Origin of the sequence: Mesorhizobium salmacidum (SeqCode), from assembly GCF_037179605.1 — a bacterium.
Taxonomy (GTDB): Bacteria; Pseudomonadota; Alphaproteobacteria; order Rhizobiales; family Rhizobiaceae; genus Mesorhizobium; species Mesorhizobium salmacidum.
The window spans coordinates 111157-166726 of record NZ_JAPYKS010000011.1 but is presented as its reverse complement, the minus strand read 5'-3'; the positions used below and the strand labels follow the sequence as shown (position 1 = coordinate 166726).

59 protein-coding genes and 3 tRNA genes (2 of these 62 running past the window's edge) are annotated in these 55570 nt (G+C 62.4%); 35 read left to right on the top strand and 27 right to left on the bottom strand.

Annotation, left to right across the window (positions count from 1 at the left end):
• The 4 genes from O7A60_RS17005 to O7A60_RS16990 all read left to right on the top strand — a co-directional run.
• Nucleotides 1-146: the 3' portion of an Mth938-like domain-containing protein gene (locus tag O7A60_RS17005; protein ID WP_337107231.1), read on the top strand. It extends 250 nt beyond the left edge of the window; only the last 146 of its 396 coding nucleotides appear in the window; its start codon lies beyond the left edge, outside the window; the stop codon is at nt 144-146.
• Between the two features lies 1 nt (nt 147).
• On the top strand, nt 148-996 hold the full coding sequence (locus O7A60_RS17000; RefSeq protein ID WP_337107230.1) for a phytoene/squalene synthase family protein: 849 nt from the start codon (nt 148-150) through the stop codon (nt 994-996).
• Between the two features lie 78 nt (nt 997-1074).
• A complete protein-coding gene (locus O7A60_RS16995; RefSeq protein ID WP_337107229.1) occupies nt 1075-1509 on the top strand; it encodes a hypothetical protein in 435 nt (144 codons plus the stop codon).
• The gene (locus O7A60_RS16990; RefSeq protein ID WP_337107228.1) at nt 1509-2513 is read left to right on the top strand and encodes a sterol desaturase family protein; all 1005 of its coding nucleotides are present in this window, start codon (nt 1509-1511) and stop codon (nt 2511-2513) included. Before O7A60_RS16995 ends, O7A60_RS16990 begins: the two co-directional genes overlap by 1 nt.
• Here the strand turns inward: O7A60_RS16990 and O7A60_RS16985 are convergent.
• The 6 genes from O7A60_RS16985 to O7A60_RS16960 all read right to left on the bottom strand — a co-directional run bounded on the left by O7A60_RS16985 (nt 2468) and on the right by O7A60_RS16960 (nt 5444).
• Entirely contained in the window at nt 2468-2659 is a 192-nt protein-coding gene (locus O7A60_RS16985) for a type II toxin-antitoxin system RelE/ParE family toxin (RefSeq protein WP_337107261.1), read from the bottom strand. The genes O7A60_RS16990 and O7A60_RS16985 overlap by 46 nt on opposite strands.
• Nucleotides 2617-2799, bottom strand: a complete 183-nt coding sequence (locus tag O7A60_RS16980; protein WP_337107227.1) for a hypothetical protein — start codon at nt 2797-2799, stop codon at nt 2617-2619. Before O7A60_RS16980 ends, O7A60_RS16985 begins: the two co-directional genes overlap by 43 nt.
• A complete protein-coding gene (locus O7A60_RS16975) occupies nt 2771-3073 on the bottom strand; it encodes a type II toxin-antitoxin system ParD family antitoxin (RefSeq protein WP_337107226.1) in 303 nt (100 codons plus the stop codon). Before O7A60_RS16975 ends, O7A60_RS16980 begins: the two co-directional genes overlap by 29 nt.
• Nucleotides 3074-3146: 73 nt before the next feature.
• A complete protein-coding gene (trmFO, locus tag O7A60_RS16970) occupies nt 3147-4559 on the bottom strand; it encodes a methylenetetrahydrofolate--tRNA-(uracil(54)-C(5))-methyltransferase (FADH(2)-oxidizing) TrmFO (protein WP_337107225.1) in 1413 nt (470 codons plus the stop codon).
• Between the two features lie 555 nt (nt 4560-5114).
• Nucleotides 5115-5255 carry a DUF1127 domain-containing protein gene (locus O7A60_RS16965; protein ID WP_337107260.1) on the bottom strand — a complete coding sequence of 47 codons (141 nt, stop codon included), beginning with the start codon at nt 5253-5255 and terminating at the stop codon, nt 5115-5117.
• Nucleotides 5256-5303: 48 nt separating this feature from the next.
• Nucleotides 5304-5444 carry a DUF1127 domain-containing protein gene (locus O7A60_RS16960; protein WP_084637119.1) on the bottom strand — a complete coding sequence of 47 codons (141 nt, stop codon included), beginning with the start codon at nt 5442-5444 and terminating at the stop codon, nt 5304-5306.
• A gap of 233 nt (nt 5445-5677) precedes the next feature.
• On the opposite strand from O7A60_RS16960, the gene O7A60_RS16955 reads away from it, so the two are divergent.
• Both O7A60_RS16955 and O7A60_RS16950 read left to right on the top strand, forming a co-directional pair.
• On the top strand, nt 5678-6796 hold the full coding sequence (locus O7A60_RS16955) for a DUF2157 domain-containing protein (protein ID WP_337107224.1): 1119 nt from the start codon (nt 5678-5680) through the stop codon (nt 6794-6796).
• Nucleotides 6793-7377: a GDYXXLXY domain-containing protein gene (locus tag O7A60_RS16950; protein WP_337107223.1), complete on the top strand. Its 585-nt coding sequence runs from the start codon at nt 6793-6795 to the stop codon at nt 7375-7377. Before O7A60_RS16955 ends, O7A60_RS16950 begins: the two co-directional genes overlap by 4 nt.
• 25 nt (nt 7378-7402) lie before the next feature.
• On the opposite strand, the gene O7A60_RS16945 is transcribed toward O7A60_RS16950, so the two are convergent.
• Both O7A60_RS16945 and O7A60_RS16940 read right to left on the bottom strand, forming a co-directional pair.
• Complete coding sequence (locus O7A60_RS16945) at nt 7403-8107, bottom strand: class I SAM-dependent methyltransferase (protein ID WP_337107222.1); 705 nt, start codon at nt 8105-8107, stop codon at nt 7403-7405.
• A gap of 142 nt (nt 8108-8249) precedes the next feature.
• Nucleotides 8250-8334, bottom strand: a tRNA-Leu gene (locus tag O7A60_RS16940).
• 360 nt (nt 8335-8694) lie between these two features.
• Here O7A60_RS16940 and tig point away from each other — a divergent pair.
• Nucleotides 8695-10170, top strand: coding sequence for a trigger factor (gene tig, locus O7A60_RS16935; protein WP_337107221.1), 1476 nt, complete (start codon nt 8695-8697; stop codon nt 10168-10170).
• Between the two features lie 174 nt (nt 10171-10344).
• The gene (locus O7A60_RS16930; protein ID WP_337107220.1) at nt 10345-10845 is read left to right on the top strand and encodes a hypothetical protein; all 501 of its coding nucleotides are present in this window, start codon (nt 10345-10347) and stop codon (nt 10843-10845) included.
• A gap of 156 nt (nt 10846-11001) precedes the next feature.
• On the opposite strand, the gene radC is transcribed toward O7A60_RS16930, so the two are convergent.
• Nucleotides 11002-11763: a RadC family protein gene (radC, locus tag O7A60_RS16925; RefSeq protein ID WP_337107219.1), complete on the bottom strand. Its 762-nt coding sequence runs from the start codon at nt 11761-11763 to the stop codon at nt 11002-11004.
• A 588-nt stretch (nt 11764-12351) separates the two neighbouring features.
• Nucleotides 12352-13179 (bottom strand): type I methionyl aminopeptidase, encoded by an 828-nt coding sequence (gene map, locus O7A60_RS16920; RefSeq protein ID WP_027146820.1) that lies wholly within the window; start codon nt 13177-13179, stop codon nt 12352-12354.
• 358 nt (nt 13180-13537) lie between these two features.
• Here map and O7A60_RS16915 point away from each other — a divergent pair, with 358 nt between their 5' ends.
• From O7A60_RS16915 to O7A60_RS16890, 6 genes are all read left to right on the top strand, one after another.
• Nucleotides 13538-13834, top strand: coding sequence for a DUF982 domain-containing protein (locus O7A60_RS16915; RefSeq protein ID WP_140508771.1), 297 nt, complete (start codon nt 13538-13540; stop codon nt 13832-13834).
• A 163-nt stretch (nt 13835-13997) separates the two neighbouring features.
• Nucleotides 13998-14261 carry a DUF6074 family protein gene (locus tag O7A60_RS16910; RefSeq protein ID WP_027146822.1) on the top strand — a complete coding sequence of 88 codons (264 nt, stop codon included), beginning with the start codon at nt 13998-14000 and terminating at the stop codon, nt 14259-14261.
• A 171-nt stretch (nt 14262-14432) separates the two neighbouring features.
• Entirely contained in the window at nt 14433-15671 is a 1239-nt protein-coding gene (locus O7A60_RS16905; protein WP_337107259.1) for a pilus assembly protein TadG-related protein, read from the top strand.
• Nucleotides 15668-16117 (top strand): TadE/TadG family type IV pilus assembly protein, encoded by a 450-nt coding sequence (locus O7A60_RS16900; RefSeq protein WP_337107218.1) that lies wholly within the window; start codon nt 15668-15670, stop codon nt 16115-16117. The genes O7A60_RS16905 and O7A60_RS16900 overlap by 4 nt, the downstream gene beginning before the upstream one ends.
• A complete protein-coding gene (locus O7A60_RS16895) occupies nt 16107-16511 on the top strand; it encodes a TadE/TadG family type IV pilus assembly protein (protein ID WP_337107217.1) in 405 nt (134 codons plus the stop codon). Before O7A60_RS16900 ends, O7A60_RS16895 begins: the two co-directional genes overlap by 11 nt.
• 219 nt (nt 16512-16730) lie before the next feature.
• Nucleotides 16731-16805: transfer RNA gene (locus O7A60_RS16890), tRNA-Ser, on the top strand.
• 102 nt (nt 16806-16907) lie between these two features.
• On the opposite strand, the gene O7A60_RS16885 is transcribed toward O7A60_RS16890, so the two are convergent.
• The 4 genes from O7A60_RS16885 to phaC form a co-directional block, all read right to left on the bottom strand.
• Complete coding sequence (locus O7A60_RS16885; RefSeq protein ID WP_337107216.1) at nt 16908-18047, bottom strand: hypothetical protein; 1140 nt, start codon at nt 18045-18047, stop codon at nt 16908-16910.
• A gap of 214 nt (nt 18048-18261) precedes the next feature.
• Nucleotides 18262-18336 (bottom strand) — tRNA-Glu (locus tag O7A60_RS16880).
• 367 nt (nt 18337-18703) lie between these two features.
• Nucleotides 18704-19951, bottom strand: a complete 1248-nt coding sequence (locus tag O7A60_RS16875) for a YcbK family protein (protein WP_337107215.1) — start codon at nt 19949-19951, stop codon at nt 18704-18706.
• A gap of 215 nt (nt 19952-20166) precedes the next feature.
• The gene (phaC, locus tag O7A60_RS16870) at nt 20167-22002 is read right to left on the bottom strand and encodes a class I poly(R)-hydroxyalkanoic acid synthase (RefSeq protein WP_337107214.1); all 1836 of its coding nucleotides are present in this window, start codon (nt 22000-22002) and stop codon (nt 20167-20169) included.
• A gap of 98 nt (nt 22003-22100) precedes the next feature.
• Here phaC and O7A60_RS16865 point away from each other — a divergent pair, with 98 nt between their 5' ends.
• The 8 genes from O7A60_RS16865 to recJ all read left to right on the top strand — a co-directional run bounded on the left by O7A60_RS16865 (nt 22101) and on the right by recJ (nt 29207).
• The gene (locus O7A60_RS16865; RefSeq protein ID WP_337107213.1) at nt 22101-22493 is read left to right on the top strand and encodes a hypothetical protein; all 393 of its coding nucleotides are present in this window, start codon (nt 22101-22103) and stop codon (nt 22491-22493) included.
• Between the two features lie 44 nt (nt 22494-22537).
• Entirely contained in the window at nt 22538-23755 is a 1218-nt protein-coding gene (locus O7A60_RS16860) for an LL-diaminopimelate aminotransferase (RefSeq protein ID WP_015317568.1), read from the top strand.
• Nucleotides 23756-23792: 37 nt separating this feature from the next.
• Nucleotides 23793-25106: a homoserine dehydrogenase gene (locus O7A60_RS16855; protein ID WP_140508785.1), complete on the top strand. Its 1314-nt coding sequence runs from the start codon at nt 23793-23795 to the stop codon at nt 25104-25106.
• Nucleotides 25107-25232: 126 nt separating this feature from the next.
• Complete coding sequence (locus tag O7A60_RS16850) at nt 25233-25592, top strand: ElaB/YgaM/YqjD family protein (protein ID WP_140508787.1); 360 nt, start codon at nt 25233-25235, stop codon at nt 25590-25592.
• 75 nt (nt 25593-25667) lie between these two features.
• Entirely contained in the window at nt 25668-25835 is a 168-nt protein-coding gene (locus O7A60_RS16845) for a Thivi_2564 family membrane protein (protein ID WP_337107212.1), read from the top strand.
• A gap of 202 nt (nt 25836-26037) precedes the next feature.
• The gene (gene glpX / locus O7A60_RS16840) at nt 26038-27021 is read left to right on the top strand and encodes a class II fructose-bisphosphatase (protein ID WP_337107211.1); all 984 of its coding nucleotides are present in this window, start codon (nt 26038-26040) and stop codon (nt 27019-27021) included.
• 72 nt (nt 27022-27093) lie between these two features.
• Nucleotides 27094-27318, top strand: a complete 225-nt coding sequence (locus tag O7A60_RS16835; protein WP_337107210.1) for a DUF6434 domain-containing protein — start codon at nt 27094-27096, stop codon at nt 27316-27318.
• Nucleotides 27319-27425: 107 nt separating this feature from the next.
• Nucleotides 27426-29207, top strand: coding sequence for a single-stranded-DNA-specific exonuclease RecJ (gene recJ, locus O7A60_RS16830; RefSeq protein ID WP_337107258.1), 1782 nt, complete (start codon nt 27426-27428; stop codon nt 29205-29207).
• A 23-nt stretch (nt 29208-29230) separates the two neighbouring features.
• On the opposite strand, the gene O7A60_RS16825 is transcribed toward recJ, so the two are convergent.
• The 4 genes from O7A60_RS16825 to folE all read right to left on the bottom strand — a co-directional run bounded on the left by O7A60_RS16825 (nt 29231) and on the right by folE (nt 32017).
• The gene (locus tag O7A60_RS16825) at nt 29231-29788 is read right to left on the bottom strand and encodes a dihydrofolate reductase family protein (protein WP_337107209.1); all 558 of its coding nucleotides are present in this window, start codon (nt 29786-29788) and stop codon (nt 29231-29233) included.
• Nucleotides 29789-29822: 34 nt separating this feature from the next.
• A complete protein-coding gene (locus tag O7A60_RS16820) occupies nt 29823-30794 on the bottom strand; it encodes a patatin family protein (RefSeq protein WP_027146837.1) in 972 nt (323 codons plus the stop codon).
• Nucleotides 30795-30877: 83 nt separating this feature from the next.
• On the bottom strand, nt 30878-31339 hold the full coding sequence (gene hisI / locus O7A60_RS16815; protein ID WP_337107208.1) for a phosphoribosyl-AMP cyclohydrolase: 462 nt from the start codon (nt 31337-31339) through the stop codon (nt 30878-30880).
• Between the two features lie 42 nt (nt 31340-31381).
• The gene (folE, locus tag O7A60_RS16810) at nt 31382-32017 is read right to left on the bottom strand and encodes a GTP cyclohydrolase I FolE (RefSeq protein WP_027146839.1); all 636 of its coding nucleotides are present in this window, start codon (nt 32015-32017) and stop codon (nt 31382-31384) included.
• 240 nt (nt 32018-32257) lie between these two features.
• Between folE and O7A60_RS16805 the strand changes: the two genes are divergently transcribed.
• The gene (locus tag O7A60_RS16805) at nt 32258-32704 is read left to right on the top strand and encodes an iron-sulfur cluster assembly scaffold protein (protein ID WP_015317578.1); all 447 of its coding nucleotides are present in this window, start codon (nt 32258-32260) and stop codon (nt 32702-32704) included.
• 251 nt (nt 32705-32955) lie between these two features.
• Here the strand turns inward: O7A60_RS16805 and panC are convergent, their stop codons facing one another.
• Together panC and panB are read right to left on the bottom strand one after the other, a co-directional pair.
• The gene (gene panC, locus O7A60_RS16800) at nt 32956-33807 is read right to left on the bottom strand and encodes a pantoate--beta-alanine ligase (protein ID WP_337107207.1); all 852 of its coding nucleotides are present in this window, start codon (nt 33805-33807) and stop codon (nt 32956-32958) included.
• Nucleotides 33804-34646: a 3-methyl-2-oxobutanoate hydroxymethyltransferase gene (gene panB, locus O7A60_RS16795; protein WP_337107206.1), complete on the bottom strand. Its 843-nt coding sequence runs from the start codon at nt 34644-34646 to the stop codon at nt 33804-33806. The genes panC and panB overlap by 4 nt, the downstream gene beginning before the upstream one ends.
• A gap of 230 nt (nt 34647-34876) precedes the next feature.
• Between panB and O7A60_RS16790 the strand changes: the two genes are divergently transcribed.
• The 3 genes from O7A60_RS16790 (at nt 34877) to O7A60_RS16780 (ending at nt 36469) form a co-directional block, all read left to right on the top strand.
• Nucleotides 34877-35275: an NADH:ubiquinone oxidoreductase subunit NDUFA12 gene (locus O7A60_RS16790; protein WP_140711475.1), complete on the top strand. Its 399-nt coding sequence runs from the start codon at nt 34877-34879 to the stop codon at nt 35273-35275.
• Between the two features lie 138 nt (nt 35276-35413).
• Nucleotides 35414-36022 (top strand): DUF2155 domain-containing protein, encoded by a 609-nt coding sequence (locus tag O7A60_RS16785; protein WP_337107205.1) that lies wholly within the window; start codon nt 35414-35416, stop codon nt 36020-36022.
• A gap of 63 nt (nt 36023-36085) precedes the next feature.
• The gene (locus tag O7A60_RS16780; RefSeq protein WP_337107257.1) at nt 36086-36469 is read left to right on the top strand and encodes a hypothetical protein; all 384 of its coding nucleotides are present in this window, start codon (nt 36086-36088) and stop codon (nt 36467-36469) included.
• A 10-nt stretch (nt 36470-36479) separates the two neighbouring features.
• Here O7A60_RS16780 and aat read toward each other — a convergent pair whose 3' ends face one another.
• The 6 genes from aat to O7A60_RS16750 form a co-directional block, all read right to left on the bottom strand.
• A complete protein-coding gene (aat, locus tag O7A60_RS16775; RefSeq protein ID WP_337107204.1) occupies nt 36480-37097 on the bottom strand; it encodes a leucyl/phenylalanyl-tRNA--protein transferase in 618 nt (205 codons plus the stop codon).
• A gap of 26 nt (nt 37098-37123) precedes the next feature.
• Nucleotides 37124-38467, bottom strand: coding sequence for an acetyl-CoA carboxylase biotin carboxylase subunit (accC, locus tag O7A60_RS16770; protein WP_337107203.1), 1344 nt, complete (start codon nt 38465-38467; stop codon nt 37124-37126).
• Between the two features lie 10 nt (nt 38468-38477).
• Complete coding sequence (gene accB / locus O7A60_RS16765) at nt 38478-38939, bottom strand: acetyl-CoA carboxylase biotin carboxyl carrier protein (RefSeq protein WP_027146846.1); 462 nt, start codon at nt 38937-38939, stop codon at nt 38478-38480.
• A gap of 26 nt (nt 38940-38965) precedes the next feature.
• The gene (aroQ, locus tag O7A60_RS16760; protein ID WP_027146847.1) at nt 38966-39400 is read right to left on the bottom strand and encodes a type II 3-dehydroquinate dehydratase; all 435 of its coding nucleotides are present in this window, start codon (nt 39398-39400) and stop codon (nt 38966-38968) included.
• A 145-nt stretch (nt 39401-39545) separates the two neighbouring features.
• On the bottom strand, nt 39546-40385 hold the full coding sequence (locus O7A60_RS16755) for a DsbA family protein (protein ID WP_337107202.1): 840 nt from the start codon (nt 40383-40385) through the stop codon (nt 39546-39548).
• A gap of 63 nt (nt 40386-40448) precedes the next feature.
• The gene (locus O7A60_RS16750; protein WP_337107201.1) at nt 40449-41843 is read right to left on the bottom strand and encodes a M48 family metalloprotease; all 1395 of its coding nucleotides are present in this window, start codon (nt 41841-41843) and stop codon (nt 40449-40451) included.
• A gap of 147 nt (nt 41844-41990) precedes the next feature.
• On the opposite strand from O7A60_RS16750, the gene O7A60_RS16745 reads away from it, so the two are divergent.
• Both O7A60_RS16745 and O7A60_RS16740 read left to right on the top strand, forming a co-directional pair.
• Nucleotides 41991-43139: a pyridoxal phosphate-dependent aminotransferase gene (locus tag O7A60_RS16745; protein WP_337107200.1), complete on the top strand. Its 1149-nt coding sequence runs from the start codon at nt 41991-41993 to the stop codon at nt 43137-43139.
• 4 nt (nt 43140-43143) lie between these two features.
• A complete protein-coding gene (locus O7A60_RS16740) occupies nt 43144-44070 on the top strand; it encodes a glutaminase (RefSeq protein ID WP_027146851.1) in 927 nt (308 codons plus the stop codon).
• 97 nt (nt 44071-44167) lie between these two features.
• On the opposite strand, the gene O7A60_RS16735 is transcribed toward O7A60_RS16740, so the two are convergent.
• Nucleotides 44168-47125, bottom strand: a complete 2958-nt coding sequence (locus tag O7A60_RS16735; RefSeq protein ID WP_337107199.1) for an Rne/Rng family ribonuclease — start codon at nt 47123-47125, stop codon at nt 44168-44170.
• Between the two features lie 653 nt (nt 47126-47778).
• Here O7A60_RS16735 and O7A60_RS16730 point away from each other — a divergent pair.
• The 7 genes from O7A60_RS16730 to O7A60_RS16700 all read left to right on the top strand — a co-directional run.
• The gene (locus tag O7A60_RS16730) at nt 47779-49041 is read left to right on the top strand and encodes an N-acetylmuramoyl-L-alanine amidase (RefSeq protein WP_337107198.1); all 1263 of its coding nucleotides are present in this window, start codon (nt 47779-47781) and stop codon (nt 49039-49041) included.
• A gap of 213 nt (nt 49042-49254) precedes the next feature.
• Entirely contained in the window at nt 49255-51699 is a 2445-nt protein-coding gene (locus O7A60_RS16725) for a penicillin-binding protein 1A (RefSeq protein ID WP_337107197.1), read from the top strand.
• A gap of 124 nt (nt 51700-51823) precedes the next feature.
• Nucleotides 51824-52955, top strand: a protein-coding gene (prfB, locus tag O7A60_RS16720; RefSeq protein ID WP_140508819.1) for a peptide chain release factor 2 whose coding sequence is annotated in 2 segments (ribosomal slippage) — nt 51824-51889 and nt 51891-52955 — 1131 coding nt in all. Because the reading frame shifts where the segments join, the coding sequence is not laid out codon by codon here.
• Nucleotides 52956-53558: 603 nt separating this feature from the next.
• A complete protein-coding gene (locus O7A60_RS16715) occupies nt 53559-53936 on the top strand; it encodes a hypothetical protein (protein ID WP_337107196.1) in 378 nt (125 codons plus the stop codon).
• A gap of 116 nt (nt 53937-54052) precedes the next feature.
• Nucleotides 54053-54421 carry a GFA family protein gene (locus O7A60_RS16710; RefSeq protein WP_027146857.1) on the top strand — a complete coding sequence of 123 codons (369 nt, stop codon included), beginning with the start codon at nt 54053-54055 and terminating at the stop codon, nt 54419-54421.
• Nucleotides 54422-54573: 152 nt separating this feature from the next.
• A complete protein-coding gene (locus O7A60_RS16705; RefSeq protein ID WP_337107195.1) occupies nt 54574-55224 on the top strand; it encodes a YiaD family glycine zipper/OmpA-like lipoprotein in 651 nt (216 codons plus the stop codon).
• A gap of 250 nt (nt 55225-55474) precedes the next feature.
• Nucleotides 55475-55570, top strand: partial view of a hypothetical protein gene (locus tag O7A60_RS16700; RefSeq protein ID WP_337107194.1) — the 5' end (the start) only. The gene runs 510 nt beyond the window's last position; only the first 96 of its 606 coding nucleotides appear in the window; it begins with the start codon at nt 55475-55477; its stop codon lies off the right edge, out of view.

Here is a 55570-nt window from a genome sequence, read left to right as displayed (position 1 = left end):
GGCCGTTGCCGGCGGCACTGCGAGGGGCATTGAAGGATGCAGGCATAGCCTTCGACCCGATGTCGACCGGGGCAGCAGTGCGGACCTACAACGTCCTTCTGGCGGAAAACCGCGCCGTGGCTGCCGCGCTCATTGCCGTCGACTGATATGTCGCAGAATGCCAAAATCGTCATGGAGGCGGTGCGCGCCGCCGACCATGACCGCTATCTCACCGCCCTCTACGCGCCCGCCGACAAGCGCGATGCGCTGTTTTCGCTTTACGCTTTCAATGCCGAGATCGCCGGCATCCGTGACCGCATCCATGAGGCGTTGCCCGGCGAGGTGCGGCTGCAGTGGTGGCGCGATGTCATTGACGCCGGCGGCGAAGCGGGTGCTGGCCATCCCGTTGCCGAAGCCTTGAACGCCACCATTGCGGCATTCAAGCTGCCGAAACTGGCCTTCGAGAACATGCTCGAGGCACGTATCTTCGATCTCTATGATGACCCGATGCCATCGCGCACCGATCTGGAGGGCTATTGCGGCGAGACGGCGGCCGCGCTCATTCAACTCGCGGCGATGGTACTCGATTCCGCCGAGGCGCCAGGATTTGCCGAACTGGCGGGCAGGGCGGGCTGCGCCCAGGCAATAACGGGGCTTTTGCTTCTGCTGCCGCTGCACCGCAGGCGCGGGCAGTGTTTTATCCCGGCTGACGTCCTGGCGGCGGCGGGCTCGTCGCCGGAAGAATTTGTTGCCGGTGACGGCGGGTCTGGCGCCCAGCGCGCCGTGGCCGCGATGATCGCGCTGGCGCGCGAACATCTTTCAGCCTTCGAGCGGGGTGCCGCCGCGCTGCCGGGGTCATTGCGTCCGGCATTCCTGCCGCTGGCGCTGTCACGGGCTTATCTCGACAAGATGGAAGGCCCGCGCCACTCACCGCTCAGCGGCGTGGCACGGCTGTCGGCATTGCGCCGGCATTGGTTGCTGCTGCGTCGTGCAGGCAAGGGCTGGCCGACACTTTGACGTAAACGTCAATCGTGTTAAGGAGTCAGCCTGCCGAGAACTGTCGCCGAAGACGACGGGCTGGCCAGGAGGAAATCCATGAGCTTGCCCGTGCTGGTCGCGATCGTCGTGCTAGGCATTGCGCTGTCGGTTGCCGCAGTGCATTTCACCGGCGGCAGCAAGCTGGCCACTCTGGACAGCCGGGATCAAACTCTGCGCCTTTTCGCCGAGGATTTTCCTGATGAGGCAGCCACGACTGTCCGTCTGACGGCGGATGCCCGGACCGCGTTTCTGGACATCGGGCGAGGGCGCGTCGGTATCGTTCATGGCATCGGCGACTGTTTCTTGACGCGTATCGTCACCGCTGCGGACGTCGCGGTGTCCGAACCTGACGAGACGAACACAATTCTGATGCGGCTGACGGACTTCACCTGGAAGGGCGGCCGCTTCCGCTTCGCCAATGCCGCCGACGCGCGGGCCTTGCTGAACGCCCTCGAGCCGCGAGACACGAGTTCCGCCAGGGCGGCCGCGTGATGGACAGCTACGATTTTCCGCAGGTCACCCAACTGGCCATTCCGTTTTTCGTCGCCGCGATCCTGATCGAGCTATGGCTGGTGCGCACAGGTCGCGCGAAGGGCTCGTTCGAGACGCGCGACACGTTGACCAGCCTGATGATGGGCACCGGCAATGTCGTTGCCGGGCTGCTGCTTGGCGTCGTCTCCTACTGGGCGCTGCTCTGGCTCTGGCAGTTCCGTATCTTCAATCTCGGCCTGTCGGGCTGGGTGTTCCTGGCCGTCTTCCTGCTCGATGACCTGCGCTACTACGTCTATCACCGTATTGCGCACCGGGTGCGCTGGGTGTGGGCGGAGCACGTCAATCACCATTCCAGCCAGCACTACAATTTGTCGACGGCGCTCAGGCAGAGCTGGACCGGGCTGTTCACCTTCATGTTCGTGCTGCAGGCGCCGCTGGTGCTGCTCGGCTTTCACCCGACGGTGATTGCCTTTACCTTCGGCTTCAACCTGGTCTGGCAGTTCTGGATCCACACCGAGACGATCGGCAAGATGTGGGGCTGGTTTGAATTCGTCTTCAACACGCCCTCGCACCACCGCGTCCATCACGCCACCAATCCGCGCTATCTCGACGCCAACTATGCCGGCACGCTGATCATCTGGGACCGCATGTTCGGCACCTTCGTCGAGGAATTGGAGAAAGACCGGCCGCGCTACGGGATCGTCAGGAACCTGGGCACTTTCAATCCGCTGAAAGTTGCATTTCACGAATGGATCGGCATATTCAGGGATGCCTTCGCACCCGATCTGACGCCGCGCGAGCGCCTGAACTACCTGATCAAGCCGCCAGGCTGGAGCCATGACGGCTCGCGCGATACGTCGGAGAGCTTGAAGGCGGCGTATGTTCGGAGAAATCCGGGCGAGGCGGGTAAGCCGGGATTGCCGCCGGCGGGTGTCGAGCCGGCGGAATGGTCTTGGCGTCAGGATGGCTCACTCGACCCGCCATCACGCATCAGCGCTTCATAGTCGCGACCGCCATAGAAGATTTTGACGATACGCACGAGGTCGTTGTCGATTGCGTAGGCGATGACGGCCGAGTGTTCGAACGGCACGGTTCGCAGCCCCGGCGCTATCCCGTCGCGGGATCGCCCGCCGCGAGACGCATTGCCGATGCTCTGGCAGCGAAGCTTGATCCGGTCGCGAATTGAACGGCTACGCGCTCGCTTCCGCTCTGGTCGAGAATATAGCTCGCAATCGAATCCAGATCGGCGAGCGCCTCTTGGCTAAGAATGACGGCGAGACGCTGGATCATCGCTCTCTCTCGCCAGCTCCGAGATTCGCTTCTTTACTCTCTCGATCGCTTCGTCCAGCGGGACGCCTGGCCTCGTGTCTTCGATCGAAGCTTTTACGCGCGCCCGGATCGAAGCCATACGTTCGGCATGTTCTTCTTCTTCGCGCTGAAAGGCGCGAAGAGCGGCACGGATGACCTCGCTCGCTGAGCCGAAAGAGCCATCCTCGACTTTTTCTCGGATCATACGTGCCACGGCGGGCGTGACGGTGACGGATAGTTTCTCGGCGGATTCCATGGAGCGGCCCCTGTGACGCAAAGTAGGATACTATACCACTTTGCACTCTGACCCAAACAGATGCGGCAATCCGCTATTCCGCAGCCTCAGCCGTTAGTGCCGGCAAACCCAGCCATTGCCGGCAATCGGCCCGCGCACGCGACGTGATCGCATGCCTCTTGGCTACGGTCTTGTCCTTGCCGCGTAGGCGCTTGCCTTCGACTTTCTGCGCTTCAACCGGCGGGAACAGGCCGAAATTGACGTTCATCGGCTGGAACGATCGCTTGCCCGGCTCATCGTCGGAGACGATATGGCCGCCGGTGATGTGGTTGAGCAGCGCGCCGAAGGCGGTGGTGAGCGGCGGCAGCGATGGTGCATGGCCAAGCCGCTCGGCGGCGGCGAACCGGCCGGCGAGCAGGCCGATCGCGGCGCTCTCGACATAGCCTTCGCAACCGGTGATCTGGCCGGCGAAGCGCAGGCCGGGACGCAACTTCAGCTGCAGCGAGCCGTCGAGCAAGGTCGGAGAATTGATGTAGGTGTTGCGGTGCAGGCCGCCCAGGCGGGCGAAGTCGGCGTTTTCCAGGCCCGGAATGGTGCGGAACACGCGCACCTGCTCGGCGTGCTTCAATTTGGTCTGGAAGCCGACCATGTTGTAGAGCGTGCCCAGCGCATTGTCCTGGCGCAGCTGGACGACCGCATAGGCCTTCACCGTCGGGTTGTGCGCATTGGTGAGGCCCATCGGCTTCATCGGTCCGTAGCGCAGCGTCTCGACGCCGCGTTCGGCCATGATCTCGATCGGCAGGCAACCGTCGAAATAGGGCGTGCCTTCCCACTGCTTGAATTCGGTCTTCTGGCCGTCGACCAGCGCCTGCACGAAGGCGAGGTACTGATCCTTGTCCATCGGACAATTGATATAGTCCTTGCCGGTGCCGCCCGGTCCGACCTTGTCGTAGCGCGACTGAAACCAGCAAGTGTCCATGTCGATCGTGTCGAAATGGACGATCGGCGCGATGGCGTCGAAGAAGGCCAGCGCATCGGCGCCGGTCGCCTCGGCGATCGATTGGGCAAGCGATGGTGCGGTCAGCGGCCCGGTGGCGATGATCGCCTGGTCCCACTCCGCCGGCGGCAGACCGGGAACTTCCTCGCGCTTGATGGTGATCAGCGGATGTGCTTCGAGCTTTTTCGTCACTGCATCGGAAAAACCGTCGCGGTCGACTGCCAGCGCGCCGCCGGCCGGCACCTGGTTGGCGTCGCCGGCGCTCATGATCAGTGAGCCCGCGAGCCGCATTTCGGCATGCAAAAGGCCGACGGCATTGTTTTCGGCGTCGTCGGAGCGGAAGGAGTTCGAACAGACGAGTTCGGCCAGGCCATCGGTCTTGTGGGCGTCGGTGCCGCGAACCGGACGCATTTCATGTAAGACGACGGGCACGCCGGCCTCAGCCGCCTGCCATGCCGCTTCGGAACCGGCGAGGCCGCCGCCGATGATATGGATTGGATTTTTGCTCATGGCGCCGGAATAATCGCTTGCCGCGGCGATTGCAATTGTCGCGCGCGCGAAAGGCCTGGTCGGGAAAGCCTGCCCCTGAAAACAACAACACCCGCCGGGGGAGGAGGTCCGGCGGGTGTCGTTTTGGGGGTAGACCCTCGGGAAGAGGTGAAGGCCGACCGTATCGCCGGGGAGGAGGTCGGCTCAGACGAAATTCTTTTCGCATTTTTAGCGAGGGCGAAGCCTCTGGAGCAAAATTCGTTTTGCCCCTGGAAACAACGCCCGCCGCGGGAGGAGGTGCGGCGGGCGCCGTTTGGGTGGCCAACCCTCGGGAGGAGGTGAAGGTTGGGCCTATTCGTCATCGCCGGGGAGGAGGTCGGCTTTGACGAAATTCTTTTCGCCACTTTAAAGAGGGGCAAAGCCTCTGGGCAAAACTCGTTTTGCCTGGGAAACAACGCCCGCCGCGGGAGGAGGTGCGGCGGGCGCCGTTTTGGTGGTCAACCCTTGGGAGGAGGATAAGGGCTGACCGTCTTCGCTTGGGTCGGGGAGGAGGTCGACCCCAGCGAAATTCCTTGGTTAGATCGCCTTGCGGGCGACGACCTTGATTTCGTCACGGACGATACCGAGATCATGCAGCTGGCGGTTCGAAAGGCGACCCAGCTCGGTAACCGTCTCGCGATAAACGCGCCAGTTACGATAGTTGCGGATCAGGTTCATTGTCATGCTCTTCTCAAAACTGGTTCGGACCATTCGCGGTCCGAAGAATTAGACCGCCTTGCGAGCGACGTAAGGAATGTCGCTGCGGCTGATGCCGAGGTCGGTCAGTTCACGGGTGCTCAGGCGGCTCAGCTCGGAAACGGTGTCCCGGTAGCGGCGCCAGTTGCGGTAGTTGCGGATCAGGTTCATGGTAGTTCTCGTTTCGTCTTTCTCGCGGATCGTTCCGTTTGTGTACGAACCATAAATAGGAGACCCATATCGATTTAAAAGCGCTATGACTGCATGGCAGCAATGCAAATTGTGCAATGCAACATTAACGCGGCTTCACGGACCTGACACAAAGAAGCCGGAATCAGAAAGTGCCGTGGCGTCAAGGATTTGGCTGCGTCGGCTAAAAAGACGACCGGGTGGGGAGTGAGGACATGGCGGGATACTCGACACGGGTCAGGGCCGATATCGAGCGATGGCGGCAGGCCGGACTGATCGACGCCTCGACGGCTGATGTGCTGAGGCGCGACGTCGAGATCAACGCACGCCAGTCGCTCAGCTTCGGCTCGATACTGGCGATGATGGCAGCCCTGCTCTTTGGAGCGGCCGTCCTTATCTTCGTCGCCGCCAATTGGGAAACGATCCCGCGGCTGGCGCGGGTGGCCGCGCTTTTCGCCATCATCCTTGGCGGCTATGTCGGCGGCGCGGTGCTGAAGACGCGCGACCATGCGGCAATCGGCGAAGCCCTGTGGATCGTGGCAGCGGCCGCGTTCGGCGGCTCGATCGCGCTGATTGGCCAGATGTACCATTTGTCCGGCGACGAGGCTTCGGCGCTGGTCACCTGGGGCGCCGGCACGGCGCTGGCGGCGATCGCGCTGCGGTCGAACCCGCTGACCGTCGCGGCGGTCGGTATCGCCGACGCCTGGCTGTTCCTGAAAGGGTTCGACTATTACAGCCGTAGCGACTTTCCGCATGCCTTCGTCGTCATGGCGGTGGTGCTGTTTGCCGTCTCGTTCTGGACCCGCAGCCAGCCGGCGCGGCACCTGATCATCCTGTCGCTGCTCTTCTATCTCGTATTGCTGGCGATGGACCATGCGACGCTGCCGGTGGCGATCCCGCTGGTCATAGTCTCTGTGGTGCTTTTCGCTGTTGCCGTCTTTGCACCGGAACCGGTCGACAGGATCGTGCGGCTTGGCGGCCGCTTGCCGTTGCACGCGTTGCTTGGCTTCCTCGCCGGCCTAGCCATCATCCAGTTCGAACTGGCCGACGAAAGTACCTACAACAGCGGTTTCGCCATCGCGTCGGTCGTCGCACTGGCCGGCATCGTCGCGGCAGTCGTGCTGGCAGGGCGCGAGAGCTGGGGACTGCGCTGGCTCGCCTATCTCGGCTTCGCCTTCGAACTCGCCATCATCTATGTCGTGACCTTGCAGTCGATGCTCGATACGGCCGGCTTCTTCCTGGCCGCCGCGGTGCTGCTCGGCGTGCTTGCGATCGTCATCATCCGCGTCGAAAAACGCATGAAAGATCCAGCCACCGGGGGAGCCACGGCATGATGACCGGAAAGAGGCTTGTCATCTCGGCACTGGTCCTGACGCTCGTCCAGATCGGATTCCTGAGTTGGATCATCGCCGGACGGGCAGCGATCCTGCGCAATGGCAAGGAGGTGCTGCTGAAGATCGAGCCCGTCGATCCGCGCGACCTCTTGCGCGGCGACTATATCATCCTCGGCTATGACATTTCGCGCATACCGGTGAAAATGATCGCCAACATTCCCGAGGGCAAATTCTCGAGCGACGACACGCCGATCGTGGTCCGGCTGAAGAAGGGCACCGATGGGTACTGGACACCGACCACAGCCTGGTTCGGCAAGGCGCCGGGCCCGGCCAGCGCAGAGGAGGCCGACATTTCGGGCCATGTCGCCGCGGGTTGGGACCTTCGCGGCGAAGGCATGACGATCGCGCCGGATTACGGCATCGAACGGTTCTACCTGCCCGAAGGCGAAGGGCTGGCGATTCAGGGTGACATGCGGGTGCGCCCGTTCGGGATCAAGCTGGCGCTCGCTGCCGATGGCACGGCGCAGATCAAGGCGCTGGTGGATGGCGACAAGACGCTGTTCGAGGAGCCGCTTTATTGATGTCCATCGCGCCCATAATGTGATTTCAGAGAAGTTTTCGGCGAAGCAGTCGAAAGTCGACAATGCGGAGGAGTCTGATTTTGTCGGTCACGAATCTGTCGAATGCCGCGTCGAAATCATTCCCGATCGCTCGCCATTCGTCTCTCAACGCGCGAACGCGCCGTGCGCGCAGCCAGTTCTTTACCTTGGCGACGGCCCCCTTGGGTTTCAGGATAACGCCACAGCCGTAGTCGGCATCCACAGTGAAATAGTCGAGATCCGGATTGCCCAGAACGAAATCAATAAATGCCTTGTAGGTCACGCCGCACCACTCACCGAGGAAAAAGGAGGGATTGGCCGCGGTCCGGTTTGGGGGCAGGCAGTCATGCACCACCACGGCACCCCCGGGCGAGACCATGCGGAAGGCTTCCCGGATATCGCGCGCCGAGCACTCGTATGTGTGGTGCGGATCAACGAACACAATGTCGAATGTCTGCCCCTTTAGGCGCACGTCATTGAGACATGCCGCAATATCCTCGTCTGCGGAGATGAAATCCACGGGGAGGCCATCGACTGGCGGCTCAGTTGCCCGATACACCAGGCGCATGCAGGGCTGAAAACCCAATTGTGATGCTTCTATATACCTGAAGCCCGTAGTGCTCGTGTTGATCTCCAGGTAACTCGTGAGCCCGAAGCGCACCGAGAGCAGCCCACAGATGTGGGCCTTGTTCCAGTATTCAAGCATCATCATTGTCCCGCCATTCCCGACAATGAGTTGACCTCATTATCGGCAATCTCTCAAGCGATCGATCGGTAGGACTTTTCACGGGCTTTCGGCCGCGGACGATAGCAACGGATCCGGGATGAGGCGGAGCCAAACGCTCATGTGGGGTTGGTGCGGATGAAGGGACTCGAACCCCCACGCCTTTCGGCACTGGAACCTAAATCCAGGGCGTCTACCAGTTCCGCCACATCCGCATGACCCGGCAATCCCATGTAGCCATCATTCTGTCAATGTCGGAGACAAGATGTCGGGTCAGGGCCGAAATGTTGGTTATTCGCCTAAACGCGAAGACTGTTGAAAATTAGGCTCGCCTGTGACAAAAGGCGTGTCAAATGTGACGGGACGCGACGATCCGCTTCTACAAGATGTGATAAGAAGTAGGAAAAACAAGAACTTATTCACATTTTGGAACGCAGTTTGGGAGAGTTTGAGCCGCATTTCCGGTCAAATCGCCAGGTTCCGTACCAAAAGCCATTCCCGGCAAGAATTACCGGCAGGCTGTAAACGGCAGGGAGCCGTTTGGCAGCCTCATTGGTGAAAACAAAGGTTTTACGATGCAGGTCACCGAAACACTCAATTCCGGTCTCAAGCGCGAGATCAAGATCACCGTGCCGGCCGGTGACATGGAAGCCAAGCTGATGGCGCGGCTGTCGGACGCCCGCGACAAGGTTCGCATCAACGGCTTCCGTCCGGGCAAGGTGCCGGTGCAGCACCTGCGCAAGGTTTATGGCAAGTCGTTCATGGCCGAGGTGGTCAACGAGATCCTCAACGACTCGACCCGTTCGATCATCACCGGACGCGGCGAAAAGGCCGCCATGCAGCCCGAGGTCATCATGACCGAGGACGAGAAGGAAGCCGAGAAGATCCTGGCCGGCGGCGCCGACTTCGAATTCCGCCTCAATTATGAGGTCATTCCGGCGATCGAGATCAAGGATTTCTCCGACATCAAGGTGACGCGCCAGGTGTTCGACGTTCCGGATTCGGAGATCGACGACCAGGTCAAGCGCGTCGCTGAATCGGCCCGCAGCTACGAGCCGAAGACCGGCAAGGCCGCCGAGGGCGACCGCGTCTCGATCGACTATGTCGGCAAGATCGCCGGCGAGGCTTTCGCTGGCGGCGCCGGCAATGATCAGCCGCTGGTGCTGGGCTCCAAGGAGTTCATTCCGGGCTTCGAGGAGCAGCTGATCGGCACCAAGGCCGGCGACGAGAAGCAGGTCACCGTGACCTTCCCGGACAACTACCAGGCAGCGCATCTGGCCGGCAAGGAAGCGACCTTCGACGTCACGGTCAAGGAAGTGTCGAAGCCCGGCGAATTGGAAATCAACGACGAGACCGCCAAGAACCTTGGCCTGGAGTCGCTCGAGCGCCTGCGTGACATCGTGCGCGGCCAGATCGAGAACCAGTTCGGCTCGATGACGCGCCAGAAGGTCAAGCGCCAGTTGCTCGATCAGCTCGATGCGGCCTATTCGTTCGAAGCACCGTCGAAGCTCGTCGAGGCGGAATTCAACAACATCTGGGCACAGGTCAACCGCGACCTGGAAGCCGCCGGCCGCACCTTCGCCGACGAGGAGACGACCGAGGAAGAGGCGCGCGCCGAATATATGCGCCTTGCCGAGCGCCGCGTGCGCCTCGGCCTCGTGTTGGCCGAGATCGGCGAGAAGGCCGGCGTCACCGTGTCGGACGAGGAACTGCAGCGCGGCCTGTTCGAGCAGGTTCGCCGCTTCCCGGCCAACCAGCAGCAGGAAGCCTTCGAGTTCTACCGCAGCAACCCCGAGGCGCTGAACGCGCTCAGGGCGCCGATGTTCGAGGAGAAGGTTGTCGACCACCTGCTCGAACAGATCTCGGTCACCGACGTCAAGGTCAGCAAGGAAGAGCTGATGGCCGACGACGAGGAGGCCGAAACCGCGACCAAGGCGAAGCCGGCCAAGAAGGCCGCCGCGAAGAAAGCTGACGACAAGAAAGCCGACGAGGCGGAAGAGCCGAAGAAGAAAGCCGCACCGAAGAAAAGGGCGGCCAAGGACGCCGAATAGGGCGCACGTTCCGACGAATTCCGAAAAGCCGCCTCCGGGCGGCCTTTTTCGTTGCGAAACTGCAACATCGGATTCGTTCCTGATGGGCACCGGTGGCGATACGAAGCCTTGATCATTATCTGATTGGTTGGAAGACCAGAGGTAGTTGGTGATGTCGTTGGGGTGTTCGTGGAAATGAGGCGCGCTGCCGCCACGGTGTTTTTCCTGGCCTTGGCTTGCGGCGCTGCCGGGGCCGGCACGGACAATTGGCGTTTCGACACCGGCAATGACGGCCTCGTCACCGCATCGGTCTATGCCACCAACAAGCTGATCACCGGGGGCGGTGCGCTGAGCTACAGCCCGGTGCTGACCATTGCCTGCCGTGCGGACGGCGAGCCGGCCTGGACCGAATGGCTGCAATTGAACGACGCGGTCTCCGCCAGCCGGAAAATCACCATGTCGATCACCATCGACGGCGACAACAAATTCGATGAGAGCTGGTCCGTCGGCACACGCGGCAGGCTGCTGATGCGCGACGGCGCCGAGGCAATCAAGCGCCTCGTCCCGGCAAACCGCCTGCTGCTGTCGTGGCGCTTCGGGCTGCTGTCCGGACGCGGCCAGGCCGATTTCGACCTGGCCGGCTTCGGTGAGGCGGTCAGACAGATTGCCGGCAACTGCAAGACCGATCCGCCTTGATTGTGAAAAGGGGCAGCCTTTTGGGCTGTTGCTACCGGAAGATTGATCCGAAAAGTGCGCGATATCGGCATCGTTCTTCCAAGATTGAATGATTTTCAAATTCCAGCCAAGGCATCATCCGGCGCTCTGGCGGCGCTGCCTCGCGGGATTCCGGACTCAGATCAGCAACAACCCCTTCATGCTGGAATAACCTTTTCGCCCGATGATGATGTGGTCGTGCACGGAAATACCCAGCCGCTTGGCCGCTTCGATGATCTCCTTCGTCATCTCAATATCGGCGCGCGACGGTGTTGGGTCGCCCGAGGGGTGGTTGTGGACCAGGATGATCGCGGTGGCCGACAGTTCGAGCGCGCGCTTGACCACTTCCCTGGGATAGACCGGCGTGTGGTCGACCGTGCCGGTCTGCTGCACTTCGTCGGCGATCAGCGCGTTCTTCTTGTCGAGGAACAGGATGCGGAACTGCTCGCGCGCCTCGAACGCCATGGCCGAGCGGCAATAGTCGAGAAGCTGTTGCCATGAGGCCAGGACTTCGCGGCCATGGACCTCGCCGCGCGCCATGCGCTGGGCGGTTGCCGCGACGACCTTCAGCTCGAGCGCCACGGTCGGGCCGATGCCCTTGACCTCCTGCAACAGGCCGACGGGCGCGCCGAGCACTTCGGCCAAGGTGCCGAAGCGGGCCAGCAGCGCCTTGGCGACCGGCTTGGTGTCGGCGCGCGGGATCAGGCGGAAGAGCAGGAGTTCCAGAAGCTCATAGTCGGGCAAGGCATCCGGACCGGCCGAGGCAAAGCGCTCGCGCAGACGATCGCGATGGCCGAGATAATGCGGTTTTTCATCGACTGCCGCCTTGGCTCTCGCCGCCGGCCGCACCGGCACCTCGGAGAAGAAGCTCCGTTCGTCGTCGTCGCCTTGTGTCGCCATGTGCCGCCCATATCCAGCCCGCAGCTGAGCAATGATCGCTGATCCCCACGAAATACTAGGACGGCGGGCAGGGGCGGTCGAGGTCTTTTCGGCGGCAAGGAATGGATGGCCTCCGCCTTCCGCGCAATGTTGCGGCAATGGGAGTCGCGCAAGCTCTCGGTGTCGTCATCGATGACGCCCCATTCGGAGACAACCAAGATGCCCAGGCTCATTCGTATCCTGCTGTCCGCCGGCCTGCTCCTGAGCTTCAGTCGATGCCATACCCGCCGATAGCCGCCCTGGTCGGAACCTGCCGATTCATCTCATCCAATATGATGATCCTTGCACGGACGGCCGTTACAGCGACGGGAGGCCGCATAATTGCCGGGAGATCCTGCGCATGCTGGATCGCCGGGAGCGTTATCGGGAAAGGCACGACTATTACCGCCGCGAACGCTACGATCCATGCACCGATGGCAGGGTCAGCGATGGCCGTCCGCACAGTTGCCGGGAAATAATGCGCTGGTTACGAGACCAGGACGAGGGCGAAGACTGGCGGCCACGCAAACACTGGAAATAGACCGCCATCCAAAACCTCGCGACGGCCTCCTAGACCGGCAAGCCGGGGCGGTCGAGCTTTTTGGGCGACAAAGTAAAAATCTCGCAGCCGGTGTCGGTCACGCCGATCGTGTGCTCGTATTGCGCCGACAGCGAGCGGTCGCGTGTCACCGCCGTCCAGCCGTCCGACAGGACCTTCACATGCGGCCGGCCGAGGTTGATCATCGGCTCGATGGTGAAGATCATGCCGGGGCGCATTTCCACGCCTTCATTGGCATTGCCGTAGTGCAGGATGTTGGGAGCGTCGTGGAACAGCTGACCGACGCCGTGGCCGCAGAAATCGCGCACCACCGAGCAGCGCTCGGCTTCGGCGTAGGTCTGGATGGCGGCGCCGATGACACCGGTGCGCGCGCCCGGCCTGACGGCGGCGATGCCGCGCATCAGGCATTCGTGGGTGACCTCGAGCAGGCGTTCGGCTGCCCGCTTGATCGTGCCGACCGGGTACATGCGCGAGGAATCGCCGTGCCAGCCGTCGAGGATGTAGGTCACGTCGATGTTGACGATATCGCCATCCTTCAGCGGCTTGTTGTCGGGAATGCCGTGACAGACGACATGGTTGATCGAGGTGCAGGACGATTTCGTGTAGCCGCGATAGTTGAGCGTGGCCGGCAGTGCGCCGTGATCCATGCCGAACTCGAAGACGAAACGGTCGATGGTGTCGGTGGTGACTCCGGGGCCGACCATCGGCACCAGCTCGTCCAGGCAGCGCGCGGTGAGGTCACATGCCTTGCGCATGCCGGCAAAGCCTTCCTCGCCATAAAGGCGGATCTGGCCGGTGTTTCTGAGCGGTGCCGTGGCGGCGTCGAGATAGGTGACCATTTTGCCCATATAGAAGGTGGCGCGCCGCAGGAGCGCGGGCGCGGAGATGTCACCAGATTTGGCACCTGAGGGCGAAAGGTTCAAGGACGAACTGCCTGATGCGGCCCCAACGGCCCGGATATTCGCTTGCCCCGCCGGTCAGGCGCACGGCCTTCGACGCGGAGACCGACCCGGCCAACCAGTAATAGCGCCGCCGGAAAGGCCTGCCGGGCCGCTCGATGCCGGCAGACCTTCCCTTGCCAGATGCAGCAAAGGAGGCAGTTTTCCGCAGTGACGACACATTTCCGTGGCACACCGCACAAAGCAACTTTTGACGATGAGCGGCGTTGCTTGGGCGATGCCGGTCGGGAGATGTCGGATGGACAGATTGCAATTCGAGGTGCCGGTGCGCATCGCACCAGGCCCCGGCTTGCCCGTCGAGGAAATCTACAGCGTCGAGCAGGCGCTCGATTTTCTGCAGGACTGGCCGGCGCGCCGGCAGGGACCGGTGTATCAGAAAGCCTTCAATGCCTGTTTCGGTGCCACGGTCGATGTGGTCGAGACCGAAGACGCCTGCCGGGCGTTCATGGCGTTCTGCCGCGTCGCCGGACTGATGGCCGGCGACATGATGGCGCCGCGCAAGCGCGGCGGCGAGGCGCGAGCGCTGCAGGCCTGAGGCGTCATCGACTGGGGGGAACCAGTTCAGCTTGAGTGTGCATGACGATCCGCTTGCGCCGATGCATTGGCCGGCGCTGTTAAGCTTCCGTTTCCACCTTCGCGGTTAGCCATTGATTGTTCGGCAATGGTTGATTCGTTGCGTCAGTTTCATGGGTCGGAAGATGTCCTCAGAAAAAGTCCGTGCGTTCCCGATCGATCGTCAGCTGTTCTTGGTCAGGGAAGTTGCCGCCAAGCTCGGCAATCTGCATGGCGAGACCGCCACCTCGTTCTGGAAGACAAAGGCGGCGGAGTTGCTCGATCTCATTGTCGGGACGGGCAGGGACAGAACGGCAGCCGGTGACGAAGTGCGCAGGTTCTTCCTTGCCGTTCAAAGAGAATTATCGGCTGGTGCGACCGTGGAAGAGGTCCCGATCCTTACCGCCTGAAGTAAATCCTGCCGCAAGCAGGCTGCACGCTTGGCGAAATGCGTCATTTGCCCTCATGACGTCCCGAGAAGGTCGCGTACCGAGGCTGGCTGGCTAGCCAATGGCCGCCTCGTAGAAAGTGAATCGAACTTTTTAGCCGTTCATTCATACATGCGTGCTTTCTAAATGATCATGCTGTTCAATTGCTTCACCCGGATTCGGCTCGTGGCGGCCGGCATGCTCCGCAGCAGAGCCGCGAATGTCGCCACCATCTTTGCCCTTACCCTGCCGATCGTTGTCGGTGCGGCGGGTTTTGGCGTTGAAACCTCCTATTGGTACTATAACAGCTTGAGATTGCAGGCCACGGCGGATGCCGCCGCCTATGCCGGCGCGCTGGAGAAGATCGCGGGTTCCGACACGCCGACGATCGTCGCGGCCGCGACCCAGTCGGCGACCGACAACGGCCTCGGGAACGGCACCATCGTCGTCAACACGCCGCCGACGTCTGGACCGAACACTGCCAAAAAGGCGGTCGAGGTGATCCTCGACCAGAATCTCGACCGGATATTCACCTCCATCTTCACGCAGGGCAAGGTGCCGGAGCGGGCGAGGGCGGTGGCGCTCGTCACCGACGCCTCCAAGGCCTGCCTCCGGGCGCTCAATCCATCGGCGCCGCAGTCGGTGCTCTTCTCCGGCAGCACCAGCATGACGCTCAACGGCTGCGTCATCATGACGAATTCGATCGCCAGTGACGCCATCAAGGTGCAGGGATCGGCGGGTCTCACGGCCGACTGCCTGATCTCGGCTGGCGGGGTCGTGCTGAACAATCCGGTGACCACGATCTGCAAGGCGCCGATCACCCAGGCCTTGCCCATACCCGATCCGTTCGCCAGCGTGCCGGCGCCCGTTGTCTCCAACCCATGCCAGAATGTCAACGGAGGCAAGTCGACCCAAACGATCCAGCCCGGGACTTATTGCAGTGGCATGAACCTCAACGGCAATGTCACGCTTTCTCCCGGCGTTTATGTTGTCCAGGGCAATTTGAAAATCAACGCGGGCGCTGTCATCCAGGGCGACGGCGTCACCATCTTCATGGCCGGCAGCAGCACCGTCAGCATGAACGGGAACGCCACCGTGACGCTCAGCGCGCCGCAGTCGGGCACCTATTCCGGCATGCTGTTCTACGGCGACAGGACAGGCGTGGCGGCACAGAGCACCTTCAACGGTACGGCAACATCCTTGCTGACCGGCGCCATCTATTTCCCCAAGCAGCAGGTCAACTACCTCGGCAATTTCTCAGGCAACAACGGCTGCACGCAGCTTGTGGCCGACACTATCCAGTGGTCCGGCAATTCCACGATCAACCAGGACTGCTCGAGCCTGGGAATGAAGGACATCCCCGCGGCGGCGTCGGTCGCGATTGTCGAATGAAGCGCGTGGCCCATCGATTGATCCCAGCCATTCGCGAAGACGCGGGCGCTGCCGCGGTTGAGTTCGCGATGGTCCTGCCCATCCTTTGCGTGGTACTGCTCGGCATCGCCGACGGCTGGTCATACGTCACCAGTTCGCTGTCGATGCGTGCCGGCGTGAAGACGGCGGCGAACATGGTCTTGGCGGGCTCCGCCGACGACAGCGCGACGCGGGCCGCGGCACTGGCGAACTGGGAGAGGATGCCGGACGACGGTCAGGTCACGCTGAGCCGGATCTACAAATGCGGGACGACCGTGGTCGACGCCTCGACCTTGTGCAGCGGGCCGAAGGCACCGTCGGTCTTTGTCCAGATCAACGCGTCGGCCACGTGGACCCCGCCTTTCACCTTCGGCGTCTTTTCCGCCCCCAGCACGATCGGCCACCAGGAGCTGATCCGTGTTCGATAATGCGAGAGCCTTCAGGGCCGATCGATCGGGCGGAGCCGCGCTCGAATTCGCGCTGATCGCACCGTTCCTTATCATGCTGCTATTCGGAATCTTCGCCTTCGGCTGGTCTATGAATTCGGCCTCCAGCGTTCGCTACACGCTGGAGGCATCCGCACGGTCCCTGCAGCTTAACAACACGCTGACCCAGGCCGACATCCAGGCGATCGCGACGCAGAAACTGCTTGCGCTGGGCCTGAAGAACGTGAACGTCACGATCGCCACCGACCCGGCGAGCGGCGGCTTTCGCATGGCGCACCTGACCGCTGCCTATTCGTTCGTCATAGATTTCCCATATTTCGACGCCTACCCGATCAATTACGCGACGACCGTTACCGTGCCGCTGGTCGGCGGTTAGCCACGTAGTCTGCCACACCGCGAAGCTGCTGGCCTCGAGCCCTGCGGTCGGGCTGCATGAGTTCCCCTCGTTGACGAGCAATTCAAGTCTGGCAAAGGAGTCATGGGTCGGCTCTTTTCCGTCGCGTGACGGGCTCTTTTTCCACAGTGGGGCGTAGCCGAAATTATTATCCAAGACATCAAGGATCTTGAAACTTCTGCCCGTTACCAGAGCACGTATGGCCTCGTGGCGGAGCGGCTACGCTAGAGACTGCAAACTCGGAAGCCTCGGTTCGATTCCGAGGCGAGGCCTCCAAAATTCCGAAGCTGATGGACTGGTGGATCGGGCGGGAGTGGATCCATCCCTGGTCCATTTCCGCATTACGCCAAGCGTTTCCGCTTGAGCGCAAAAAAAGTTCTAACGGAACAGATATTTCGACACTTCGGGGTTGCCGCGGCGCCACATCACATTGTCGAGGAAGTAATGGTGCACGTTGATGAAAATCAACACGATGAAGAAGAACAGCGACGATCCCAGGACTTCCCGGTCATAGGGGATAAGGGCCGTCAGCACGGTCGGCACCAGCCAGAAACCCAGACCGCCGAGGAGAAGGCCAGCACCGATGAACTCCAGAAGCCGCACCCTGTAAGCCGGACCAAGGATGGACAGGATTCTGGATGGTGGAACGTTCTCGGCATCGCGCTCGTCACGCTCGAAATTGCTCTGGTAACGCCAGACCACCGCCAGGTACTGCAAGGAATGGAGCGCCGGCACCACAAGCAGCCAGAGCGGATTTGTCCTTACGATCAGAATCCAGAGATATAGGGACGCGATGTAGGCGATGACGCCGTTATACGGCAGGCTGCCGCCATTCCTGCTCCAACGATTGATCAGCATCACGGCAGTGGCGGCCGTGGAAGCGGCCGCGGCCGACGGCGCAATCGCGTTGAGCCATGCAGGGGTGGCAAACGTATAATATTCCAGCCCCAGGTATTTTCCCTGGCTGACCGCCGTGTTCGTCTGAAGCCATGCGAACAGCCAAACGGCATAGCTGTTGATCAGCAGGATTTTCTTGTCCGGATCGGTGAAGAACCTGCGCTTCAGGACGGCATCCACCATCAACATACCGTAGCCTTGCTTGACGTAGTGCCAGCCCACGAAAAAGAACATCGCGTTGGTTGCGTTGCCCAGCAGCCGGGCGTTCGCCGTTATCGAGCCGTAGGCAAAAAATACACCCATGAGCAGGGGAACGACGATGCCGGCGACGATGTAGCGGATCTGGAGGTTCCTGTCGTAGCCGTCGCCGCGCAGCTTCCGCCCAAAATTGCGGTAGAAGAGTTGGTATGAGTGGGCGAAGTGCGGATAGTTGATCAGATAAGCCAGGAAAAGCATCGTCGCCGCCACGAGACCTTCGTATCTCAGTGGCACAAAGTACAGCGCCGGCAAGATCAGGAATGCGCTGCCGCCGAGCATCAGAAAGTCCGCGAACGGACCAAAGAGATATCTCGGTGGCATTGCCGCGGGAGCGCGTATATCCGCCGAAAGGTGAACTGCCATATGAGCGCTCCCTTCGTATTCCATTTAACCACCGGCCCGTCTGATCGACAAGATAGAGGAGCCGGGCGCTAGACTAGCGCGAAAGGCATGGGGTATCGGCTGCAACGGATGCCGTAACCCGCAATGTTGTCGACGCGATGTCGCCCCTGCCAAATTGCATTGGCCAGGCGTTCGCTGCGTAGAATCGGAAGAGGGGCCGGAGGTCCGGAAGATCTGGTACGCCCAAGGGGAATCGAACCCCTGTTACCGCCGTGAAAGGGCGGTGTCCTAACCGCTAGACGATGGGCGCGCTCAGACGAAGCGGCTTATACTGGCGTTGCGCGTAACCGGCAACCCGTTAGGTGCCGCCTTGGACAACTTTTTTCCAGCCTGCCAAATCAGCGATTTCGCGAGGGGTCGGTAGGGCTTGGCGATCAGCGGTGACATTAGTCGCCTCGCCATCCACGGGCGGAGCAAGGAGCGTAGCGACGCGGCGCAGACCCGAGAATCATGCCGCGACTTCAACGCGTTGCCTCGGTGCAGAATTCTGCTCCCGTTGCGATCTTTGCCAGGGTCACGGCATGGATTTCGGGTCTTCGCGACGGAGCTTCGCTCCCGCTTAGCCCAAGGGTGGGAACGACTCTGGCCTGCTGAGGTTCCGGTCCGTCAAATCGCTGCTAGCCGTCGTCACCGCCGCTGCGCCGGCGGCAGCGCCAGTTCCAGTCGCGCTCGGGGCCGACATCGACATGGACCGATTCGGTGTGGCAGTAGGTGCCGACGCCGCCGCGGCCGGGCATGGTCCTGATGTAGCTCGCAAGCTCCCATTTGGAGACGCCGGGCACCTGGATGTCGGCGGCGGCGCAATACATGTGCAACGAATTCTTGGCGCCGTTGGCGCGCCGGTTGCGGGCCGGGTCGCGATAGCCCGAGGTCACCATCATCTTGCGGCCGTAGTGGCCTTCGATCGTCTTCAGCACGCGCACCAGCGAGGGCTTCAGGCAGGCGACGTCCACGCTCTCATTCTGCTTCAGCAGTCCGTTGGGTGCCAGGCGCGCCATGCCGGCCGCAGACGCAACCTGATAGCTGCCGCCCGAGCCTTCGTCCTCATTGAGGTCGACGTCGCTTTCGTCGTCGAGGCCGGATTTGCGTTTGATCTCGAACAGGGCTGTCTGGCGCACGCCAGGCAGGGCATCGCTACCCGTAATGTGACCGGCATCGTCCCCGGTCGAAGCCAACTGTATCGGCTTTGCCGCGGAATCGGCCGAGGCCAGTGTGATGATCGGCTTTGCTGCCGCCGGGGCAGGCTTGGCCTGCGCGGCAGGCTGTTCGCCCGATCGCGTGTTGACCAGCGGAGCGGGTGTTGCCGAAGCGGGGGTGGCGCCAAACATCGAGGCCAGGAAGCCTTTTTTCTTCGGCGCCTCGGCTTGCGGCGCCTCGCCAGCGGTCACATAAACCGGATTGTTCATTACCGGTGCCGCGGCCGGCTTCGGCGCCGTCGCGGCGGCATCGGCGGCGGCGATCTTCTGGGCGACCGCGTCGGTCTGCTGCGCCGTCTGTACCTGCTGCTGCAAGGACTGCGGCGTCTGACCCGCGATCGTTTCCGTGCCTGCCGGTATGGTGAGCGGGAAAGTGGCCCCAGGCTTGGCCATCGGTAGGTAGGCAACCTTTTCGGGGAGTGCCGTGTCGCTTTCGCTCATCACGGTCGTCTGCTCCGTCGCTACCTGCGACGACGAATCGGCGGCGAGGGGCTTGCCCGTGGAGGCGGCGTGGATGTCGGATGCGGAAGCATTGTAGCCGGGCATTCCGACCGACATTGCCGGATCGCCAGCCGACGTGCAGGAGGCCAGAAGCATCGAGCAGAACGCTGCCACAATGACGCGGCGTTCTCCCTTTGCGAGGCTCCATCCTGCTGATTTCAAAGTCAAATTCCCCCTCGATGTCCGGTCGGTGTATCCTTGGCGCTGACTGGTATGTCTGCGTTAGGGTGCCCCTTGTCTCCGATCCGGAAACGAGACCTGTGTCAAATCAGCAAGCCTGTAAGTATTTTTGCAGCGATTGCCGAATTGCGGCTGCTTAATGGTTGACGACACCATTTCGCCCGCTTTTGCGGGGGCGTCAACTCACCAGACATTACAGTCCGTTACACACGTACCTTGACATAGGTGCCAGGAGCATCGCCCAAGGTTTTCATATGCTTGCCGGGTTTGCGGGCAGGTACACGGGTGTTGTCCTTGGCCTCTATCCAACTTTGCCAGTGTGGCCACCAGGACCCGGGATGGTCCGTGGCGCTTTCTATCCACTGGTCGAAGTCGCCTTTCGGCGGGCCGCCAGTCCAGTACTGATATTTGTTGGATGCGGGCGGATTGACGACGCCCGCGATATGCCCCGATCCCGCCATCACGTACTCGACCTTGCCGCCGAAATATTTCGAGCCGAGGAAGACGGACAGCGCCGGCGCGATGTGATCTTCCCGCGAGGCGAGGTTGTAGACCGGGATGGTGACATCGCCGAGCGAGACCGTGTGCCCCGCAAGTTCCATCGTGCCGCGCGAGAGGTTGTTCTCGAGATAGCAGTTGCGCAGGTAGAACGAGTGGTTGGCCGCCGCCATGCGGGTCGAATCGGCGTTCCAGTAGAGCAGGTCGAAGGGCAGGGGATCCTTGCCGCGCATGTAGTTGTTGACGACATAGGGCCAGATCAGGTCGCCCGAGCGCAGCATGTTGAAGGCGGTGGCCATCTTGGTGCCGTCGAGGTAGCCCTTTTCGTTCATCGCCTTTTCCACCGCCGCGACCTGCTCCTCGTCGACGAACACTTTCAGGTCGCCGGCATGGGTGAAGTCGACCTGTGTGGTGAAGAAGGTCGCCGACTTGATGCGGTCGTCGCCTTCTCCGGCCATCAGCGCCAGTGCCGCCGCCAGCAGCGTACCTCCGACGCAGTAACCTATGGCGTTGACGTCGCGCTCGCCGGTCGCCTTCTCGATCGTGTCGAGGCCGTATTGCAGGCCTTCCCGGATGTAGGCTTCCCAGTTCTTGGCGCCATGACGTTCGTCCGGATTGATCCAGGAGATGACGAAAACGGTGTGGCCTTGCTCGATGGCCCAGCGGATGAAGGATTTCTGCGGGTTGAGGTCGAGGATGTAGAACTTGTTGATCCAGGGCGGGCAGATCAGCAGCGGGCGTTTCGACACTGTCTCGGTTGCCGGATCATACTGGATAATCTCGGCGACGTCGCTGCGGCCGACCACCTTGCCGGGCGTCGTGGCGATGTTCTTGCCGATCTCGAAGGGCGAATAATCGGCCTGGCGCAATTTCAGGTCGCCCTTGCCGGCGGCGATGTCCTCGGCCAGCATCTTCATGCCGCGCACCAGGTTTTCGCCGTTGGAGGCGACGGTTTCGCGAAACAATTCCGGATTGGTCAGGATGAAATTGGACGGCGAGATGGCGTTGGATACCTGCTTGACGTAGAAGCTCGCCTTATGGCGGGTATGCTCGTCCAGGCCTTCGGCGTGCTCGACCAGTTCGGACGCCCAGCGCGAGGTGACGAGATAGGCCTGCTTGAGGAAATCGAAGAAGGCGTTGCGGCCCCATTCCGGATCCTGGAAGCGCTTGTCGCCGCGCTCCGGCTTGACGGCATCGTCGGCACCCTCGGCGTTCGGGCTGACGCGCTGGATGGCGTTCGCCCAAACCGTCATATAGCCGGCGAACAGCCGCGTCTGCGCTTCGAGCGCACGCTGCGGATCGGCAAGCCAGTATTCGCTGAGCTTCGAGAAGGTCTTGACCATGTCGACGACCGGCTCGGCGACGTGGTCGCGCACCTCACCCTTTTCGCGCGGTTCGGCCCAGGCGGACGCCGCCTTGCCGGCCTGCTCGATCATCCGCGCCATGTTCAGCGCAAAGCGTTCCGGGTCCTTCACCAGATATTGCTCGACCGTCGAAGGTCCGCCATCTTCCGCTTTGCCCGAATCGGGTGTTTTGGACATGGTTCGCGGGGTTCCTCCGGAAGCGTTTTCTTGACATATTAACATGGGACATCCGACAGGGTCCAATCTCGCTCTACCCCGGCTGCCAAGGAAACAATATGACGATTAAGTTTGGCGAGACTGTTTTTTTCGGTGGCGGCCACTTTTGCCGCATCGGCGCGACAATCATGCTCCTGGGCGTTGCCGGATGCTCGAGCACAAATACCGGCGGTCCGGTGCCGATGGCCACCGACGCGGGTCCGAAGGACACCGGTACCTTTCCGAACCTGAACATCCCGCCGCAAGTGGCGGCGAAACAATTCACCGAGACCGAGAAGAACGCCAAGCTCGCCCAACTGAAGGCCGACGAGAAGGGGCAAGGCGCCAAGAGCGGCGGCGCGGCCGTCACCAACCAGGCGACGCTGACCGATCTCGCCAAGAAACATGGCCCGCAGACGCTGAAGCAGATCGAAGGCAAATGCGACCCCGCCCTCGACCCTACCTGCAAATGAGTATATAGCGCGCGCCCAACGCTCCCTTGCTGTCTGGAACTGCCATGGAAGAATTTCACAAGGTCCGCCGGCTTCCGCCTTACGTGTTCGAGCAGGTCAACCGGCTCAAGGCCAGTGCCCGTTCGCGCGGTGCCGATATCGTCGACCTCGGCATGGGCAATCCGGACCTGCCGACGCCCAAGGCCATCGTCGACAAATTGTGCGAGGTGGTGCGCGATCCGCGGACGCACCGCTATTCCTCATCGCGCGGCATTCCCGGCCTGCGCCGCGCCCAGGCAAACTACTATGCCCGCCGCTTCGGCGTGAAGCTCAACCCCGACACCCAGGTGGTCGCCACGCTTGGCTCGAAGGAAGGTTTCGCCAACATGGCGCAGGCGATCACCGCGCCGGGCGACGTGATCCTGTGCCCCAACCCGACCTATCCGATCCACGCTTTCGGCTTTATCATGTCGGGCGGCGTCATCCGCTCGCTGCAGGTCGAGCCCGATGATGGCTTCATTCCCGCGCTCGAGCGCGGCGTCCGCCATTCGATCCCGAAGCCGCTGGCGCTGATCCTCAACTATCCGTCGAACCCGACGGCGCTGGTCGCCTCGCTCGATTTCTACAAGGACGTGGTGGCCTTCGCCAAGAAGAACGACATCATCATCCTGTCCGACCTTGCCTATTCCGAAATCTACTTCGACGGCAATCCGCCACCCTCGGTACTGCAGGTGCCGGGCGCCATCGATGTCTGCGTCGAGTTCACCTCGATGTCGAAAACCTTTTCCATGCCCGGCTGGCGCATGGGCTTCGCCGTGGGCAATGAACGGCTGATCTCGGCGCTGACCCGGGTCAAATCCTATCTCGATTACGGTGCCTTCACGCCGATCCAGGTGGCGGCCGCGCACGCGCTCAATGGCGACGGCGCCGACATCGCCGAAGTGCGTGACATCTATCACAAGCGCCGCGACGTGATGGTCGATGCGTTCGGCCGCGCCGGATGGACCATTCCGGCACCGGCGGCCTCGATGTTCGCCTGGGCGCCGATCCCGGAGCCGTTCCGGCATCTGGGATCCCTCGAATTCTCCAAGCTGCTCATCGAGCATGCCGACGTTGCGGTGGCGCCCGGTGTCGGCTTCGGCGAGCATGGCGACGATTTCGTGCGCGTGGCGCTGGTCGAGAACGAGCACCGGATCCGCCAGGCGGCGCGCAACATCAAGCGCTTCCTGTCTGCCAGCGCCAAGCAGCCCAACAATGTGGTGCCGCTTTCCGCCCACCGGTAAATACAAATTCGATCTGATTTGAGGGGCGCCGCCTTCCATGGCTGAAGCACTGCGTGTTGGAATTGCCGGACTTGGCACGGTCGGTGCATCGGTGGCGCGCGTGTTGCGCGACAAGGCGGCGGAGTTGACCCGCCAATGCGGGCGCGACATCATCGTGTCGGCGGTTTCGGCACGCGACCGGAAACGCGACCGTGGCACCGATCTGAGCTCCGCGAACTGGTTCGACGATCCGGTGAAGATGGCACAGACCGCTGAGATCGACGTTTTCGTCGAGCTGATCGGCGGCGATGAGGGGCCGGCGCGTGCCTCTGTGAAGGCGGCGCTCGAAGCCGGCCGCCATGTCGTCACCGCCAATAAGGCGCTGCTTGCCAAGCATGGCGTGGCGCTTGCCGAAATCGCCGAGAAGAAGGGCGTGCTGCTCAACTACGAGGCCGCGGTGGCAGGTGGCATTCCCGTCATCAAGACGATGCGCGAAGCGATGGCCGGCAACTCGGTCAGCCGTGTGTTCGGCATTCTCAACGGCACCTGCAACTATATCCTGACGCGCATGGAGGCCGAGGGCGTTTCCTTCGACGTCGTGCTGAAGGACGCGCAACGGCTGGGTTATGCCGAAGCCGATCCGACCTTCGACATCGAGGGCCATGACACCGCGCACAAGCTGTCGATCCTGACCAGCCTTGCTTTCGGCACCAGGATTGCCGCCAACGACATCTACATGGAAGGCATTTCCAACATCACCCAGGCCGACATCCGTGCGGCAGGCGATCTTGGCTACCGGATCAAGCTGCTCGGCGTCGCCCAGCGTACCGAAAGCGGCATCGAGCAGCGCGTGCATCCGACCATGGTGCCGACGGCTTCCGTCATCGCGCAGGTGCATGGCGTCACCAATGCGGTGGCGATCGAGACCGACATTTTGGGCGAATTGCTGCTCTCCGGTCCCGGCGCCGGCGGCAACGCCACCGCCTCGGCGGTCATCGGCGACGTCGCCGACATCGCCAAGAGCCGGCCAGGCTTTCAGCATGGTCCTGTCTTCGGCCTGCCGGCGAAGGAGCTGAAACCGTATAAGAAGGCGCAGATGCGCAGCCACGCCGGCGGTTACTTCATCCGGCTGACGGTGCATGACCGCATCGGCGTGTTCGCAGCAATCGCCAAGCGCATGGCCGACAATGATATTTCGCTGGAATCGATCGTCCAGCACGCGGTCAGCGGCGAGGCGGCGGCGCAGAAGACGGTGATCCTCGTCACCCACGAGACCACCGAGGCCGCCGTGCGCAAGGCCGTCGACGGCATCACCAAGGACGGCCATCTGACCGACAAGCCGCAGGTCATCCGCATCGAGCGAGCAGGGTAGCAGCGGCCTCGTCGGCGCGGGCATAACCACCGGCGGCGCATTTCCGTTCTGTGAGGATCCCACTGCCGCCCGGAACGAATTGGCGTCGGCACCGTTCTCTTGGTCAGCAACCAAGGGAGCCGCTTCATGGCTGATACCAACAAATCCGGCCCTCCTGACATCGAGGACATCCAGAAGACGCTGGAAAAGCAGATCGCAGACCTGCGCAAGGAGATCACCAAGATCAACAAGAGCATTTCGGCGCGCAGCGCGGAAATGCTCGATGACGCCAGCGAACAGGCATCGGATTTCTACGATACAGCCGCTTCCCGCGCCTCCCGGACAGCGCAGCAGTTGCGCAGCCAGGCTCAGTCCGTTTCAGAAGCCGCGCGCGAAAATCCGGGCACCACGACCGCAGTGGTTGGCGTGATCGGCTTACTTGGCTTCCTGGCCGGCCTCGCGATCGGCCAGTCGATGAACGACACGCCGCGCCGCTGGTACCATTAGCCGTAAGGGCGGCCAGCTTGGCCGGCCGCACCATCTCGCTACGTTTCTCAACACGGCCGTCTCGGGGAGGGTATCATGGCGTCGTCCATGCTGATCGGTATTCTCATCACATTCCTGGTCACTATCCTGGTTCTGTATCTCGTCCAGCGACTGCCGCTCGACGCCAGGATGAGACAGATCGTGCAGATCATCGTCATCATCATCGGCATTGTTTCGCTGCTCAAATACCTCGCGGTTTTCTAGGCTGCGAGGAACGGGAATTTCCCGTTTCGTATTGGCCCGGGTCGTCTCGAACCGGGTCGGCATCGTTTCAGGAATGCGGTTCAATCGATTGATATTGCTGTCCTTTCGATAAAGCTGCCGGCAGGTCTTGCCGTTGTCATGCTCGTTTGACAAAACAGGCGCGCCTCCGGCGGGAGGCGGCATCAAACGAGGATTTGCCGAAATGAATGTGGCCCAGAACATCGTCGCCGGCCTTGACCGTATACTCACCATGGAACTGGTGCGCGTCACCGAACGGGCCGCCGTCGCGGCCGCCCGGCTGCGCGGCCGCGGCGACGAAAAGGCCGCCGACCAGGTCGCCGTCGACGCCATGCGCGAGGAACTCAACCGCCTCGCCATCAAGGGCACGGTGGTGATCGGCGAGGGCGAGCGAGACGAGGCGCCGATGCTCTATATCGGCGAGGAGGTCGGGACCGGCAAAGGTCCGGCGGTCGATATCGCGCTTGATCCGCTCGAAGGCACGACAATCTGCGCCAAGAACCTGCCGAACGCGCTTGCCGTGATCGCGATCGCCGAGAAGGGCAGCCTGCTGTTCGCGCCCGACGTCTACATGGACAAGATCGCGGTCGGTCCGGGTTACGCCGAAGGCGTCATCGACATCGATGCCACGCCGGCCGAGAACATCGCCAGCCTCGCCCGGGCGAAGGGCGTCTCTGTGTCCGATATCACGGCCTGCATCCTCGACCGGCCGCGCCACGCCAAGCTGATCGACGCCGTGCGTGCCACCGGCGCCGCGATCCGGCTGATCGGCGACGGCGACGTCGCCGGCGTCATCCACACCACCGACCCGGAAGAAACCGGAATCGACATCTATCTCGGCACCGGAGGCGCACCGGAAGGCGTTCTGGCCGCGGCCGCCCTGCGCTGCACCGGCGGCCAGATGCTAGGCCGGCTGATCCTCGATACGCCCGAGAAGGTCGCCCGCGCGGCCAATATGGGGATTGCCGATCCGAAGCGAGTTTATCGCGCCGAGGACATGGCGCGCGGCGATGTGCTGTTCGCGGCCACCGGCGTCACCGACGGCAACATGCTGGCCGGCGTCAAGTTCGGCCGAACCTACATCACCACGCATACAATCGTGCTGCGCTCCTCGTCGCGTACCGTGCGGGAGATCAAGGCCCGGCACCAGGATCTGGACAAGTTCTAGACCTGCTTGCGAAGCCGCGCCGCAGTTGCTAGCCATTGGCTGCATCTGAACCTGGCCGCGCAAGGACTAACGATGAAGGCGTTCGACTGTCACGCGGATCCGATTTCGCGTGCCACTCCTGTCACGAAATCCTACCGCAACCCCCAGAACGTGCGCCGCTTTCTTACCCGCGAATGCGGCGACACGTTCAGGTTCGATCGACCCCTCATGGCATGGCTCAAGGACGGTCGGGAAAAGACGATGGGAGATGCAGCCGACGAGTGGGTCCGGCGCCAGGCTGAAAAGCGGAAAGCGTAGTTTTTCTTGAATTCTTCTGCGACGCCTGCATGTCGTTATCCCAAAACCGCTGCACATTTTTGGGCGACATGCATTATCCTGCCGCCAACCATGAGTTGGCAAAGCGCATGATGGGCGACAGGCGCCTCTTCCTCGATGTCAGGCAGTCGGCGACCGGTCTCTCCTGGGAGCACCGGCTGACCGAACGGCAGGACATGATCGCGCTTGCCATCGCGCAGGGTCATGGCGTGCCCGACATCGTCGCGCGCGTTCTTGCCGGACGCGGCGTTGCCGTCGATGAGACCGAGCGGTTTCTCGACCCGACGATCCGTGACCTGTTGCCGAATCCGGCCTCGCTGACCGACATGGACAAGGCTGCTATCCGCATCGCCGCCGCCGTCGTTGCCCGGGAGAAAATAGCGATCTTCGGCGATTACGACGTCGATGGCGCGGCCTCGTCGGCCTTGCTGAAGCGGTTTCTCACGCATTTCTCGGTGCCGTCGGAAATCTATATCCCGGATCGTATTTTCGAGGGCTACGGTCCCAATCCCGATGCCATGCGCGAACTGGTTTCGCGCGGCGCGACGCTGATCGTCACCGTCGATTGCGGCACCAACAGCGCCGCCTCCGTCGAGGCCGCCAAGGAGGCGGGCGCCGATGTGGTGGTGCTGGACCACCACCAGGTTGGCGGCGCGCTGCCGGCGGCGCATGCCGTCGTCAATCCAAACCGCGACGACGACCTTTCCGGACAGGGTCATCTCTGTGCCGCTGGCGTGGTCTTTCTCGCTCTGGTGCAAACCGCGAAGGTGCTGCGCGCGATGACCGACGCCACGCCGCCGGATCTGCTTTCGCTGCTCGATCTCGTCGCGCTTGCCACCGTCTGCGACGTGGTGCCGCTCACGGGCGTCAATCGCGCCTTCGTCGTCAAGGGCCTGCAAGTGGCGCGGCAGCAGAAGAATGAAGGGATGGCTGCCCTTGCGCGGGTGTCACGCATCGGCGAGCCGATCAGCACCTTCCATCTCGCCTATCTGATCGGCCCGCGCATCAATGCGGGCGGGCGCATCGGCGATGCGGCGCTCGGCAGCCGGCTGCTTGCAACGGACGATCCGGTCGAGGCGCAGAGCATCGCCGAGACGCTCGACCGGCTGAACCAGGAACGGCAGCTGATGGAGCAGGAGATGCTCGCCGCCGCGCGCGCCGAGGCCGATGCCGAACTCGCGGGCGGCAGCGGTCCGGCAATCGTCGTCACCGCCAGCAACAACTGGCACCCCGGCATTGTCGGCCTGCTTGCCTCACGACTGAAGGATCACGCTCGGCGGCCGGCCTTCGCCATCGCCTTCAACGCCAACGGCACCGGCACCGGCTCGGGCCGGTCGGTGTCAGGTTTCGACCTTGGCCGGCTGGTGCGCGAAGCCGCCAATGCCGGGCTCATCGTCAAGGGCGGCGGCCATGGCATGGCTGCTGGCATCACCGTCGAGCGCGCAAGGCTGGGCGAGCTCAGGGCCTTCTTCGAGGAGCGGGCGGCCGCCGACGTTTTCCGGTTGCAGGATGAGGAAACCCTGGCCATCGATGGCGCGCTTGCCGCGGAAGGCGCGACGCTAGGCCTGCTCGACGCCCTGGAGAAGGCGGGCCCTTTCGGCGCCGGGCATATCGCGCCGGTTTTCGCTTTGCCGCGCCATCGGCTGGTCGATATCAGGCCGGTCGGCACCAACCATATTCGCGCCGATTTACAGTCGGAGAGCGGCGGCCGTATCCAGGCGATCGCCTTTCGCGCCGTCGACACGGTGCTTGGCGAATTCCTGTTCAAGAATCGGGGCAAGACGATGCATGTCGCCGGCTCGCTGTCGGGCAATCACTGGAACGGCAACCGTACGGTGCAATTTCGCATTATCGATGCCGCACGGGCGTAGGCGCGCGGCGGAAACCGGGCAATTCAGCCGGCCGGCGCATAACGCAGAAACGTCACGCCCTGGGTAAGACTTTCCGTACCGAGCGGTTTCAGCGCCAGCGACAGGCCGGATTGGAAATAAGGCTTGCCGCCACCCAGCACCACAGGATGCATATAGAGCCTGTATTCGTCGATGAGACCGGCTCGTGTCAGAGAGGCTGCAAGGTCGGCACCACCGAGGATGACGAGGCCATCGGCCTGCGCCTTGAGGGATCGTACCGTGTTCTCGGCATCGTCATCCACCAGGCGGGCATTGAACCCGACTTGCTGAAGCGTGGTCGAGAAGACGATCTTCGGCGTTTCGCGCCATGCCTGGGCAAAATCCCGCTCGACCTCGTCAGTGCCGGTCTCGCGCTCAGGACTGTCCCAGAAGCGCATCGTTTCGTACATGCGCCGTCCCGCGAGTACGGCGGAGGCCTGTCTCATCATGTCGTTGAAATGCTGGTGCAGCTCCGCTTCGGGCACCGGCAAGCCGATGTCCTCGTCCGATCGGGCGATATAGCCATCCAACGACGTCAGCATGGAATAGATAATCCGGGCCATCGGCACCTCCGCTTCGATCGGCCCAGATCACCATCTAGGCGAGAACCGTCTGCAGCCGCGTCAGTTCGCCGATCTGCGCCATCGTGGCCTGGTAGCCGAGCTGGATCGCCTCGTCGGCCCTGTGGAACTCGGTGAGGCCGATATGGCTGAGCTTGGGCTGCAGCGACATGTCGGGCGGATCGCCGGCAAGCCTCGCCCGTGAAATGCGGTCCTGGATGATGTTGAAGGCTTCCACCATCACGCCGGTGATGCCCAGACGCGTCTGGTGCGATTGGTGCTGGGAGTTGACCTGGCCGGGCCTTGGCGCATCCTTTTCTATAACCAGCTCGCCGGCACTGTGTTTGATCACGGCGGCGCGGCCGAACAGGTCGTAGTGGAGGTTGACCGCCACGACGAGCGGCTGCTCGTAGGCGCGGCAGACCGAAACGGGCACCGGATTGACCAGCGCTCCGTCGACCAGCACGCGGCCGTTGCAATCGACCGGCTCGAACACGCCCGGCAGCGCGTAGGATGCGCGCATGGCCGTGATCAGCGAGCCGCTCGACAGCCAGATCTCGTGGCCGGTGCGGATTTCCGACGCGACGCAGACAAATGGCTTGGGCAGATCGTCGAATCGGATACCAGCCACGTGCTCGCGCAGGCGCGCGTCCAGCTTCATGCCGCCGAAGAGGCCGCTGCCGCGCAGGTTGAGATCGAGCAGGCCGAAGATGCGCCGCCTTGTGAGGCTCCGGGCGAACTCTTCCAGCTCATTCAGTTTGCCGGCGAGATAACAGCCGCCGACCAGGGCACCGATCGAGGTGCCGGCGATCATGGAAACTTCGATGCCGGCTTCATCGAGCGCCCGCAGCACGCCGATATGAGCCCAGCCTCTGGCGCAACCGCCGCCGAGCGCGAGCGAAATGCCGGTTTTCTTTGGAGATTTTGTCGCGGATGCGCCGCCGGCCGAGGACAGGCCGTTGGCCTCCCTGACATCTGGTCTGTTAGGCAATGACGCCCATTCGAGCATCATGATCTCCCTTGTCCCAGGCTACTATACGGATGGGCCGTATCGAAATGATGAATCTATGTGATCGGTGTGAGGCAGAAGGTTCAAGCTGATGGCTTTCGATAGGTGTTTTCCGCATCGAACAGCGGCTTGCTGCCGTCGTCGGCAAGCGTCCCCTTGCCGTCGATCAGCCCCACCGTCCGATAAAAGCATGAACGCCGGCCAGTGTGACAAGTTGCGTCGTGGCCCAACACTTTGACGCGCAACCATATGGCGTCCTGGTCACAATCCGTGAGCATCTCGACGACATGCTGGAAATTGCCCGAGGTTTCGCCCTTCTTCCAGAGTGCGTTGCGCGAGCGCGACCAGTAATGGGCAATGCGTGTCTCCAGCGTCAGCGCCAGCGCCTGCGCATTCATATGCGCGACCATCAGCAGCATGCCGTCGGCGGCATCGGTTACGACGACGGTGACAAGACCGGCGGCATCGAAGCGCGGCGAGAACACCGTGCCTTCTTCCAGGATCTTCTTGTCCGAGGGAGCTTTCGGAAATTCCAGTGCCGACATGGCCGGTCCATTTTCCTGTTGACCGTGACGTCGGCAAGGGGCTTACGCCCTGCCGCCGCGCACCATGGTGACAAAACGAACCTGCTCTTCGGGCGTATCCTTGAAAACGCCCGTGAAGGTGGAGGTCAGCGTGGTTGAGCCCTGCTTGCGGATGCCGCGCATGGCCATGCACATGTGCTCGGCCTCGATCATCACCGCAACGCCGCGCGGGTTGAGCACGTCCTGGATGACACCGGCAATCTGCGCGGTCAGGGCTTCCTGAGTCTGCAGCCGATGGGCGAAGATATCGACGACGCGCGCGATCTTGGACAGGCCGACGACCTTGCCGTCGGGCAGATAGCCGACATGCGCCTTGCCGATGATCGGCACCATGTGGTGCTCGCAATGCGAATGGAACTGGATGTCCTTGACGATCACGAGATCGTCGTAGCCGGCGACCTCCTCGAAAGTACGGCCAAGCTCCTCGGCTGGGCACATATCGTAGCCGCCGAACATTTCACGGAACGCCTTGGCCACCCGCTTGGGGGTATCGATCAAACCCTCGCGATCCGGGTTGTCGCCGGTCCAGCGCAGCAATGTGCGCACGGCGGCCTCGACTTCGGCCTCGCTCGGGCGGTCGGTGACCGGCTTTTCCATATAGGCCGACTGGGGCATGAGTTTCTTGATGACGGCATCCATAAAAGGCGTCTCCCGTAGTCCCTCTCTCAGGAGGAACGAGTTGAACGGACCACGACCTTTCGGTGTCGGAAACTCGCCCCGTTTCCAGCCCCGTAAGCGGCGTGAACTTCCCGGCAAGGACAGTGGCTCTCGCCGCCTTGTCGATACCGGACTGCCAGCATTATATATGGTCGTGCCGGGCGAATGAAAGACGCAACAACGGCAATCGCTGTTTGCTTGGCGGCGACGGATTGGAAAATAATGATCAACGACGTCTACAACGCGAAAATTCTCGGTTTTGCCGGAAACATCGCCCGCATCGGCCGGCTCGATCATCCCGACGCGACCGCGAAGGCGCATTCCAAGCTGTGCGGGTCGACCGTTACCGTCGACCTCAAGATGGAGGACGGCGTGGTCACCGACTTCGCCCACGACGTGAAAGCCTGCGCGCTCGGACAGGCATCGTCCTCGATCATGGCGCAACATGTCGTCGGCGCCAGTGCCGAGGAATTGCGCGCGGTGCGCGAGACCATGCTGAAGATGCTGAAGGAGAACGGCGCGCCACCCGAAGGACGCTTCGCCGACCTCGGCTATCTGGAGCCGGTGCGCGACTACAAGGCGCGCCATGCGTCAACCATGCTGACCTTCGACGCCGTGGTCGACGCCATCGGCCAGATCGAAAAGAAGCGCGCCGACGAAGCGGCCTGAGCGTGGGCTTTGACCTTACGGTTATTGCATAAGTGATCGGCCGTGCCCTGGCGGGACCCGCCCGCCGTCGCCGCCCACTATGATTTGTGGCGCGACATCGTCGTCACATTCAACCCGGCAGACGATCCGGCGGCGGGACATCCGCCTCTGGACGTCAACGACCTCGATAAACTTCTCGATAAATACAAGAAGGCAAAGGAGCCGGATCCTGCCAGGCAGCGGCTCAGGCCGGAGCTGTCAGCGCGCGCCGATCAGGCGGTGGGAACCTCCACATTGTCGATCAGCCTGGTTTTTCCCAGCCAGGCGGCGGCGAGAACGCGGCCCGCTCGGTCGTGCCGCCATGGCGTAAGTGTCAGGCTTTCGCGGGCCTTGACGTAATCGACCTTCTGGAAGCCGGCCGCGATCAGGGCGCGGCTTGCGTCTGCGATCGTTTCCTCTTGACCTGCGCCCGCCGCCAGCGCCGCCGCCGCTTTGCGCAGGATAAGGTTGAGCTGGCGCGCGATCCGGAGTTCGGCTTCATGGAGATAGACGTTGCGCGACGACATGGCGAGGCCATGCGCATCGCGTATGGTCGGCGCGCCGATGATTTCGACAGGCAGGTCGAGGTCGCGGCAAAGCTGCCTGACGACGCAAAGCTGCTGATAATCCTTTTCGCCAAAGATGGCTACGTCGGGTGCAGCCTGCAGGAGAAGCTTGGCCACCACGGTGGCGACGCCGTCGAAAAAGGTGGGGCGAAAGTCCGTTTCGAGCCCGGCCGACGGGCCGCCGACCGAGATTCTCGTGGCAAAACCGGCGGGATACATCTCGCTGACATCAGGCGTGAAGGCAAGATCTGCCTTGGCCGTCGCCAGCATGTCGAGGTCGCGCGCCAACTGGCGCGGGTACTTGTCGAGATCCTCGCTCGGCGCGAACTGCGTCGGATTGACAAAGATCGACACCACGCAGCGATCCGCTCTTTCGAGCGCGATCTTGATCAGCGAAAGATGCCCGTCATGCAATGCGCCCATGGTCGGCACCAAGGCGATGCGCAGCCCATCGCGCCGCCAGTCGCTAATTCGCGCGCGAAGCGCGGCAACGCTGTCGACGACGTCGGGCCGGCTCATGATTCATCCCCGCCATTTGTTCTCGAGAAGACGTGGGTGGGGCCGGGAAAATCGCGGTCCCGCACCTCCGATGCGTAGCGCTCGGCGGCATGCTGGATCACACTGCGCAGGTCGGCATATTGCTTGACGAATTTAGGCACGCGATCGACTGTTAGCCCGACCATGTCGTCGATGACCAGGATCTGGCCGTCGCACTCGCCGCTGGCGCCGATGCCAATCGTTGGAATGGCGATGCGGCGGGTGATGTCCGCGGCGACCTTCTCTATCGTTCCTTCGATGACCAGGGAAAACGCACCGGCCTTCTCGACCGCGCTCGCGTCGGCGATCAGGGCTGCCACATTCTCATCCGTGCGACCCTTGATTTTGTAGCCGCCATCCTTTTCCACCGATTGCGGCTGGAGGCCGATATGGCCCATGACCGGGATATCGGCGGCCACGATCGCCGCGATCTGAGCGGCCATGTCGACGCCTCCCTCGAGTTTCACTGCCTGGCAGCCGCACTCGCCGACGATGCGCCGCGCCGAGGCCACGGCCTGCGCGGCCGAATCCTCATAAGTGCCGGCCGGCATGTCGACGACGACGCAGGCCTTGGCCGAGCCCCGCATCACGGCTTGGCCGTGCGCGATCATCATCTCCAGCGAGGCGCCTAGCGTCGTCTCATGGCCATGCAGGACCATGGCGACGCTGTCGCCAACCAGGAGCAGGTCGACATGGGGATCGAGCAGGCGGGCGATCGGGTAGGTGTAGGCGGTGAGGCATACGATCGGCGTGCCGCCCTTGCGGCGGCGAATCAGGTCGGCGCCGATGCGGATATCGGTGGTCGGCAATTGCGTGGCCAATCGTCGCCTCCTTCTGCCCCCGGCCGGATGGGATTTTTCCACATGGGCGCGCAGAGCTTTAGAAAGAGCGGCAAGGCTTGGCAAGCGCGCATCCGGCCACCCCTTGGGATCACAGGCTTGTGTCGGGCCCTGGCGCGCCATTTGCGCGCTCCCCGTGGCAAAACCCTTGCCTTCCCGAAGGCCTGACGCCATAAGCAGGAAACGGGCGCCGCCAGCGCGAGGGTTCTGAAATGAAGACTTTCCTGACGCAGTTTTTCACCTGGTGGAACAGCCAGACGCTGGGAACGCGCCTGCACACCTGGCGGCACGGCAAGGAAGTCGGCCAGGACGAGGCCGGCAATGTCTATTACGAAGGCGGCATCGATTCGGAAGGCCGCACGCGCCGCTGGGTCATCTACCGCAACTATTCGGAAGCCTCGGCCATCCCGCCTGGCTGGCACGGCTGGATTCACCATCGGGTCGATGTCGCTCCCCCCAGCGATGACTACCGGCCGCGCGACTGGCAAAAGCCGCATCTACCCAATCTGACCGGCACGCCAGCGGCCTATCGTCCGAAGGGCTCGCTGCTGACCAATCAACATCGCCCGCAGGTCACCGGCGATTACGACGCATGGACGCCGGGGTCGTAACGGCGCGGGTTGTAACGGTAAGGTGCAGGCCGGTCCTTTATCGCCACAATTGGTGTTTAGCTGCTTGCTGATCAGAAAACGGCGACTAGCCTTGGCGATCGACGGAATCACCTGGGCGCGAACCACCGGTACCCCTGCATGAGCTTTTTCAACCTGATATCGACAGGCGGTCTGGCGCTAGCCGCCAGCCTCGCCGTCAGCACCGTGGCGTTTTCGGCTTCACCCGCACCTGCACCCGCCGCTCCGGCGCCCGCGGGATCGGATCGCATCACCAACCCGGTCGCCGAGTTCGCTGGCATCGACAAGATCACCGGCCGCATCATTACTTTCGATGTCTATATCGATGAGACGGTGCAGTTCGGCGCCCTGCAGGTTACGCCACGCGTCTGCTATTCCCGGCCGGAGAACGAAGAGCCGAAGACCGACTCCTTCGTCGAGGTGGACGAGATCACGCGCGATCGCAAGATCCGCCGCATCTTCACTGGCTGGATGTTCGCCGAAAGCCCGGGTCTCAATGCCGTCGAACATGCCGTCTATGACGTCTGGTTGAAGGCGTGCAAGCAGAAGTCGGATGTGCCGGCGCCCGACGCTGGCAAGAGTGGTGCGACCAAGGCCGACGGCGCGAAAACCGACGCTTCGAAGCCAGCCGCAACCCAGTCTGCCTCGGCCAAGCCAAAGCCCACGGTCAGTCCGGACGCGGCACAGCCCGACGACGCCGCGGAACCGGATACGACGGACACCAACTGATCTCTTGGAACCGCCATGGCTGGCGCGCGTTGGACAATCACCACGCGCGTGGAGGACACGTCAATGTCGGACAGCAAGCGGATCATGGCCAACAAGGCCGAGTTGCTGGAACTCGAAAAAGGGTTCTGGACGGGTGATGCTAGCTACTATGCTGCCAATGTTGATACCGAATGCCTGGTGGCGTTTCCGCAGATGGCACAGGCGATGGACAATGCCGATCTGGCCAAGACCGCAACCAAACCCAACCGCTGGCGCGACCTCGACATCGAGCTCAAGGGAATAATCGAACCCGGTAGCGATATCGTCATGCTGACTTACGAGGCGCGCGCTACGAGGGAGAATGGCGAGCCCTATGCAGCGCTGGTCAGCACCGGCTACGTCCATCGCGCCAACGGCTGGAAGATGATGTTCCATGCGCAGACGCCGCTCGCGGCCACCGCCACATAGGCCTTGATCCCTACGGAAAAAAGACCGCTTCACCTTTCAGCGCGTCGGCCAGCATCTTTTCGTATTTGCCGCGCGGCACGTCGACGGCGCCGAAGCGCTTGAGGTGTTCGGTGGTGAACTGGGTATCGAGCAGCGCGAAGCCCCGAGCCTTCAGGCGCTCGACGAGATGCACCAGGCAGGTCTTCGACGCGTCCGTCTCCTTGGAAAACATGCTTTCGCCGAAAAACACCCGCCCCAGCGAGACTCCATAGAGCCCGCCGACCAGACGCCCCTCGCGCCAGGCCTCGACCGAATGGCAGTGCCCCATACGGTGCAACTGCACGTAGGCCTCGCGGATCGGCGCATTGATCCAGGTCGAGCGGCGCTCTTCGCGCTTCTCGGCACAACCGTCGATCGTCGCCTCGAAATCGAAGTCGAAACGAATTTCGAATGCGTGCTTGCGGATCGTCTTCTTCAGGCTTCTGGGTGTGTGAAAACCTGCGAGCGGGATGATGCCGCGCGTCTCCGGCCGCACCCAGAAGACCTCCGGATCACCAGCACTCTCGGCCATCGGAAAGACGCCCGAGGCGTATGCCTTGAGCAGAAGGTCGGTGGGAATGCGATAGCCTGGCGCGTAGGGTCGGGTCATCGCGTCATCATAGCGCTAAGTTGGGGTTATTCGCCCTTGGCCAGATATTTTTCCAGCCAGTGGATGTCGTAGTCGCCATTGGCAATGTCGGCATTGCCGACGAGATCGCGAAACAGCGGCAATGTCGTTTTGATCCCGTCGACGACGAATTCATCGAGCGCCCGCCGCAGCCGCATCATGCATTCGACGCGGTTGCGTCCATGCACGATCAGCTTGCCGATCAGGCTGTCATAGTAGGGCGGGATCTTGTAGCCGGAATAGACACCGGAATCGACGCGGATGCCGAGGCCGCCGGGCGTGTGGAAATGGGTGATCGTGCCGGGCGAGGGGGTGAAGGTGCGCGGATCCTCGGCGTTGATACGGCATTCGATGGCGTGGCCGTTGAACTTGATGTCTTCCTGCTTGACCGAAAGGCCGCCGCCGGAAGCGACGCGGATCTGTTCGTGGACCAGATCGATGCCGGTGATCGCTTCCGTCACCGGATGCTCGACTTGGAGGCGCGTATTCATCTCGATGAAATAGAACTCGCCATTCTCGTACAGGAACTCGATGGTGCCGGCGCCCGAATAGCCGAGATCGGCAATCGCCTTGGCGCAGATGCCGCCGATGCGCGACCGTTCCTCGGCGTTGAGCGCCGGCGAATTGGCCTCTTCCCAGACTTTCTGGTGGCGTCGTTGCAACGAACAGTCGCGCTCGCCGAAATGCACGCCGCCGCCGAAGCCGTCGCCGAACACCTGCACCTCGATGTGGCGCGGTTTCTCGAGATATTTCTCGATGTAGACCGCGTCGTCGCCGAAGGCCGCGCCGGCTTCCGAGCGCGCCGTCTGCAGGGCGATTTCGAGGTCTGCCTCGGTATGCGCTACCTTCATGCCGCGTCCGCCGCCGCCGGCCGACGCCTTGATGATAACGGGATAGCCGATCTCGGCGGCGATGCGCCTGGCTTCCTTTTCTTCGGTCACCGCGCCATCGGAGCCGGGCACCACCGGAATGCCGAGGCGCTTTGCCGTGCGTTTGGCCTCGATCTTGTCGCCCATGATGCGGATATGATCGCCGGACGGGCCGATGAAGGTGATGTTGTGCGCCGCCAGGATGTCGGAGAACTTGGCGTTCTCCGACAGGAAGCCGTAGCCCGGATGCACGGCGTCGGCGCCGGTGATCTCGCACGCCGCGACGATCTGGTGAATGTTGAGATAGCTGTCGCGCGACGGCGGCGGACCGATGCACACGCTTTCGTCGGCGAGCCTGACATGCATGGCGTCAGCGTCGGCGGTCGAATGCACCACCACGGTCTGGATGCCGAGTTCCTTGCAGGCGCGCAGCACCCGGAGCGCGATTTCGCCGCGATTGGCGATGAGGATCTTCTGGAACATCAGGTCCGCTCTATTCGATCACGACGAGCGGCATGCCGTATTCGACCGGCGTCGCGTCCTCGAACAGGATCGCCGTGACAGTGCCGGCGCGCGGCGAGGGGATCTGGTTCATTGTCTTCATCGCCTCGATGATCAGCAGCGTCTGGCCTTCCTTGACCTTCTGGCCGATCTCGATGAACGGCTTTGCGTCAGGAGACGGCGCCAGGTAGGCGGTGCCGACCATGGGCGAAGGGACGGCGTTCTTCGACACGTCGACAGTCGCCGGGGCAGCCGCCGTTGCAGATTGGGCGGCTGCTGCCGGCGCATAGGCCGGTTGCGGTGCGGCGATCGCATGGACGGTGGGCGCCTGCCGTGACACCCGAACCTTCAGGTCGCCGAGTTCAACCTCGATCTCGGTCAGGTTGGTGTCGTTCAGTATGCCCGCCAGATCGCGGATCAGTTGCTGGTCAACACCGGTCTTCTTTATCGACATTTTCGAGCCTTCTGTTTGTTGGCCGGTCATAGGCGTGCGGCCAGCGCTTGCAGCGCCAGCGTGTAGCCGAGCGGCCCAAAGCCACAGATCATGCCGACAGCGACCGGCGCGACCATGGAGACGTGGCGGAACGGTTCCCGCGCGTGGATGTTGGAAAGGTGAACTTCGGCGACCGGCAGCGGCGCGATCGAGCGGATGGCGTCGTGGATGGCAATCGAGGTATGGCTGTAGGCGCCTGGGTTGATGACGATGCCGGCGGCCTTGTCGCCGGCTTCCTGGATCCAGTCGACAAGATCCCCTTCATGGTTCGACTGGCGGAAATCGATCTCGATCCCAAGCGATTTGCCTGCCTGCTTGCAGTCGTCCGCGATGGCCGCGAGCGTCTTCCCGCCATAGATGCCCGGCTCGCGCTTGCCGAGCGCGTTGAGATTGGGACCGTTCAGGACGAAAACCGTTTTCAAAAAAGCCGACCTTTTCCGGCGCCGGCGTCAAGCCGGCGCGCTGGGCCTCTATACCGGGCATAGTCGCCCGCGGAAAGAGCGCAAGTGCGTTCTTTCACTGTCCACAACAGGCCGAAATGCGCCCGTGAAGAAAACCGCTCGCCGGTCAAAGCGCGGCTTTCGCCGCCTTGATCTTTTCGGCGAGCACTTCCTGCCCGAGCGCCCCGAACACGACCTCGTTGCCGACGACGTAGGAAGGGGTTCCGGTGATCTGCAGCTTGTTGGCAAGATCGTAGGTCTTGGAGAAGGCTTCGGGGATCGACGCGTCCTTCATCTTCTCGCGCAGCGTCGCCTCGTCGGCGCCGAGTGAAAGCGCGATCTTGATCGCTGTTGCCTCGGTGGCGCGCCCCTGGCCGCCGAGCAGTGCATTGTGGAACTCGCCGTACTTCTCCGGCATCATCAGGTGGAACGCCATCGAAACGACGCTGGCCTTCTGCGAATCCGGGCCGAGGATCGGGAATTCCTTGAGCACGAAACGCAGATCCGGATCGGACTTGGTCAGGGCTCGCATGTCCTCGATGGCGCGTTTGCAGAAGCCGCAATTGTAGTCGTAGAACTCCACGATCGTGGCCTTGCCGTTCGGGTTGCCGACGACGCCGTCGAAGGTGGAGTTGAAGATCTGGTCCTTGGCGTTCTTGATGACGCCGAGCGCCGCGAGCCGCTGTTCCTCCTTCTGCTTGGCCTCGAGTGCGTCCTGCACTTCGAGCAGCACTTCCGGATTCTTCAGGAGATAGTCGCGGATGATTCCCTCGACCTCGGTGCGGTCGATTTTGGTATCGGCCACGGCCATCTGGACAGGCTGAGCCGTCTGGACAGGCTGTGCCGTCTGGACAGGCTGTGCCGTTCCGGCCTTCGCAATTTGCGGACTGCCGGCCACGAAACCGAAAGCCAGCATGGCAAGGGCGACCGCAACCCCCGTGGTGCCCAGCAGCAGTGCCTTTTTCATCGTTCTCGTTCCTTCTGCCTGTTTTCCGGTCTGTCGCAGCACGCGGCCGGAGGGTTCATGAGATTACTGGCTCTTGCCTGATGATTTGTAGTTTATGATGTCCTGGGCGCGTATCCAGCGTGGCTCGCCGCGCTTCATCTGCTGTTGCGCCCGCATGGCGAAGATCTTCGCATCCTTGTAGTCGCCGGAATAGAAATGGCCTTCGGCGGTGGCAAGCTCGGCGCCCGGTATGTCTCCCAGCTCGCCGTAAGCCTGTGCCAGATAACGATAGCCGGTGGAATTTTCCTTGTCGCGCCCCAGGCCATTGTTGATCTGCACGACAGCTTTCTTGAGCGAGTCGGGCGTGCCGACCGCCATCAGCGCCTGGCCAAGCGAGACAGGCAGCAGGCCGGACCGTGCCGGATCGAGGCTGACCGCCTTGGCGTAGGCGTCGGCCGCATCCTTGGGCTTGTTCGCTTTCATCAATATATCGCCGCGCAGCTCCTGGAAGTAGGCATTCTTGGGCTGCGCCTTGATCAGGGCGTTGGTCTTGATGAGCGCCGAGGCGAGATTGCCGTAGAGATAGGTCGACTGGGCATCGCCATAGAGCGCCGCCATGCTGCCCCGCATCTTTTGCATCAGCCGCGCCGCGGCGGCCTGGCCTTCCATGTAGACGGCAATCTTCACCCGCATCATGTCGTGGCGCTGCTGCAGCGTCGGCGGGTCGAGCTTGTCGACATTGGGGCTTTGCTTGACCAGCACTTCGAGGTTGGCGATGCGGTCCTGCGGCATGGGATGGCTGATCCGGTAGGGATCGACCTGCGCGCCCGACAGCGACAGCGCTGTCTGGAAGCGGTGGAAGGTCTTCAGCATGCCCATGCCGGACTGGCCGGTGGCGTTGAGATAGGTGATGGCCGAGCGGTCGGCCGTGATTTCCTCGGTGCGCTGATAGGCGAGGATGCTGCGCTGCGCCATCTCGCCGCCGCCAGCCGCCACGCCCATGCCGGCGCCGGCAAGGCCGCGGCTGTTTGTGGTCGCACCGGCAACCATGGCGCCGGCACCGAGCAAGGTGGCGATGATCGCCATGGTCTTGGCGCGTTCGAGCTGTTCGCGCAGTTTCTGCTGGTGGCCGCCGGCGATATGGCCTGCTTCGTGCGCGATGACGCCGATGATTTCGTTCGGCGTCTCAGCCGTCATCAGTGCGCCGGTGTTGATGAACAGCCGGCGCCCGGTGACGAAGGCGTTGAAGCTGGAATCGTTGACCAGCACGATGTCGATGCCGTCATTCGCGAGCCCGGCCGCCTTGAAGATCGGCCGTGCATAATCGCGCACCAGAGCTTCGATCTCGGCGTCGCGTACGACTGACACGCCCTGGGCGAGGGCGGTCACCGAACCGGCCACCGCAACTGCGGCGGCGAGCAAAATCGTCGCGAAGACACGCGCCGCGTTGGCAATCGTCGATCTGGGTCGGCTCAACATAATGTGTCCACTGGTAGACGAGCGGGCGAAAGATGAAAAGTCGGCGCCTGAAAAACTTCCTCAACTTGTGATCCTCACATCAATCGGGCATTTGTGCGGCGCATGCGTCAGGACCTGGCGCGCTCAATCCTCGGGACAGGGGTAAAAATGGTCGTTTCGCTCTCCCATCGCGGCAATGTCGAGCCGTTCCATGCCATGGATGTACTGGCCGAAGCGAACCGGCTGAAGGCCCTAGGCATACCGGTGATCTCCATGGCGGTTGGCCAGCCATCCGATCCAGCGCCTGTACGGGTTCGCGCCGCCGCGGCCAAGGCGCTGGAGGAGGGACGCATAGGCTATACCGACACCTTGGGTCTGGCCTCGCTGCGCAAGGCGATCGCCGGGCACTGCGCGGATCATTATGGCCTCGATGTCGACCCCGGCCGGATCGCGGTGACCACCGGATCGTCGGCGGCCTTCAATCTTGCCTTCCTGGCGATGTTCGATCCAGGCGATCGGGTCGCCATCGCCGCTCCCGGCTACCCCGCCTATCGCAACATCATGGCAGCCCTCGGCATCGACGTGGTCGAAATCGAGCTCGGTGACGCGGCTTATCTGCATGCCGGCCATCTGGAGGCCGCGCATCGCGAGAAGCCGCTGAAGGGCGTGCTGTTCGCAAGTCCGGCCAATCCGACCGGCGCCGTCATACCGGCCGACGAGCTGGCGATCCTGGTCACCACGGCGGAGTCGCTCGGTATCGCCGTCATTTCCGATGAGATCTACCATCGGCTGGCCTATGGCGCCCCCGACACCACGGCTCTCGCCTTTAGCAACAGCGTGACTGTGATCAACTCTTTCTCGAAATACTACTGCATGACCGGCTGGCGCATCGGCTGGATGGTGTTGCCGGACGAACTCGTGCGCCCCGTCGAACGCATCGGCCAGAGCCTCTACATCTCGCCGCCGGAGCTGTCGCAGATCGCGGCGATCGAGGCCTTTGCCGCAACCGAGGAATTGGAGGCGGTAAAACGGCGCTATGCCTGGAATCGCGAGCTCTTGATGAAGCGTCTCCCGGAGCTGGGTTTTCCCCTGGCGGCACCCATGGATGGCGCGTTCTATGCCTTTTGCGATGTCACCCGGCACAGCAATGACAGCATGGCTTTTGCCCGCAAGATGCTGGCCGAGGCGCATGTGGCGGCGACACCCGGCCGCGACTTCGATACCCGGGCGGGGCACCGCACGATGCGGTTTTCCTATGCCGGCAGCCACGACGACATGGTCGAGGCGATGGCGCGCATCGAACGCTGGTTGAGGTAACATCATGCCGCTCGAACAGGCACTGGCGGAAGTCGCGGCGGAAATGGCCGAACGCACCGATCGCGGCGATGTCGCGACCTATATTCCCCAATTGGGCAAGGTCGATCCGAAGAAATTCGGCATCGCCGCCGTCACCAATGACGGTCGCACACTGGTGGCCGGCGATGCCGACCAGGCTTTTTCGATCCAGAGCATCTCGAAGGTGTTCACCCTGACGCTGGCGCTCGGCAATGTAGGCGACGCACTGTGGAAGCGGGTGGGGCGCGAGCCCTCCGGCAACCCGTTCAACTCGATTGTCCAGCTTGAGCATGAGAACGGCATTCCGCGCAACCCGTTCATCAATGCCGGCGCCATCGTCATTTCCGACATCCTGCTTGCAGGCCACCAGCCGCGCGAGGCGATCGGCGAGATCCTGCGCTTCATCCAGTTCCTCTGCGACGACGAGACAATCATCATCGACCGCGAGGTCGCGGCTTCCGAACGCGCCACCGGCTACCGCAACTTTGCGCTCGCCAATTATATGAAATCCTTCGGCAATCTCCATCATGCGCCGGAACTGGCGCTGGGTGTCTATTTCCACCATTGCGCCATCGCCATGAGCTGCCGACAGTTGGCGATGGCCGGCCGCTTCCTCGCCAATGGCGGCAAGAACCCGGCAACCGGACATTCCGTGGTGTCGGCGGAGCGGGCGCGGCGCATCTGCGCCATGATGCTGACCTGCGGCCACTATGACGGCTCCGGCGATTTCGCCTTCCGCGTCGGTATTCCCGGCAAGAGCGGCGTCGGCGGTGGCATATTGGGTATTGTGCCGGGTGTCGCTTCGCTCGCGGTCTGGTCGCCCGGCCTCAACGCCAACGGCAATTCCAAGCTGGGTTCGCTCGCGCTGGAAAAGCTCGCCAGGATGATGAACTGGTCGATCTTCGCGCCATAGGGATCACGACTCTGCCGGATATGAAAATCCCGCGCCGTTCGTTTCGATCGGCGCGGGATTGTTTTTGTTAGAAAATCAATTCAAGCACTTGAAAAGCTTAGAAAAAGCCCTTCCGCTGCCACCAGCCGGCACGCTTGGGCTTTTCTTCGGTCTTGGCTTCCGGCTCATCGGCGACGGTCGAGGAAACCACCGGTGCGACAGGCGTATCGGCGGCTGCCGCCTTGCGGCGTGATGGCCGGGCTTTCGGTGTCTCTCCGGCGACCGCCGCCTCGTCAGATGCCGTGGCTGGCGTTTCGGCGGGTGCCTGCATGGCCACTTCCGCGGTCGGCTCCCCGGCGACGGCCTCGGCTGCCGCCTTCTTCGGCTTGGCTGCGCGGCGTGGCTTCTTGGGCTTCTCGGTGCTTGGCACCTCGTCGCTGACTGGAGCCGTCGGTTCTTCGACGGCAGCGGCAGCCACCGGCTCGATCGCCACAGGCTCGCTTAGGGAAGCGTCAACCTCGGCAGGCTCGGTCGCTTCGCCTGCCGCCGCCTCGGTCTCGCCTTCACCGTCTTCGCGACGATTGCGCTTGCCGCCGCGCTTGCCACGCCGGCGCTTCTTGCCCTGGCCATCGTCGGATGCTTCCGCCGTTTCGACGGTCTCGCTTGCGGCGACCGCAGCCTCGTCGTCAGCCTCGGCATCGTCATGGTCCGCCGCGCCTTCCGACGCGGTGAAGCCGTCATCCGACGTGGAGAGGGACGCGCCGTCCGTCGGGGCGCCATGCTCGCGTTCGCGATCCTTGCCGCCGCGCCGCCTGCGACGCTTGCGGCGCTTGCGGTCGCGGCCTTCGCCTTCCTCGCCGGATCTGGGCTGCTGATGCTGCGACGGCTGGGCGTGCCGTGGTTGCTCGGCCTGTACCGGTGCTTCGTCATCTTCCTCGACAACGACAATCTCGTCCTCGGGCTCTTCCGGCTCGACATAGGCCGGCAGGCTGCGCGCCTCGACGAAGCCTTCCGGCTTTTCGGCCAGCGCGCCGCGGAAGATCGCGTAGTGCTGGGCACCGACCGCATCGTCGGCCTCGATGGTGACGGTCAGGCCGAAGCGGCTTTCCAGTTCCACCAGCGTGCCGCGCTTGTGGTTAAGCACGTAGAGCGCGGTCGCGGCCGGCGTGCGCACCGTGATGTGGCTGCGCGAATCCTTGAGCAGGAACTCCTCGATCGCCCGCACCACCATCAGCGCCACCGACGAATCGGAGCGCACATGGCCGGTGCCGCCGCAGTGCGGGCACGGCTTCATGGTCGATTCCAGCACGCTGGCGCGGATGCGCTGACGCGACATCTCCATCAGGCCGAAATGCGAGATGCGGCCGACCTGGATGCGGGCGCGGTCGTTCTTGAGGTGATCCTTCAGCCGCTTTTCGACGGAGCGGTTGTTGCGGTTCTCCTCCATATCGATGAAGTCGATGACAATCAGGCCGGCAAGATCGCGCAGCCGGAGCTGGCGGGCGACTTCCTCGGCCGCTTCCAGATTGGTGTGGAGCGCGGTGTCCTCGATCGAGTGCTCCTTGGTGGAGCGTCCCGAATTGACGTCGATGGCGACCAGCGCTTCGGTCTGGTTGATGATGATGTAGCCGCCGCTCTTCAGCGTCACTTGCGGCTGCAGCATGCGGTCGAGCTGCGCTTCGATACCGTTGCGCACGAAGATCGGCGTCGTGTCGCGGAACGGCTGAACCACCTTGGCGTGGCTCGGCATCAGCATGCGCATGAAGTCCTTGGCTTCGCGATAGCCCTCTTCGCCGGAAACCAGGATCTCGTCGATATCCTTGTTGTAGAGATCGCGCACCGAGCGCTTGATCAGGCTGCCTTCCTCATAGACGAGGGCAGGGGCCGTGGACTGGAGCGTGAGACTGCGCACGTTCTCCCACAGCCGCATCAGATATTCATAGTCGCGCTTGATCTCGGCCTTGGTGCGGCTCTCGCCGGCGGTGCGCAGGATGACGCCCATGCCTTGCGGCACTTCGAGATCGGCAACGACTTCCTTGAGGCGCTTGCGGTCGACCGCGCTGGTGATCTTGCGCGAAATTCCGCCGCCGCGCGCTGTGTTCGGCATCAACACCGAATAGCGGCCGGCAAGCGACAGGTAGGTGGTGAGCGCCGCGCCCTTGTTGCCACGCTCCTCCTTGACGACCTGCACCAGCAGGATCTGCCGGCGCTTGATCACTTCCTGGATCTTGTACTGGCGGCGCACCGGCTTGCGGCGGTTGCGCACTTCCTCGAGCGCGTCCTCGGCGCCGACCGATTCGATCTCATGATCGTCTGGATGGGAAGAGGATACTTCCTCGAGCATCCCGCGATCATTGTCGGAGGAAGTGGCTTCGCTGCCCTGTTCCGATTGCGGGACGGGCTCGGAAATCACATCGCCTTCGACGGAGGCGGCGATCGACTTGGGGCCGCCCTCGCTGGCCTCGCTTTCATCCTGTTCGGAAGAACCCCCGTCATGTTCGGGTGCACCGTCATGTTCGGATGCGCCGGCGTCTTCCGAATAATCGGACGCGTATTCCGCGGTCCCGGAAACGTCGGACATGTCCTCGGTTATGGCATCCGGGCCATTGTCGTTGTTTTCGTCTGTTTCGCCGGCGGCTTCGTTTGCCTCGCCGGAATCGGCCGTGCCGGCATCGCGTCTGTTTTCAGCACGGTCGCGGGTCTTGCCGCCGCGCCGGCGACCGCGCCGTCCACGATCCCGGCTCTGGCGATCGTCGCCTTCGCCGTCCTCGTTCTCCTCGTCCTCGGCCTCCTGCGCTTCCGCGCGCAGCAGTGCCTGACGGTCGGCGACCGGAATCTGGTAGTAATCGGGGTGTATTTCACTGAAGGCGAGAAAACCGTGACGGTTGCCGCCATATTCGACAAAGGCTGCCTGAAGGGAGGGTTCGACGCGCGTTACGCGGGCGAGGTAAATGTTTCCTTTGAGCTGCTTCTTGTCCTGGGATTCAAAGTCGAATTCTTCGATACGGTTACCGCGTACGACGACTACGCGTGTTTCCTCCGGGTGGGAGGCGTCTATCAGCATTTTGTTGGGCATTATTTCGTTTCCCCCCGGCAGCCGTCAGCCGCAGCTGGCGGGGCAAAGCCCGCTGCTGTGTGTCTGGATGAGAGTGGGTGCCGGATAATTGAACGTCCGCCGGACGCTGCCTGCGTGTCATGGCGGTGCCGCCCGCAGCCATATTGGCGCGGTTTGATGCGGACCTTTCCATGATTGCGCTTGAAGCCATCGTCACCAGCAGAACCTTTTGAACCAAAGCCCGGAAACCGGACCAGCTTGTTTGCTCATACAGAGCCGGCGCGGGAACAAACCCGGCCGTTTTCCTCACGCAGGCGATTCCCCCGCCACGGGAGCACACCTGCGAAATTCGTCGCAATCACCTGAAGCCTTTTCGCGTGAAGCGAAAGGAGCCGCCTTTCATCTGACCCTGTAGCAGGAAGCTGCGGAGGAGGGCGGTTCCAGGATTGCAGTGATCCACCATCGCTTTTATGATTTGGCGGGTTGGAAGGCAACCCCGATTTCCGATGCCGGCAAAAAGCAGTTCCGTAGCGTAAGCCTGGTTCCGTTCCTTGCGTGAAAAGGCTTGGTTAACCTTCTCTGGATACCAATCGTTAATCGAGTTCGCGGCCTAACCGGCACTTCGACTAAACGAGCCGGCGCCTGGCGCCAAAGCGGGAGCGACTAGAAGAGAGATGGGACTGGCGGACTTCACAGACAAGGGATGTCGTGTTGGCGGCCAGATTCTCCGTGCCTTCTGTCTCGTGTTGCTGGTGGTGTTTTCGTCCGCCTTTTCCACGATTGCCAGTGCCGCCGACGCGCCGCTTGTGGCGAAGGGCTACAAAATGGCCGGCGATGCCACCAAGATGCGCATCGTCATGGATTTCGATCGCGAGCCTGACATCAAATGGTTCCTGCTGCGTGGACCCAACCGCCTTGTCATCGATCTTGCGAACACCCGATTTGCCATCGATGCCAAGGATTTAAAGCCGCGTGGCCTGGTCAAGGGCGTGCGGCTCGGCGAACTCGGCGAGGGCGTTTCGCGACTGATCCTGACAGGCAAGGGACCGTTCGCCGTCGACAAGCTCGATGTGCTCAAGAACGAGGACGGTACCGGCTACCGCATTGCCATCGACATGTCGGCGGCCTCCGAACGTGAGTTTGACGCCGCCCTTGCCAATCAGGCGCTGACCACCGGTTCCACGGTTTCGACCGATAAAGGCGGCCGGGTCGGCACGGGACCTGTCTCCAATCCCGGCCACAGGTTCACCGTCGTCATCGACCCCGGCCATGGCGGCGTGGACGGCGGCGCCGAAGGCCTGAACGGCACCATCGAGAAGAACGTCACGCTGGCCTTTGCCACCGAGCTGCGCGACAAGCTCGCGGCCGTCGGCAAATACGATGTCTTCATGACCCGTGATACCGATGAATATCTGCGCCTGGACGACCGCGTCCGCATTGCCCGCCAGCATGAGGCCGATCTGCTTATTTCGATCCATGCCGACACGATCAGTGTCAAGGGCATCCGCGGCGCCACTGTCTATACGGTCTCCGACAAGGCTTCCGACCCGCAAGCACAGGCGCTTGCCGACCGTGAAAACCTGTCGGACCAGTTCGCCGGCATGGTCATCAAGGACGACAACAAGGAAGTGACCGACATCCTGATCGACCTGATCCGCCGCGAGACGCACAATTTCTCGATGAGTTTTGCCCACACCTTGGTCGGTCAGCTCTCGACCAGCGTCGGCCTTATCAACAATCCGCAGCGTTCGGCCGGATTCAAGGTGCTGAAGGCCCCGGACGTGCCGTCCGTGCTGGTCGAGCTCGGCTATCTCTCCAACGCCAAGGACGAGGCGCAACTGCTCGACACCGAGTGGCGCGGCAAGGCAGCGCAAAGCATCACCAACGCCGTCGCGTTGTTCGCTTCCGCCCGTGCCGGGGCTGGAACCGGAGGTTGACAATGCCCGGCAGCGCTGCAACCAGAGGCGGCGTTGCGGGATGACAACACCCGCTGCTTTTATTTCCGGCTTGCGGCCGCGAAACGCGGCCCTGCCGTATTTTGTCCACATGGTGGCGACATGGGTTTTCGATTACGGGTTGGGACCGGCTCGAAAGCTTGCGTGGAAGGCGGCTTCGTTTAGGAAATTCCCGAACCAAGGACTGGAGCGGGTATGATTCGTCTCATTGGCTATTTCTTCGGCATCGGCACGACGCTGGCCCTCCTGGCCGCGGCGGGCGTTGCCCTTTACATCGGCCATGTGGCAAAGGATCTGCCTGACTACGAAGTGCTGGCCAAGTACGAGCCTCCGGTGACCACCCGTATCCATGCCTCGGATGGCGCGCTGATGGCGGAGTATGCACGGGAACGGCGCCTTTATTTGCCGATCCAGGCCATCCCGGATCGCGTCAAGGCTGCCTTCCTGTCTGCGGAGGACAAGAACTTCTACAGCCACCCTGGTGTCGACATAACGGGGTTGGCCAGAGCGGTGATGACTTACGTTTCGGGTGGCCCCATGCAGGGCGGCTCGACGATCACCCAACAGGTTGCCAAGAACTTCCTGCTGACCAACGAACGCTCCCTGGAACGCAAGGTCAAGGAAGCCATCCTTTCGTTCCGCATCGAGCAGGCCTATTCCAAGGATCGTATCCTCGAGCTCTATCTCAATGAGATTTTCTTCGGCTTCAATGCTTATGGCGTTGCGGGTGCCGCACTGACCTACTTCGATAAATCGGTGAACGAACTGACCGTGGCCGAGGCCGCTTATCTGGCATCGCTCCCGAAAGGTCCGGCCAACTACAATCCCTTCAAGCACGCCGACCGGGCAATTGAACGGCGAAACTGGGTGATCGGCCAGATGGTCGAAAACGGTTATGTGACCCCCGAAGAGGGCGCGAAAGCGAAGGCCGAGCCGCTTGGCGTTGCTCCGCGCCGCACCGGCTCCTACCTTTTCGCCGGCGAGTATTTCACGGAAGAGGTTCGTCGGCAGATCATCGCCCGCTACGGCGAGAACGCCCTCTATGAGGGCGGGCTGTCGATTCGCACCACCCTTGACCCGAAGGTCCAGCTCATTGCCCGCAAGGCGATGCAGAATGGATTGATGAAATACGACACTTTGCGCGGCTATCGCGGGCCGGTGAAGACGATCGACGTCTCCGGCGACTGGGGTGTGCCATTGGGTGCCGTCAAGGGACTGGAAGACGTTCCCGAGTGGTCGCTGGCCGTCGTGCTCGACAGTTCGGCGTCCGGGCTGTCGATCGGCCTTCAGCCCGCACGCCAGGCGTCGGGCGATATCGTGAAGGAACGCATCGAAGGCACCGTCAGCAAGGAAGACATGGGCTTTGCCATGCGCCATGTGGTCGACGGCAAGACGGTCAAGGCCAGGTCGCCGGCCGACGTGCTGAAGCCGGGCGACGTCATCTTCGTCCAGAAGAACGACGGTTCCGACAATGCCTACAGCTTGCGCCAGGTTCCCGAGGTGGCAGGCGGCCTGATCGCGATGGATCCGCACACCGGCCGCGTGCTGGCCATGGTCGGCGGTTTCTCTTATTCGCAGTCGGAATTCAACCGCGCCACCCAGGCGATGCGCCAGCCAGGGTCGTCGTTCAAGCCGATCGTCTATTCGGCCGCGCTCGACAATGGTTATACCCCGGCCTCGGTAATCATGGACGGACCGATCACCATCCAGAGCGGCAACACAACCTGGACGCCGAAGAACTATGACGGCACGGTCGCGGGCCCGGCAACACTGCGTTCCGGCATCGAGAAGTCGCGCAACCTTATGACGGTGCGGCTTGCCAATGACATGGGCATGAAGCTGGTCGTCGAATATGCCGAGCGCTTCGGCGTCTATGATCATTTGGCGCCATACCTGCCGATGGCGCTGGGTTCGGGCGAGACGACCGTCATGCGCATGGTTTCGGCCTATTCGATCATGGCCAATGGCGGCAAGTCGATCAAACCGACGCTGATCGACCGCATCCAGGACCGCTACGGCAAGACGGTGTTCAAGCAGGATGAGCGTGGCTGCGAAGGCTGCAACGCGCCCGAATGGAAAAACCAGCCGGAGCCGGAACTGGTCGACAATTCCGAGCAGGTGCTCGATCCGATGACCGCCTACCAGATCACCTCGATGATGGAAGGTGTCGTCCAGCGCGGCACCGGCGCCACCATCGGCGAGCTTGGCCGCCACATCGCCGGCAAGACCGGCACCACCAATGACGAGAAGGACGCCTGGTTCATCGGCTATACGCCGAACCTCGTGGTTGGTCTCTACATGGGCTATGACACGCCGCGCGGCCTTGGCCATGGCGCCACCGGGGGCGGCCTTGCCGCCCCGATCTTCAAGGATTTCATGCGCGTGGCGCTGGACGGCACGCCCAATGTCGACTTCAAGGTGCCTGACGGCATGAATCTGATCGCCATCAACCGCAAGACCGGCATGCGCGCCTCCTCGGGCGATCCCGGCACCATCATCGAGGCCTTCAAGCCGGGCACCGGCCCCGCCGACAGCTACTGGGTGATCGGCATGGGCGCCGATGGCTCCAACGCTTCCGGCGGCGCACTGTCGCCGCAGGCCAACCAGGCCATCCAGGACGGCGGCGGCGGCCTTTACTGACGAATTCAAACGTCCGAATGGGCCAGCCTCAGGCTGGCCCATTTCGCTTTACACATGGCGGCACCGTCCCTTATGTATCGCGCCGACCGAAGCGTCATTCAGCAACAGGACAAAATATCAGGCCATGCGCGCGGAAACGCAGAATATTGTCGATGAGATCAGGCAGGCGATTACCCTGCTGAGGAGGCATCTTTGACTGGGATCAGGCCATAAAGCGGCTTGAATACCTGAACGTGCGGGCCGAGGACGCAAGCCTCTGGAACGAACCGCTGGAAGCGCAGAAGCTGATGCGCGAACGCCAGGGCCTCGAGGAAGGCATCGCGGCGGTCAAGGGCCTGACCCAGGCGCTGGAAGACAATATCGGCCTGATCGAGCTTGGCGAGGAAGAGGGCGACGAAGGCGTCATCGCCGAGGCCGAGGCCGCGATCCGCTCGATGCAGGGGGAGGCAAAGGCCCGCCAGGTCGAGACGTTGCTCTCGGGCGAGGCCGACGCCAACGACACCTATCTCGAAATCCATGCCGGCGCCGGCGGTACCGAAAGCCAGGACTGGGCCTCGATGCTGTTGCGCATGTACACGCGCTGGGCCGAGCGCCGCCGCTTCAAGGTCGAGGTGCTGGAAGTGCATGACGGCGAAGAGGCCGGCATCAAGTCCGCCACCTTGCTGATCAAGGGTCACAATGCCTATGGCTGGATGAAGACCGAATCCGGCGTCCACCGCCTGGTGCGCATCTCACCCTATGACAGCAATGCGCGCCGTCATACGTCCTTCTCCAGCGTCTGGGTCTATCCCGTCGTCGACGACAGGATAGAGATCGACGTCTCCGAATCCGACGTGCGCATCGATACCTATCGTTCGTCCGGCTCGGGCGGCCAGCACGTCAACACCACTGATTCGGCCGTGCGCATCACCCATATCGCCACCGGCATCGCGGTCGCTTGCCAAGCCGAACGCTCGCAGCACAAGAACAAGGCCAAGGCTTGGGAAATGCTGCGCTCGCGACTCTACGAGGAAGAGCTTAAGAAGCGCGAAGCGGTCGCCAACGCGACCGAGGCGTCGAAGAGCGATATCGGCTGGGGCCACCAGATCCGTTCCTACGTGCTGCAGCCCTATCAGTTGGTGAAGGATCTGCGCACCGGCGTCGAAAGCACCAACCCGTCTAGCGTGCTCGATGGCGACCTCGACGACTTCATGGAAGCCTCGCTGTCGCAACGCATCGAGGGCGGCGCGGGCGAAGTGGTAGCCGACCTGGATTAGGCTGCTCATGCGGGCGATGGCCGCGAGCTCGTCGCAAAAGCGGACGTATCGCCGTGCGGTGAGCGGTTGACCACACGCTTTCCGCCGGTGCCAGCAACAAGCGCGCCGGCCATCGCAAGGTTTCTGATTCGGCGTATTGCTGTTGTGCGGGACGAGGGTCTTTTCCTGTCCCCAAAACGGGCGCGTCGCATGTTTGCCGTTCATCCGACCACCCACATCTTGGTGGACTGCAGGGCGACGGGTTCTCCATCGCGGACGATCTGCGGCAATGTCACCAGCGATCAAGAGCATGTGATGGCGCGCATCGGACGATCGGCCGGCTGGAACCACTCCGGATCAATCCCGTTGTTTGCATGCCCCGCCTGCCGGGAACAAACCTGGCCTGAATCTCGTCAGCGGTAGCAGTGTGTCATGCGCGTGCGCCTATATCCGGGCGCTGCGGCTTCTTGCGCCGACCAAGGAATCAGCCCAGCATCCAAACGCTGGGGGACAAAAAGCATTTATGGCCGGACGCGGCATATCTGCGACTGACGATCCGGCCACTGGGAAGACACGTTCCGGGAACGGGCAGGCGCAATGCTTGACGCTCGAAAGGAACGTCTTATGTCCGCTGCCACGCTCAGATCGGCCCGAGCCGTTCAACCGGTCGGCCGACTCATGTTTTCCCTGTTCGCCGTCGGCGTGATCGCGATGTTCGCGCCAGCTGCCTTTGCTCATGACGCCAAGCCCACGGCGGCAAAGCCGCAGGGTTGGAGCTATCCATTCGCCTGCTGCGCCAACTATGACTGTCGTGCCACGCATACCGGTGAGGTGCTGGAGAAACCCGAGGGCTACGTGATCGCCGGCACCGGCGAGGTGGTTCCCATGACGGACAAGCGCATCAAGGACAGCCCTGACGGCGAGTTTCACTGGTGCGCTCATCAGGCCGGTCTCGATGCCGGCAAGACGATATGCCTGTTCGTGCCGCCGCGCTCTTTTTGATGCTGCGCCGGCGGCTGACGCCCTTCGGCAGATGCGTCTGCTGACGGACGGTTGTCAGGATCGCTTCTTTATGGTGCCTTGCCGCTTGGGCGACGGACAATGGAGAGGTGATGTTCATGGCCATCAAGGGAAGCTGCCACTGCAAGGCGACGATATTCGAGGTGTCGGAGGCGCCGCGGACGGTGACACAATGCACCTGTTCGTTCTGCTCGAAACGCGGCTCGCTCTGGGCCTACTACACCCCGTCCCAGTTCAAGCTCATCACGCCGCTGAAGAACGTTTCCTTCTACCAATGGGGCTCGAAGACCGTAAAGCATGGTTTTTGCGCAACCTGCGGCTGCGGCACCTTCACCGAAACGCCGGACTGGTCGACCGGCGAGCCGGATTTCGACAATCCGAAGATCAGTGTCAACTCGCGGCTGTTCGATGACTTCGACCTCGACAAGGTCGAAGTGGTGGTCATTGACGGCAAGAATCTCTGGTAGCCCGCCAAGGTGCTTCGATGCGCAACGGACCCGGGGGAAAAGCCGCGACGGCCACTTTTCCCGTTCCGTTTTTCGCCGCATTTCATGGTACAAGTCGCGACAAGGGCTGATTTGGCGCCATCGTAAGGCGTGACTTGGAGAGGGACCATCCTATGAAGAAGACCGTGCTCGTCGTTATGGCGACGGCTCTGCTCGTGACCGCGTGCACCACCACCGATCCGTATACGGGCGACCAGAAGATTTCCAACACGGCCGCGGGGGCAGGTCTTGGCGCCCTGGCAGGCGCCAGCCTTGGTCTGCTTGCCGGCGGCAATGACCGCCGCAATGCGTTGATCGGCGCCGGCATCGGCGCGCTGGCAGGCGGCGCCATCGGCGCCACCATGGACCAGAACGAGGCTGAATTGCGCCGGCAGCTCGAGGGCACCGGCGTCAGCGTCACCCGTAGCGGCGACCAGATCATCCTCAACATGCCGTCCGACATCACCTTCAACACCGACCAGGACGCGGTGAAGCCCGGCTTCTACCAGGTGCTGAATTCGGTGGCGCTGGTGCTGAAGAAGTTCAAGCAGACCACGGTCGACGTTTTCGGCCATACCGATTCGACCGGTAGCGACCAGCACAATTTCGATCTGTCGCAGCGCCGTGCGCTGGCGGTCGCGAATTATCTGTCCGGCCAGGGCGTCGATCAGCGCCGCTTCGCCGTCACCGGATTTGGCAAGACGCGGCCCGTCGCCTCCAATGCCACAGCCGAGGGCCGGGCCCAGAACCGACGCGTCGAGATCCAGCTGTCGCCGCTCACCTGAGCAGAATCGCGTCTCATGCGAAAAACGGCCCCCATGGGGGCCGTTTTTTATCCAGGCGTATTTTGGCGCCCGATTTCATGACGGCAGTCAAATAAAATTAGCAATATCTAATAAGTGCTTTTCCGCAGCCGTGGAAAGGATTAGCATCGACGCTGTTCCAGAGGGGATGGGGCGGTTTAATCGGCCGCGCAATCAACATCTTTGCCGCCTCGGTCTTGCACGGCCAGATCATGAAATCTGGGAGGAATGCATGACAAGAACAGCCAGTCTTGGGCGCTGCGGCGTCCTCGCTTTGACAAGCATTGTAAGTGCATGGTTAGGCCTCGCCACGGCTCATGCCGAGGAC

Coding starts and splice junctions, on each gene's coding strand:
- O7A60_RS17000 (WP_337107230.1), top strand. CDS start 148: ATGTCGCAGAATGCCAAAATCGTCATGGAGGCGGTGCGCGCCGCCGAC.
- O7A60_RS16995 (WP_337107229.1), top strand. CDS start 1,075: ATGAGCTTGCCCGTGCTGGTCGCGATCGTCGTGCTAGGCATTGCGCTG.
- O7A60_RS16990 (WP_337107228.1), top strand. CDS start 1,509: ATGGACAGCTACGATTTTCCGCAGGTCACCCAACTGGCCATTCCGTTT.
- O7A60_RS16980 (WP_337107227.1), bottom strand. CDS start 2,799: ATGATCCAGCGTCTCGCCGTCATTCTTAGCCAAGAGGCGCTCGCCGAT.
- O7A60_RS16975 (WP_337107226.1), bottom strand. CDS start 3,073: ATGGAATCCGCCGAGAAACTATCCGTCACCGTCACGCCCGCCGTGGCA.
- trmFO (WP_337107225.1), bottom strand. CDS start 4,559: ATGAGCAAAAATCCAATCCATATCATCGGCGGCGGCCTCGCCGGTTCC.
- O7A60_RS16965 (WP_337107260.1), bottom strand. CDS start 5,255: ATGAACCTGATCCGCAACTATCGTAACTGGCGCGTTTATCGCGAGACG.
- O7A60_RS16960 (WP_084637119.1), bottom strand. CDS start 5,444: ATGAACCTGATCCGCAACTACCGCAACTGGCGCCGCTACCGGGACACC.
- O7A60_RS16955 (WP_337107224.1), top strand. CDS start 5,678: ATGGCGGGATACTCGACACGGGTCAGGGCCGATATCGAGCGATGGCGG.
- O7A60_RS16950 (WP_337107223.1), top strand. CDS start 6,793: ATGATGACCGGAAAGAGGCTTGTCATCTCGGCACTGGTCCTGACGCTC.
- O7A60_RS16945 (WP_337107222.1), bottom strand. CDS start 8,107: ATGATGATGCTTGAATACTGGAACAAGGCCCACATCTGTGGGCTGCTC.
- tig (WP_337107221.1), top strand. CDS start 8,695: ATGCAGGTCACCGAAACACTCAATTCCGGTCTCAAGCGCGAGATCAAG.
- O7A60_RS16930 (WP_337107220.1), top strand. CDS start 10,345: ATGAGGCGCGCTGCCGCCACGGTGTTTTTCCTGGCCTTGGCTTGCGGC.
- radC (WP_337107219.1), bottom strand. CDS start 11,763: ATGGCGACACAAGGCGACGACGACGAACGGAGCTTCTTCTCCGAGGTG.
- map (WP_027146820.1), bottom strand. CDS start 13,179: ATGGTCACCTATCTCGACGCCGCCACGGCACCGCTCAGAAACACCGGC.
- O7A60_RS16915 (WP_140508771.1), top strand. CDS start 13,538: ATGGACAGATTGCAATTCGAGGTGCCGGTGCGCATCGCACCAGGCCCC.
- O7A60_RS16910 (WP_027146822.1), top strand. CDS start 13,998: ATGTCCTCAGAAAAAGTCCGTGCGTTCCCGATCGATCGTCAGCTGTTC.
- O7A60_RS16905 (WP_337107259.1), top strand. CDS start 14,433: ATGCTGTTCAATTGCTTCACCCGGATTCGGCTCGTGGCGGCCGGCATG.
- O7A60_RS16900 (WP_337107218.1), top strand. CDS start 15,668: ATGAAGCGCGTGGCCCATCGATTGATCCCAGCCATTCGCGAAGACGCG.
- O7A60_RS16885 (WP_337107216.1), bottom strand. CDS start 18,047: ATGGCAGTTCACCTTTCGGCGGATATACGCGCTCCCGCGGCAATGCCA.
- phaC (WP_337107214.1), bottom strand. CDS start 22,002: ATGTCCAAAACACCCGATTCGGGCAAAGCGGAAGATGGCGGACCTTCG.
- O7A60_RS16865 (WP_337107213.1), top strand. CDS start 22,101: ATGACGATTAAGTTTGGCGAGACTGTTTTTTTCGGTGGCGGCCACTTT.
- O7A60_RS16860 (WP_015317568.1), top strand. CDS start 22,538: ATGGAAGAATTTCACAAGGTCCGCCGGCTTCCGCCTTACGTGTTCGAG.
- O7A60_RS16855 (WP_140508785.1), top strand. CDS start 23,793: ATGGCTGAAGCACTGCGTGTTGGAATTGCCGGACTTGGCACGGTCGGT.
- O7A60_RS16850 (WP_140508787.1), top strand. CDS start 25,233: ATGGCTGATACCAACAAATCCGGCCCTCCTGACATCGAGGACATCCAG.
- O7A60_RS16845 (WP_337107212.1), top strand. CDS start 25,668: ATGGCGTCGTCCATGCTGATCGGTATTCTCATCACATTCCTGGTCACT.
- glpX (WP_337107211.1), top strand. CDS start 26,038: ATGAATGTGGCCCAGAACATCGTCGCCGGCCTTGACCGTATACTCACC.
- O7A60_RS16835 (WP_337107210.1), top strand. CDS start 27,094: ATGAAGGCGTTCGACTGTCACGCGGATCCGATTTCGCGTGCCACTCCT.
- recJ (WP_337107258.1), top strand. CDS start 27,426: ATGATGGGCGACAGGCGCCTCTTCCTCGATGTCAGGCAGTCGGCGACC.
- O7A60_RS16825 (WP_337107209.1), bottom strand. CDS start 29,788: ATGGCCCGGATTATCTATTCCATGCTGACGTCGTTGGATGGCTATATC.
- O7A60_RS16820 (WP_027146837.1), bottom strand. CDS start 30,794: ATGCTCGAATGGGCGTCATTGCCTAACAGACCAGATGTCAGGGAGGCC.
- hisI (WP_337107208.1), bottom strand. CDS start 31,339: ATGTCGGCACTGGAATTTCCGAAAGCTCCCTCGGACAAGAAGATCCTG.
- folE (WP_027146839.1), bottom strand. CDS start 32,017: ATGGATGCCGTCATCAAGAAACTCATGCCCCAGTCGGCCTATATGGAA.
- O7A60_RS16805 (WP_015317578.1), top strand. CDS start 32,258: ATGATCAACGACGTCTACAACGCGAAAATTCTCGGTTTTGCCGGAAAC.
- panC (WP_337107207.1), bottom strand. CDS start 33,807: ATGAGCCGGCCCGACGTCGTCGACAGCGTTGCCGCGCTTCGCGCGCGA.
- O7A60_RS16790 (WP_140711475.1), top strand. CDS start 34,877: ATGAAGACTTTCCTGACGCAGTTTTTCACCTGGTGGAACAGCCAGACG.
- O7A60_RS16785 (WP_337107205.1), top strand. CDS start 35,414: ATGAGCTTTTTCAACCTGATATCGACAGGCGGTCTGGCGCTAGCCGCC.
- O7A60_RS16780 (WP_337107257.1), top strand. CDS start 36,086: ATGTCGGACAGCAAGCGGATCATGGCCAACAAGGCCGAGTTGCTGGAA.
- aat (WP_337107204.1), bottom strand. CDS start 37,097: ATGACCCGACCCTACGCGCCAGGCTATCGCATTCCCACCGACCTTCTG.
- accC (WP_337107203.1), bottom strand. CDS start 38,467: ATGTTCCAGAAGATCCTCATCGCCAATCGCGGCGAAATCGCGCTCCGG.
- accB (WP_027146846.1), bottom strand. CDS start 38,939: ATGTCGATAAAGAAGACCGGTGTTGACCAGCAACTGATCCGCGATCTG.
- O7A60_RS16755 (WP_337107202.1), bottom strand. CDS start 40,385: ATGAAAAAGGCACTGCTGCTGGGCACCACGGGGGTTGCGGTCGCCCTT.
- O7A60_RS16750 (WP_337107201.1), bottom strand. CDS start 41,843: ATGTTGAGCCGACCCAGATCGACGATTGCCAACGCGGCGCGTGTCTTC.
- O7A60_RS16745 (WP_337107200.1), top strand. CDS start 41,991: ATGGTCGTTTCGCTCTCCCATCGCGGCAATGTCGAGCCGTTCCATGCC.
- O7A60_RS16740 (WP_027146851.1), top strand. CDS start 43,144: ATGCCGCTCGAACAGGCACTGGCGGAAGTCGCGGCGGAAATGGCCGAA.
- O7A60_RS16735 (WP_337107199.1), bottom strand. CDS start 47,125: ATGCCCAACAAAATGCTGATAGACGCCTCCCACCCGGAGGAAACACGC.
- O7A60_RS16730 (WP_337107198.1), top strand. CDS start 47,779: ATGGGACTGGCGGACTTCACAGACAAGGGATGTCGTGTTGGCGGCCAG.
- O7A60_RS16725 (WP_337107197.1), top strand. CDS start 49,255: ATGATTCGTCTCATTGGCTATTTCTTCGGCATCGGCACGACGCTGGCC.
- O7A60_RS16715 (WP_337107196.1), top strand. CDS start 53,559: ATGTCCGCTGCCACGCTCAGATCGGCCCGAGCCGTTCAACCGGTCGGC.
- O7A60_RS16710 (WP_027146857.1), top strand. CDS start 54,053: ATGGCCATCAAGGGAAGCTGCCACTGCAAGGCGACGATATTCGAGGTG.
- O7A60_RS16705 (WP_337107195.1), top strand. CDS start 54,574: ATGAAGAAGACCGTGCTCGTCGTTATGGCGACGGCTCTGCTCGTGACC.